The sequence below is a fragment of the Winogradskyella marincola genome (genome assembly GCF_029624125.1).
Lineage (GTDB): Bacteria > Bacteroidota > Bacteroidia > Flavobacteriales > Flavobacteriaceae > Winogradskyella > Winogradskyella marincola.
The window spans coordinates 203,901-261,571 of record NZ_JARSBN010000001.1; the positions used below are offsets into that span (position 1 = coordinate 203,901).

46 protein-coding genes and 5 tRNA genes (1 of these 51 only partly in view) are annotated in these 57,671 nt (G+C 33.3%); 7 read left to right on the plus strand and 44 right to left on the minus strand.

Annotated features, from left to right (window positions below; all coding sequences use genetic code 11):
• The coding region (locus tag P7122_RS01010; protein ID WP_367575432.1) for a beta strand repeat-containing protein at window positions 1-6,185 on the minus strand (6,185 nt) is incomplete at its 3' end.
• Window positions 6,186-6,699: 514 nt separating this feature from the next.
• On the opposite strand from P7122_RS01010, the gene P7122_RS01015 reads away from it, so the two are divergent.
• Window positions 6,700-8,289 carry a peptide chain release factor 3 gene (locus tag P7122_RS01015; RefSeq protein WP_278003921.1) on the plus strand — a complete coding sequence of 530 codons (1,590 nt, stop codon included), beginning with the start codon at window positions 6,700-6,702 and terminating at the stop codon, window positions 8,287-8,289.
• A 140-nt stretch (window positions 8,290-8,429) separates the two neighbouring features.
• A complete protein-coding gene (locus tag P7122_RS01020; protein WP_278003922.1) occupies window positions 8,430-8,660 on the plus strand; it encodes a (4Fe-4S)-binding protein in 231 nt (76 codons plus the stop codon).
• 389 nt (window positions 8,661-9,049) lie between these two features.
• On the opposite strand, the gene P7122_RS01025 is transcribed toward P7122_RS01020, so the two are convergent.
• The 26 genes from P7122_RS01025 to P7122_RS01150 form a co-directional block, all read right to left on the minus strand.
• Window positions 9,050-9,367, minus strand: a complete 318-nt coding sequence (locus tag P7122_RS01025; protein WP_278003923.1) for a DUF3467 domain-containing protein — start codon at window positions 9,365-9,367, stop codon at window positions 9,050-9,052.
• A gap of 138 nt (window positions 9,368-9,505) precedes the next feature.
• Window positions 9,506-13,807, minus strand: coding sequence for a DNA-directed RNA polymerase subunit beta' (gene rpoC / locus P7122_RS01030; protein WP_278003924.1), 4,302 nt, complete (start codon window positions 13,805-13,807; stop codon window positions 9,506-9,508).
• Between the two features lie 75 nt (window positions 13,808-13,882).
• Window positions 13,883-17,695: a DNA-directed RNA polymerase subunit beta gene (gene rpoB, locus P7122_RS01035; protein ID WP_278003925.1), complete on the minus strand. Its 3,813-nt coding sequence runs from the start codon at window positions 17,693-17,695 to the stop codon at window positions 13,883-13,885.
• Between the two features lie 123 nt (window positions 17,696-17,818).
• Window positions 17,819-18,196 (minus strand): 50S ribosomal protein L7/L12, encoded by a 378-nt coding sequence (gene rplL, locus P7122_RS01040; protein ID WP_278003926.1) that lies wholly within the window; start codon window positions 18,194-18,196, stop codon window positions 17,819-17,821.
• A gap of 60 nt (window positions 18,197-18,256) precedes the next feature.
• Window positions 18,257-18,778 carry a 50S ribosomal protein L10 gene (rplJ, locus tag P7122_RS01045; RefSeq protein WP_138433091.1) on the minus strand — a complete coding sequence of 174 codons (522 nt, stop codon included), beginning with the start codon at window positions 18,776-18,778 and terminating at the stop codon, window positions 18,257-18,259.
• A gap of 19 nt (window positions 18,779-18,797) precedes the next feature.
• Window positions 18,798-19,487 (minus strand): 50S ribosomal protein L1, encoded by a 690-nt coding sequence (rplA, locus tag P7122_RS01050; RefSeq protein WP_278003927.1) that lies wholly within the window; start codon window positions 19,485-19,487, stop codon window positions 18,798-18,800.
• Window positions 19,488-19,497: 10 nt separating this feature from the next.
• Window positions 19,498-19,938 carry a 50S ribosomal protein L11 gene (rplK, locus tag P7122_RS01055; protein ID WP_278003928.1) on the minus strand — a complete coding sequence of 147 codons (441 nt, stop codon included), beginning with the start codon at window positions 19,936-19,938 and terminating at the stop codon, window positions 19,498-19,500.
• Between the two features lie 68 nt (window positions 19,939-20,006).
• A complete protein-coding gene (gene nusG / locus P7122_RS01060) occupies window positions 20,007-20,552 on the minus strand; it encodes a transcription termination/antitermination protein NusG (protein ID WP_278003929.1) in 546 nt (181 codons plus the stop codon).
• Window positions 20,553-20,571: 19 nt separating this feature from the next.
• Entirely contained in the window at window positions 20,572-20,766 is a 195-nt protein-coding gene (secE, locus tag P7122_RS01065) for a preprotein translocase subunit SecE (protein ID WP_278003930.1), read from the minus strand.
• Window positions 20,767-20,810: 44 nt separating this feature from the next.
• Window positions 20,811-20,883: transfer RNA gene (locus P7122_RS01070), tRNA-Trp, on the minus strand.
• A gap of 63 nt (window positions 20,884-20,946) precedes the next feature.
• Window positions 20,947-22,134, minus strand: coding sequence for an elongation factor Tu (tuf, locus tag P7122_RS01075; RefSeq protein WP_278003931.1), 1,188 nt, complete (start codon window positions 22,132-22,134; stop codon window positions 20,947-20,949).
• Between the two features lie 69 nt (window positions 22,135-22,203).
• A tRNA-Thr gene (locus tag P7122_RS01080) sits at window positions 22,204-22,275 on the minus strand.
• Between the two features lie 56 nt (window positions 22,276-22,331).
• A tRNA-Gly gene (locus tag P7122_RS01085) sits at window positions 22,332-22,404 on the minus strand.
• A gap of 118 nt (window positions 22,405-22,522) precedes the next feature.
• Window positions 22,523-22,605 (minus strand) — tRNA-Tyr (locus tag P7122_RS01090).
• Between the two features lie 55 nt (window positions 22,606-22,660).
• Window positions 22,661-22,734, minus strand: a tRNA-Thr gene (locus tag P7122_RS01095).
• Window positions 22,735-22,844: 110 nt separating this feature from the next.
• Window positions 22,845-23,153 (minus strand): HPF/RaiA family ribosome-associated protein, encoded by a 309-nt coding sequence (locus tag P7122_RS01100; RefSeq protein WP_278003932.1) that lies wholly within the window; start codon window positions 23,151-23,153, stop codon window positions 22,845-22,847.
• A 76-nt stretch (window positions 23,154-23,229) separates the two neighbouring features.
• Window positions 23,230-24,120: a tyrosine-type recombinase/integrase gene (locus tag P7122_RS01105; protein ID WP_278003933.1), complete on the minus strand. Its 891-nt coding sequence runs from the start codon at window positions 24,118-24,120 to the stop codon at window positions 23,230-23,232.
• 109 nt (window positions 24,121-24,229) lie between these two features.
• Window positions 24,230-25,396, minus strand: coding sequence for an acyl-CoA dehydrogenase family protein (locus tag P7122_RS01110; RefSeq protein ID WP_278003934.1), 1,167 nt, complete (start codon window positions 25,394-25,396; stop codon window positions 24,230-24,232).
• 15 nt (window positions 25,397-25,411) lie between these two features.
• Window positions 25,412-26,293 carry a ComEA family DNA-binding protein gene (locus P7122_RS01115; protein ID WP_278003935.1) on the minus strand — a complete coding sequence of 294 codons (882 nt, stop codon included), beginning with the start codon at window positions 26,291-26,293 and terminating at the stop codon, window positions 25,412-25,414.
• An 11-nt stretch (window positions 26,294-26,304) separates the two neighbouring features.
• The gene (locus tag P7122_RS01120) at window positions 26,305-27,981 is read right to left on the minus strand and encodes an alanine/glycine:cation symporter family protein (protein ID WP_278003936.1); all 1,677 of its coding nucleotides are present in this window, start codon (window positions 27,979-27,981) and stop codon (window positions 26,305-26,307) included.
• A gap of 88 nt (window positions 27,982-28,069) precedes the next feature.
• Window positions 28,070-29,101 carry a potassium channel family protein gene (locus P7122_RS01125; protein ID WP_278003937.1) on the minus strand — a complete coding sequence of 344 codons (1,032 nt, stop codon included), beginning with the start codon at window positions 29,099-29,101 and terminating at the stop codon, window positions 28,070-28,072.
• A gap of 5 nt (window positions 29,102-29,106) precedes the next feature.
• Window positions 29,107-29,334, minus strand: coding sequence for a PspC domain-containing protein (locus P7122_RS01130; protein ID WP_278003938.1), 228 nt, complete (start codon window positions 29,332-29,334; stop codon window positions 29,107-29,109).
• 88 nt (window positions 29,335-29,422) lie between these two features.
• Complete coding sequence (locus P7122_RS01135; RefSeq protein WP_278003939.1) at window positions 29,423-30,694, minus strand: DUF2851 family protein; 1,272 nt, start codon at window positions 30,692-30,694, stop codon at window positions 29,423-29,425.
• Between the two features lie 28 nt (window positions 30,695-30,722).
• Window positions 30,723-31,592, minus strand: a complete 870-nt coding sequence (locus P7122_RS01140; RefSeq protein ID WP_278003940.1) for a T9SS type A sorting domain-containing protein — start codon at window positions 31,590-31,592, stop codon at window positions 30,723-30,725.
• Window positions 31,593-31,691: 99 nt separating this feature from the next.
• Window positions 31,692-32,672, minus strand: a complete 981-nt coding sequence (locus tag P7122_RS01145) for a PLP-dependent cysteine synthase family protein (RefSeq protein ID WP_278003941.1) — start codon at window positions 32,670-32,672, stop codon at window positions 31,692-31,694.
• A gap of 171 nt (window positions 32,673-32,843) precedes the next feature.
• Complete coding sequence (locus tag P7122_RS01150) at window positions 32,844-34,076, minus strand: ABC transporter permease (protein WP_278003942.1); 1,233 nt, start codon at window positions 34,074-34,076, stop codon at window positions 32,844-32,846.
• An 11-nt stretch (window positions 34,077-34,087) separates the two neighbouring features.
• On the opposite strand from P7122_RS01150, the gene P7122_RS01155 reads away from it, so the two are divergent.
• Window positions 34,088-35,371 carry an exo-beta-N-acetylmuramidase NamZ family protein gene (locus P7122_RS01155; protein WP_278003943.1) on the plus strand — a complete coding sequence of 428 codons (1,284 nt, stop codon included), beginning with the start codon at window positions 34,088-34,090 and terminating at the stop codon, window positions 35,369-35,371.
• A gap of 37 nt (window positions 35,372-35,408) precedes the next feature.
• Here the strand turns inward: P7122_RS01155 and P7122_RS01160 are convergent, their stop codons facing one another.
• From P7122_RS01160 to P7122_RS01185, 6 genes are all read right to left on the minus strand, one after another.
• Window positions 35,409-35,840, minus strand: a complete 432-nt coding sequence (locus tag P7122_RS01160; protein ID WP_278003944.1) for a hypothetical protein — start codon at window positions 35,838-35,840, stop codon at window positions 35,409-35,411.
• Between the two features lie 155 nt (window positions 35,841-35,995).
• Window positions 35,996-36,835, minus strand: coding sequence for a glycerophosphodiester phosphodiesterase (locus tag P7122_RS01165; RefSeq protein ID WP_278003945.1), 840 nt, complete (start codon window positions 36,833-36,835; stop codon window positions 35,996-35,998).
• A 37-nt stretch (window positions 36,836-36,872) separates the two neighbouring features.
• Window positions 36,873-37,367 (minus strand): hypothetical protein, encoded by a 495-nt coding sequence (locus P7122_RS01170; protein WP_278003946.1) that lies wholly within the window; start codon window positions 37,365-37,367, stop codon window positions 36,873-36,875.
• A 45-nt stretch (window positions 37,368-37,412) separates the two neighbouring features.
• Window positions 37,413-38,261, minus strand: coding sequence for a sterol desaturase family protein (locus P7122_RS01175; RefSeq protein ID WP_278003947.1), 849 nt, complete (start codon window positions 38,259-38,261; stop codon window positions 37,413-37,415).
• Between the two features lie 4 nt (window positions 38,262-38,265).
• Window positions 38,266-39,171: a hypothetical protein gene (locus P7122_RS01180; RefSeq protein ID WP_278003948.1), complete on the minus strand. Its 906-nt coding sequence runs from the start codon at window positions 39,169-39,171 to the stop codon at window positions 38,266-38,268.
• A gap of 54 nt (window positions 39,172-39,225) precedes the next feature.
• Window positions 39,226-39,714, minus strand: coding sequence for a YkgJ family cysteine cluster protein (locus tag P7122_RS01185; RefSeq protein WP_278003949.1), 489 nt, complete (start codon window positions 39,712-39,714; stop codon window positions 39,226-39,228).
• 56 nt (window positions 39,715-39,770) lie between these two features.
• Between P7122_RS01185 and P7122_RS01190 the strand changes: the two genes are divergently transcribed.
• Window positions 39,771-40,475: a class I SAM-dependent methyltransferase gene (locus tag P7122_RS01190; RefSeq protein WP_278003950.1), complete on the plus strand. Its 705-nt coding sequence runs from the start codon at window positions 39,771-39,773 to the stop codon at window positions 40,473-40,475.
• Between the two features lie 59 nt (window positions 40,476-40,534).
• Here the strand turns inward: P7122_RS01190 and P7122_RS01195 are convergent, their stop codons facing one another.
• Window positions 40,535-42,262 (minus strand): TonB-dependent receptor, encoded by a 1,728-nt coding sequence (locus P7122_RS01195; RefSeq protein ID WP_278003951.1) that lies wholly within the window; start codon window positions 42,260-42,262, stop codon window positions 40,535-40,537.
• A 49-nt stretch (window positions 42,263-42,311) separates the two neighbouring features.
• Entirely contained in the window at window positions 42,312-45,335 is a 3,024-nt protein-coding gene (locus P7122_RS01200; RefSeq protein ID WP_278003952.1) for a tetratricopeptide repeat protein, read from the minus strand.
• A 232-nt stretch (window positions 45,336-45,567) separates the two neighbouring features.
• On the opposite strand from P7122_RS01200, the gene P7122_RS01205 reads away from it, so the two are divergent.
• Window positions 45,568-46,251 carry a cell division ATP-binding protein FtsE gene (locus tag P7122_RS01205; protein WP_278003953.1) on the plus strand — a complete coding sequence of 228 codons (684 nt, stop codon included), beginning with the start codon at window positions 45,568-45,570 and terminating at the stop codon, window positions 46,249-46,251.
• Window positions 46,252-46,260: 9 nt separating this feature from the next.
• Here P7122_RS01205 and P7122_RS01210 read toward each other — a convergent pair whose 3' ends face one another.
• Complete coding sequence (locus tag P7122_RS01210; protein ID WP_278003954.1) at window positions 46,261-47,376, minus strand: hypothetical protein; 1,116 nt, start codon at window positions 47,374-47,376, stop codon at window positions 46,261-46,263.
• A gap of 55 nt (window positions 47,377-47,431) precedes the next feature.
• Here P7122_RS01210 and P7122_RS01215 point away from each other — a divergent pair, with 55 nt between their 5' ends.
• Window positions 47,432-48,355, plus strand: coding sequence for a glycosyltransferase family 2 protein (locus P7122_RS01215; protein WP_278003955.1), 924 nt, complete (start codon window positions 47,432-47,434; stop codon window positions 48,353-48,355).
• Here the strand turns inward: P7122_RS01215 and P7122_RS01220 are convergent.
• Both P7122_RS01220 and P7122_RS01225 read right to left on the minus strand, forming a co-directional pair.
• On the minus strand, window positions 48,340-48,738 hold the full coding sequence (locus tag P7122_RS01220; protein WP_417871474.1) for a sugar 3,4-ketoisomerase: 399 nt from the start codon (window positions 48,736-48,738) through the stop codon (window positions 48,340-48,342). The genes P7122_RS01215 and P7122_RS01220 overlap by 16 nt on opposite strands.
• A 10-nt stretch (window positions 48,739-48,748) precedes the next feature.
• A complete protein-coding gene (locus tag P7122_RS01225; protein WP_278003957.1) occupies window positions 48,749-49,840 on the minus strand; it encodes a glycosyltransferase in 1,092 nt (363 codons plus the stop codon).
• Between the two features lie 37 nt (window positions 49,841-49,877).
• On the opposite strand from P7122_RS01225, the gene P7122_RS01230 reads away from it, so the two are divergent.
• The gene (locus P7122_RS01230) at window positions 49,878-51,011 is read left to right on the plus strand and encodes a glycosyltransferase (RefSeq protein WP_278003958.1); all 1,134 of its coding nucleotides are present in this window, start codon (window positions 49,878-49,880) and stop codon (window positions 51,009-51,011) included.
• On the opposite strand, the gene P7122_RS01235 is transcribed toward P7122_RS01230, so the two are convergent.
• The 6 genes from P7122_RS01235 to P7122_RS01260 form a co-directional block, all read right to left on the minus strand.
• Window positions 51,008-51,841 carry a phytanoyl-CoA dioxygenase family protein gene (locus P7122_RS01235; protein ID WP_278003959.1) on the minus strand — a complete coding sequence of 278 codons (834 nt, stop codon included), beginning with the start codon at window positions 51,839-51,841 and terminating at the stop codon, window positions 51,008-51,010. The two genes, P7122_RS01230 and P7122_RS01235, sit on opposite strands and share 4 nt — an antisense overlap.
• Entirely contained in the window at window positions 51,825-53,132 is a 1,308-nt protein-coding gene (locus P7122_RS01240) for an O-antigen translocase (RefSeq protein WP_278003960.1), read from the minus strand. Before P7122_RS01240 ends, P7122_RS01235 begins: the two co-directional genes overlap by 17 nt.
• Before the next feature lie 11 nt (window positions 53,133-53,143).
• Window positions 53,144-54,451: an O-antigen translocase gene (locus tag P7122_RS01245; RefSeq protein ID WP_278003961.1), complete on the minus strand. Its 1,308-nt coding sequence runs from the start codon at window positions 54,449-54,451 to the stop codon at window positions 53,144-53,146.
• Complete coding sequence (locus P7122_RS01250) at window positions 54,452-55,555, minus strand: DegT/DnrJ/EryC1/StrS family aminotransferase (protein ID WP_278003962.1); 1,104 nt, start codon at window positions 55,553-55,555, stop codon at window positions 54,452-54,454. It lies immediately after the preceding gene.
• A complete protein-coding gene (locus tag P7122_RS01255; protein ID WP_278003963.1) occupies window positions 55,552-56,424 on the minus strand; it encodes a GNAT family N-acetyltransferase in 873 nt (290 codons plus the stop codon). The genes P7122_RS01250 and P7122_RS01255 overlap by 4 nt, the downstream gene beginning before the upstream one ends.
• A 167-nt stretch (window positions 56,425-56,591) precedes the next feature.
• Window positions 56,592-57,671, minus strand: the 3' portion of a protein-coding gene (locus P7122_RS01260; protein WP_278003964.1) for a hypothetical protein. It continues 411 nt past the right edge of the window; the window shows 1,080 of its 1,491 coding nt (coding positions 412-1,491); the start codon falls outside the window, past its right edge — the gene reads right to left on this strand; it ends in the stop codon at window positions 56,592-56,594.

The window sequence follows — 57,671 nt, forward strand, 5'->3', positions numbered from 1 at the left end:
ACTGTATCTCCTAAACTTGCTCCTACTGGTGCGACGTCATTCGTGATCGCTACAGTCTTAACCGCTTCGATACTTGGGTCTTCTATTCCATTTACTGTTTCGCTATCATCATTATCAACAGGTGTATCGCCCGAACCATCATTAGTAGTATCGGCAGAACCATCTGCTTCTGCTGTATTGGTATACGAACCATTATCTAAATCTGCTTGTGTTACTGTGTGAGATACAGTATATGTCCATGTCTCACCAACATCAAGTATTCCATCATCATTACCTGGAGCATCTGCACCTCTAACAGGTGCTACATCAGCTGTAGTATCTGCCATTGTTGGATTATAAACATTTACATTTCCGTTATTAGTTAATGTAATTGTATAATTAATAACCTCACCAACTGCACTATATTCTGTTGTTAATGCATTTCCATCAATATTTGCAAATGCTTTAGTTGTTACAATACTTGGATTAATAACACAACTTGTTGCTATAGCAGGATTAGTAACTGCTGCACTTGTGCCTGTTGAATAATCAACACCTGTTTCAGTAACTAAACCAGTATTAGAATCTACTGATGCTGGATCTGGCTCTCCAAATTGACCACCATCAGAACCTGAAACAAAAGGATTATCATAAGCTTCGTTAGCATCAGGACAACTGTCGCCATCGCTATCTGTATTTTGGAAATCGTAACTTCCATCAGATAGTGTGTCTATTGGAGTTGTAGCTTCAGCTGTATCGTCTGCTCCATTTCCATCACCATCATTAAAACCTGTATCATTTGAATCTAAAATTCCATCACCATTTGTATCTAAAGCTCCATTTCCTGATTCATCTACATCGTAAATACCATCATTATCAGAATCTAAATCAAAAATATCATCAACACCATCTCCATCTGTATCTAAGCCAAGACAGTATTCAAATTCATAAAACTGAAGTTCAACATCACCAACACTACCATCTTGTTTTCCAACTGTTACAACAACCTCTGTTACTGGCCCTTGTATTTCAATTTGAATACTATTAAATGGTGCATTAGCATTTGCAGAAGAACCTGTAACTGCACTTTGTCCATTAATTGTAAGGTTAGCTCCAACATTAATATCTGTGATACTAACTGGGATGTTCTGTGCGCCATTTGTTGCTACAAAATCTGCTCTATCAAAGTCGTCTATTCCACCAACTTTGAAATTAACATTATAAACAGGCTCCGTGAATGTGAAATAATAATTTACAACTTCTCCATTAGGAAAATCAGTTCCATCTGGTATTGTATTAATATATTCACCATCAGGCAAAATAGCGACATTATTTTGACTAGACACACCAGTACTATTCCATGCGACACCACCTCTTAGCTCATAACCAAAAGTTACACTTGCTCCATTATATGGAAATAAATTTGGTATAAATTCTGGATTAAAGTTTGAACCTGTATTATCTGAAAAAGTTTGACCTAGAGCTACAGGACCTGAAGAACAATTTAGTTCATATATATCTAAGATTCCATCGTTATCATCATCTACATCACAAATATCTGAAACGTTATCACCATCGTTATCTTCATTTCCTGAAATAGTAGCATCACATGGATTACACGCAGGTGAAAGTAATGGATTTGTTACAGCTGTATTTGTTCCAACATCATAGTTAACTTCACCTTCTAAAACCAAACCGTCTGAATCTACATTAGCAGGATCTGGTTCTCCAAATTGCCCTCCATCTGAACCTGCTGCTGTCACATTTCCGTATGCTTCATTGGCATCTGGACATCCATCTCCATCACTATCAGTGTTTTGATAATCGAAACTACCATCGTTTAGAGTATCTACAGGTGTTATTCCTGATCCTGCTGTTGCTGGTATACCTGTCGTTGCACCTACTGCACCATCTGCCATACCATCATTATTTGCATCTACTCCACCTACTTCATCTACATCGTAAATACCATCGTTATCTGAATCTAAGTCAACAATATCATTAACACCATCTCCATCTGTATCTATAGCAACACAATATTCAAACTCATAGAACTGTAGTTCTACATCACCTACACTACCATCTTGCTTACCTACTCTTACTCTTATTTCTGTTACAGGTCCCGAAACCTGAACTTGAATACTATTAGAAGGAGCGTTAGCATTTGCTGAAGATCCTGTAATAGCGCTTTGACCATTAATAGTTAAATTGGCACCAACATTAATATCTGAAATACTTACAGGAAGAACATCTACACCATTAGAGGCTTCAAAATCTGCTCTATCAAAATCATCTAATCCTCCTAATTTAAAGTTTACATTATAAACTGGTTCTGAGAATGTAAAATAATATAAAGCTGTTCTTCCATCTGGGAAACTTGTGCCATCTGGAATTGTATTAATGTACTCTCCATCTGGTAAAATAGCTCCATTATTCTGACTAGAGACACCACCATTCCATGCTGCACCTCCTTGTAATTCATAACCAAAAGTAACATCTGCACCTCCATAAGCATATACATTATTTATATATTCTGGATTAAAGTTAGAACCTGTAGCATCTGAGAAAGTTTGTCCTAGAGCAATAGGCCCTCCTGCACAATCTATATCATACGTATCTAATATACCATCGTTATCATCATCTTGATCACAATAGTCACTAACTCCATCTCCATCTGTATCTAAATTACCTGAAGCAACAGCATTGCAAGGGTCTATAGTTGCTACAACAATTGTTGCAATTGCAGAATCACATACTGTATTATCTACCTGTAAACAAATGGTGTACTCTACAAAATATGTTCCGTCTGGTGTGTTAGGTGGAACTACAATTGTTCCATTATTATTGATAGTAACACCAGTCATTCCATCGTCATCACTAATGCTAATATTATTAGAAATATTTGCATTGGTAGCCGCAACACCATCAGCTAAATCTGTGCCATTACCATTGTCTCCAAAAACACTAGCGGTTGTACCTGCTACTATACTACTTATAGGTGCTGAAGAAAAATCGTCATCATTTGCTGTAATTGTTAGACATGCTGACATCGTTGAATTATCAGTAACCGCTGCATTAGTCCCTGTTGAATAATCAACACCTGTTTCAGTAACTAAACCATTGCTTGAATTTACAGTCGATGGATCACCTGTACCAAATTGATCACCATCACCACCATCTGCATTAATATCATCATAAGCTTCATTAGCATCAGAACATCCATCTCCATCACTATCTGTATTTTGGAAATCATAGCTTCCATCACTTAAAGTATCTATAGGTGTTGTACCTTCTGCTGTATCATCTGCACCATTACCGTCACCATCACTAAAAATTGCGTCATTGCTATCTATAACACCATCGCCATTTGTATCTAGAGAACCATTACCAGCTTCAACAATGTCATAAATACCATCATTATCTGAATCTAGATCTAAATAATCTGACACACCATCTGCATCTGTATCTGTTGAGATACAGAATTCTGCAGTATCAAAGTGTCCATAATCATCTACATACACTCTAATTCTATATGTTCCTGGATTAGGTAAAGCAAAATCAAATATTTGGGACTGAAACCATTCTTCTGGATCTGTCGCCAATGTAAAACTGATAATATTACCTTGAGTTAAAACAGTATTAGTTACGTCTAATATTTCTATCCTAGCATCCCAGGGTGTATAACCACCTGGATTTACTGCTGTATCTCTATTTGCAAACCACGCAGAAGCACTAATTACACTTGGCTCTGTGATTGTAAACTCTCTAATAGGAAAATCATTTGCACCTGCAATATCAACATATTGATCACCAGAATGCGCATTATCTGGACCTGGTGCATAACCTGTTCCGTCTACTCTAATGATATTAAACTGACTACCATTTTGGGTTGTCCAACCATTAAAAGAAGACGTTAAAATGTTGTTATCATTAACGTTTGGTTGAACTGGTAAATCAAAATTATCTAATGAAGGGTCTGATTGTATATAACAAGCCCCTTCAATGCTATCTAAAATTCCATCATTGTCATTATCAATATCACACTCATCACTTACGTTATCTCCGTCATTATCAGGATTACCTGAAGCTGCTGCATCACAAGGATCTAAAACAGTTAATGATGCACAAGAAATGTTTTCGCAAGAGTTATTTGTATTGGTCACCACAACACAGTACTGATTACCATCCTGTGATAAATCTGTAACTACATTTAAACTCGCCGTATTAACACCAGAGTATGTTGCGTCATTTGATAGTGGCACACCTGTTGTTGATGGATCGCCTAAATACCATTGGTATATGAAACCAGTAGTTACTGTAGTTGCTGAAGGATCACTATAATCTGGTGTGGTATTAGGTGCTGAACCTGTATAGACATTTGAAGTTGTTATAGTTGGGTTAACTACCTCGAAAGTAACGGTTTCACCTGCAACCTCCGTTTGGTTAGTAGGTGGTGTATAATTTACTTGAGTAGCATTTGTTTCATTTCCTGTATAGCCATCATAGCCATCAGTAATTGCACCACCTGTAGTAACTTGACCTGAAGCATTAAATCCATCACCATCTAAAGCACCATCATTATTAGAATCCGTTCCTCCCGACTCTATAGAATCGAAGCAACCATCATTATCACTATCTAAATCTTGAAAATCTGGCGTCCCATCTCCATCAGTATCGTAAACATCATTAACTCCATCTCCATTTGCATCTACAAAAGCTGGAACACCTGGATCACTCTGGTCCAGATAGTTTGGTATACCATCACCATCGGCATCTAGAGAAGGATCTACACCTGTTCCTCCATCTTCAACAGAATCTAAAATTCCATCATTATCAGAATCTAAATCACAAAAATCCGAAATACCATCATCAGTACCTAAGTTATTATCTGTGTTTATTGTTTCAATAAGTGTATAATAATTGATTATTCCACCTGGAGATCCATCAGTAGCGCCATTAGAATTAGTACTTTGCGCACCTGAATGAGTACCAGCCGTACCTGCAGAAAGGTCTATTGTTATCCCAGCAGGAACAGCAGACAAGTTGTGCAGAAACACACCACCTCCTCCACCGCCTCCAGGACCGTGAACTATATCAGTGTTTAATGTTTGACCATCACCACCACTAATGTTTATATTAAGCGTACCAGAATATGATTTAACATCAAATGCCACAGATCCTCCGGCACCACCTCCACCACCACCATCGGGTTGTCCAACGGGATTTATAGCTAAGGCATCTGCACCTGAAGCGTTGATAGTGAAGCCGTTTCCTACAATTTCATCAGCTCTTAACACTACTATTCCACCTCCATTTGAAGCTTGAGATGGATTATTAGTTGTAACAAAACCGGTACCTCCTGCACCACCAAAAAATACTTTGTTCTGATTTTCTATAAAAGTAGCAAGACCATTTCCTCCAATACCACCTGCAGCTGTTCCGTAGTCACACCATCTATTACCTCCTACACCTCCAGCTCCATAGTTGGCACCACCACCACCACCAGAATCTCCTGAAACACCAGAACCACCACCATTTCCTAGAGGTGATCTTCCCTTCTGATTGTTTGGTCCTGCCACAGCAACACCACCTCCTTTAAACCAGCTATCAGAATTACCTGCTGGTAAATTGTACTGTGCATTAGGTGCTATAGAGCAATCATCTGGTGTTCCATTTGTAGTCATCTCAACACCAATAAAACCAGCACCTGCAGCATTAACATCAGCATTTAATGTTAATGTTCCATTTACAAAAAGAGCAATTATACCACCTTCATTTGCTACATCATCCCAAGGTTGTGCTTGTAGTTCTGATGTAATAGTAACATCACCATCATAAACAGGTACTCTTACTAATTGTAATAATCCAGAACTATCATATACATTTTTTAAAGGAGTTTCAGGATAAATTAAATTTCCTGAGATTGAACCAATATCAAAAAATTCATAATTTCCTGCACTCCCTAAATCTATAATCATTCCACCATTGGCAGTATTAGTTTGATCTATAGTTGCACCTTTAAGCTGAACAATTAAAGCTTTGTCTCCAACTGAGAAGTCCGAAGCATCAGCAACTTCAATCTGATTTAAACAAGCTGGATTTGTATCACACTCCGAGCAACCTGGATTATTAACTGTGATAATAGATTCGTAATCATTTACCACACCTCCAATGTTCGTCTGTGAAAAAACTTGTGAAAATGTCAAAAAAGAAAAAACTATAACTAGATTAATAGCTATAGACTTTAAAGAGAATCGTGTAGAGATTTTCATATTATTATATAGTTGATGTATAATTCAATTTTTATAAATCGATGAACAAAACATCGATTAAATGCAAATATATTCGACAAAAAGTAAAAAAGCAATTTTTTTTGTACGAATTTTCACGAAAAGAGTTTAATCTTATATTTAGACTCATTCAACTCTTAACAGTCACTTATAATTAACTAAAAAAACTTGAAGACATACTACTAATCAATTTCAAATTTTATTTAGTAAGAAAATTAATACCAGAATTTCAATAATGTAAAAATACAAAAGAAATAATTGAATTTTTACCGAAATATAACTACAAAATTACCAAATAGTTAATATTAAACTTTGCTTTTAGTTGAATGACATATATCGTATGACAAATGGATTTAGTGACTCGATGAATGGTGGATTTTATACATATATATGTTTGTAATTACTATTTTTGCTCTTTTAATTTTTCGTGATGAGTTTTAAACAAGAAATAAATAGAAGACGAACATTTGGTATCATTTCGCATCCAGATGCAGGTAAAACTACGTTAACAGAAAAGCTTCTACTTTTTGGTGGAGCTATACAAGAAGCAGGTGCTGTAAAAAGTAACAAAATAAAGAAAGGCGCTACAAGTGACTTTATGGAAATAGAGCGCCAACGTGGTATCTCTGTTGCTACATCTGTGTTAGCGTTTGAATATAATGGCATAAAAATTAATATTCTTGATACTCCTGGACATAAAGATTTTGCTGAAGATACTTTTAGAACATTAACTGCCGTAGATAGTGTAATTGTAGTTATAGATGTTGCCAAAGGTGTTGAGGAACAAACCGAAAAATTGGTTGAAGTTTGTAGAATGCGTAATATTCCTATGATTGTCTTTATCAACAAACTAGATAGAGAAGGTAAAGACGCTTTTGATTTATTGGATGAAGTTGAGCAAAAACTAGGACTAAAAGTTACACCTCTGAGTTTTCCTATAGGTATGGGTTATGACTTTAAAGGTATTTACAATATTTGGGAAAAGAACGTAAATCTATTTAAAGGAGACAGCAAACAACATATTAATGATACTGTTGAAATCTCTGATTTAAATTCTGAAGAATTAGATAAACTTGTTGGTAATAAAGCGGCACAAACTCTAAGAGACGAAATAGAATTAGTAGATGGCATATATCCTGAATTTGATAAAGAGGCCTACTTAAAAGGAAACCTACAACCTGTATTCTTTGGTTCTGCTTTAAATAATTTTGGAGTACGAGAATTATTAGATTGTTTCGTAGAAATAGCACCTAAACCAAGAGCAAAGCATAGCGAAGAACGATTAGTAGAACCTGATGAAACACAATTTTCTGGTTTTGTATTTAAGATTCATGCTAATATGGATCCAAATCACAGAAATCGTTTAGCATTTGTTAAAATAGTTTCTGGTGAGTTTAAACGAAACACTCCTTACTTGCATGTAAGACATAATAAAAAGCTTAAGTTCTCTAGTCCAAATGCATTTTTTGCAGAAAAAAAAGAGATCGTAGATATCTCATATCCTGGTGATATAGTGGGATTACAAGACTCTGGAAACTTTAAAATTGGTGATACATTAACAGAAGGTGAAGTACTAAATTACAAAGGTATTCCTAGTTTTTCACCTGAGCATTTTAGATACATTAACAATGCAGACCCTATGAAAGCAAAACAGCTTTATAAAGGAATAGACCAGTTAATGGACGAAGGTGTAGCACAGTTATTTACATTAGATTTTAATGGTCGTAAAGTTATCGGTACCGTAGGAGCACTACAGTACGAAGTTATACAGTATAGATTAGAGCATGAGTATGGAGCTAAATGTACTTACGAAAATCTTAATGTTCATAAAGCTTGTTGGGTACATACAGACAATGAAAAAAGTGAAGAGTACAAAGACTTCTTAAGAGTAAAACAACGCTATCTAGCTAAAGACAAGCAGAATCAACTTGTGTTTTTAGCAGACTCTATGTTTACATTACAAATGACACAGCAAAAATACCCAAGTATTACCTTTCATATGACCTCAGAATTTGAGTAAAATGTAAGAAAGCGTTACAATTAAGTTAAATTACAGCGTTGTTTGTCGGGAAAATTTGCTTTTAAACGATGTTTTATTTAATATTGATTGTCAATATTTTTGTTTGATATTAAAGTTAACCCCAAATTATTCTGCTTATTATGGATATAAATGCAAACATGTTCAGTAATAAGGATATTACTGTAACCTACGAACCTCGTTGTTGTGTAAATGCAGGTATTTGCGCTAGACAACTGTCAGAAGTATTTAGAAACTCTGTGATACCTTGGATTGATTTAGATGGTGCTCAAACGGATGTTATTATTAATCAGATTAAAAAATGTCCATCTGGTGCATTAAAGTATCACCTTCATCAAAAAGATGTAGCTTAAGATTACTTTTTGAGTAATAAAAAATCCTTGTAGTAAAAAACTGCAAGGATTTTTTATTTATTATGGTAAAAAAACTAAAACGACTAATTAAAGGGTTTTAAGAACACTTTTATGTTCCATCAATGAATTGCATTACTTTTTATTTTAAATCCATTAAATCATATTTTAAAAGCTTATTTTCTATTGTGTTTTGAAATAAAAACAAACAAAACAATAGAATATAACTATAGTGCTTTTTTCTACTTAAATAATAAAAGAAATAGGGTTATTATCAAAAATATTTCGAATAACCACAAATTCATTTTTTTATGCTTGACCTGTTGGACCGAAATTCAACGGAATTGGTGGTTGACAAATGGAAACATTTCTCTCAACCACAAATTCTATATTTAAGCCTGGCCAGTTGGACCGAAATTCAACGGAATTGGTGGTTGCTCGTAATCTTTGATTTCACCATGCGCTTTTTCAAAACGAGATACATTATCGCCTAAAGCTTTTAATAAACGCTTTGCATGTTGAGGCGTTAAAATTATACGTGATTTAACTTTGCTTTTTGGTGTACCTGGCATTATACTAACAAAATCTACAACAAATTCTGAAACAGAATGGTTAATAATTGCTAAATTAGAATAGGTACCTTCTGCAACCTTTTCGTCTAACTCTATATTGATTTGTCCTTTCTTTGGGTTCTTTTTTTCTTCTGACATAATTACTTATTTAAAATTAAAAAAGCCTTCAAACTTAATAGAATGAAGGCTTTTATTTATTTACATTTCTGTTATCCTCTAAGATTACTATTCAAAAAAGAATTAGTTAATCTTAGATTTTACAGTTATAATAAACTTCTAGTTAAAGTTCATTTCTTCTTTAGCTTTCATCATTTGGTCAAACTCCTCTTTAGAACCTACTATGATGTTGTCGTAATCTCTAACACCTGTACCTGCTGGTATTCTATGACCAACAATTACGTTTTCTTTAAGTCCTTCTAAAGTATCAATCTTACCATTTACAGCAGCTTCGTTAAGAACCTTAGTAGTTTCCTGGAACGATGCAGCCGAGATAAATGACTTCGTTTGAAGTGAAGCTCTTGTTATACCTTGTAATATAGGTGTAGCAGTTGCTGGTTGAGCATCTCTTGCCGTTACAAGATTTTTGTCTTCTCTTCTTAAGCTAGAGTTTTCATCTCTTAACTGACGTACTGTTACAATTTGACCTGATTTTAAATTCTGAGAATCACCAGCGTCTTCAATCACTTTCATTCCGAAAATCTTATCATTTTCTTCAATGAAATCTGATTTGTGTACTAATTGATTTTCTAAGAAAATAGTATCACCAGAATCCATAATTCTAACTTTACGCATCATCTGTCTTACAACAACTTCGAAGTGTTTATCGTTAATCTTTACACCTTGTAAACGGTATACTTCTTGTACCTCGTTTACTAAGTATTGTTGTACTGCAGAAGGGCCTTTAATGTTAAGGATATCGTTTGGTGTTACAGAACCATCAGATAATGGCATACCTGCTTTTACATAATCATTTTCTTGTACAAGAATCTGGTTAGATAATTTCACTAAGTATTTCTTAACCTCACCTAACTTAGACTCGATTATAATCTCGCGGTTACCACGCTTAATCTTACCAAATGATACTACACCATCAATCTCACTTACAACAGCTGGGTTAGATGGGTTACGTGCTTCGAATAACTCAGTTACACGAGGAAGACCACCAGTAATATCACCTGCTTTAGCAGATTTACGAGGTATCTTAACTAAAATCTTACCTACTTCAATCTTATCTCCATCATCAATCATTATGTGAGCACCTACTGGTAAGTTGTAAGAACGGATAGTTTCGCCTTTAGAATCTTCAATCAATAATGTTGGAATCAACTTCTTGTTTCTAGATTCTGAAATTACTTTTTCTTGGAAACCTGTTTGTTCATCAATCTCTACTTGGTAAGTTACACCTTGTTCGATGTTTTCATACTTCACTTTACCAGCAAATTCTGAAATAATTACACCGTTATATGGATCCCACTGGCAGATTACATCTCCTTTCTTCACTTTAGCACCTGGCTTAACGAAGATATGAGAACCATAAGGAATGTTATTTGTACTTAAAACAATACCTGTTTTAGCGTCTGTTAACTTTAATTCTGAAGTTCTAGAGATAACAACATCAACTTCGTTTCCTTCGTTATCTTTAGTTTTAACAGTTTTAAGATCATCGATTTCTGCGATACCTTCAAACTTCACTGTTAATTTATTCTCTTCAGAAATGTTACCTGCAATACCACCTACGTGGAATGTACGTAATGTAAGCTGTGTACCAGGCTCACCAATAGATTGAGCAGCAACTACACCTACAGCCTCACCTCTTTGAACCATTTTACCAGTTGCAAGGTTACGTCCGTAACATTTAACACAGATACCTTTTTTAGCCTCACAAGATAATGGTGAACGTACTTCTATAGATTCTATTGCAGAATCACCAATTTGCTTAGCAATGGCATCATTTATGTGACCACCAGCTTCTACAATTAATTCTTCTGTATGTGGATCGTATACATCGTTTAATGATGTTCTACCAACAATTCTTGCTTCTAATTTTTCTACAACTTCTTCGTTCTTCTTAAGTGCAGATACTTCAATACCTCTTAATGTACCACAATCTTCTTCATAAACAATAACATCTTGTGACACATCTACTAGACGACGTGTTAAGTAACCTGCATCGGCTGTTTTAAGAGCCGTATCCGCAAGACCTTTACGAGCACCGTGAGTAGAGATAAAGTATTCTAAAATTGATAGACCTTCTTTAAAGTTAGAAAGAATTGGGTTTTCAATAATCTCTCCACCACCTGCGTTAGATTTTTTAGGTTTTGCCATTAATCCACGCATACCTGTTAACTGACGAATCTGTTCTTTAGATCCACGAGCACCAGAGTCTAACATCATAAATACCGAGTTAAATCCTTGTTGATCCTCACGGATACGCTTCATAGATAATTCAGTTAACTCTGCGTTAGTAGAAGTCCAGATATCAATAACTTGGTTATAACGTTCGTTATTGGTAATAAGACCCATATTATAGTTACCCATAATACCATCTACTTGCTTGTTGGCAGCATCAATCATATCATGCTTTTCTTTAGGTATAATAATATCACCTAAACTGAAAGATAATCCACCTTGGAATGCAAACTTATATCCTAAAGTCTTAATTTCATCTAAGAACTCAGCTGTTTCAGGTACAGAAGTTACTTTTAAAATATTACCGATAATATCTCTTAAAGATTTCTTAGTTAATACCTCATTAATGTAACCTGCTGCTTCTGGTACTTTTTCGTTGAAAAGTACACGACCTACAGTAGTTTCAATAATTTGAGTAGTTAACTCTCCTGCTTCGTTAAAGTCTTTTGTTCTTACTTTAATACCTGCGTTAAGGTCTACTTTCTTCTCATTATAAGCAATAGTTACTTCTTCTGGAGAGTAGAACGTTAAACCTTCACCTTTTACAGTAAAATCTTTATCAGTCTTACGTAACTTAGTCATGTAATAAAGACCAAGTACCATATCCTGAGAAGGTACTGTTACAGGCGAACCATTTGCAGGGTTTAATATATTGTGAGAAGCTAACATTAAAAGTTGAGCTTCTAAGATTGCTTCTGGTCCTAATGGTAAATGCACTGCCATCTGGTCACCATCGAAATCCGCGTTAAATGCCGTACACACTAATGGGTGTAACTGAATCGCTTTACCTTCGATAAGTTTTGGCTGGAATGCTTGGATACCAAGTCTGTGAAGCGTAGGAGCACGGTTGAGTAATACTGGATGTCCTTTAAGAACATTCTCTAAGATATCCCAAACAACAGGCTCTTTTCTATCTATAATTTTCTTTGCAGATTTTACAGTTTTTACAATCCCTCTTTCAATTAATTTTCTAATGATAAAAGGCTTGTAAAGCTCTGCTGCCATATTTTTTGGCAATCCACACTCGAATAATTTTAATTCTGGTCCTACAACAATTACAGAACGTGCAGAGTAATCAACACGCTTACCAAGTAAGTTTTGACGGAAACGTCCTTGCTTACCTTTTAATGAATCTGATAAAGATTTTAATGGTCTGTTAGAATCTGTTTTTACAGCAGATGATTTACGTGTGTTATCAAATAATGAATCTACAGATTCTTGTAACATACGCTTCTCATTACGTAAAATCACTTCTGGTGCTTTTATCTCAACCAATCTCTTAAGACGGTTGTTACGGATAATTACACGACGGTAAAGATCATTTAAATCTGAAGTTGCAAAACGTCCACCATCTAATGGCACTAATGGTCTTAATTCTGGTGGAATTACAGGAACAGCCTTCATGATCATCCACTCTGGTCTGTTCTCTCTATTTTCGTTAGACTCTCTAAAAGCTTCAACAACTTGAAGACGCTTTAAAGCTTCTGTTTTACGTTGTTTAGATGTTTCGTTATTAGCTTTGTGTCTTAACTCATAAGATAATTGATCTAAGTCAATTCTAGCTAATAAATCGATAAGACACTCAGCACCCATCTTAGCGATGAATTTGTTAGGGTCTGTATCTTCTAAATATTGGTTTTCTTGTGGAAGAGACTCTAAAATATTAAGATATTCTTCTTCTGTTAAGAAATCCATTTTTTGTACAGGCTCACCTTCTGCATTCATTGCATTACCTGGTTGAATAACCACGTAACGTTCGTAATAAATGATCATATCTAACTTCTTAGATGGTAATCCAAGAAGGTAACCTATTTTGTTTGGTAAAGAACGGAAGTACCAGATATGAGCTACAGGAACAACTAAGTTAATATGCCCTACTCTGTCTCTACGTACTTTCTTTTCTGTTACTTCTACACCACAACGGTCACAAACAATACCCTTGTAACGTATTCTTTTATATTTACCACAAGCACACTCAAAATCCTTTACAGGACCAAAAATACGCTCACAGAACAAACCATCACGTTCAGGTTTGTGAGTTCGATAATTGATAGTCTCTGGCTTTAATACTTCACCACGAGAAGCTGCCAAAACAGATTCTGGAGATGCTAAACCAATAGAAATTTTATTAAATTTCTGTACTGTATTCTTATCTTGTTTTCTTGCCATGTTATTTTATAGTATTCAGTCTTCAGTCTTCAGTACACAGCTTTTACTGTATACTGACGACTGCCTACTATTTTTTTATTCTTCTAATCTAATATCTAATCCTAAACCTTTTAATTCATGCATTAATACATTGAATGATTCAGGTAGTCCTGGTTCTGGCATTGGCTCTCCCTTAACGATAGCTTCGTAAGTTTTTGCTCTACCTATTACGTCATCTGATTTTACAGTTAAGATTTCACGTAATGTACTTGATGCGCCATAAGCTTCAAGTGCCCATACCTCCATCTCACCAAAACGCTGACCACCAAATTGTGCTTTACCACCTAATGGTTGCTGTGTAATTAATGAGTAAGGACCTATAGAACGTGCGTGCATCTTATCGTCAATCATGTGACCTAACTTAATCATATAGATTACACCTACTGTTGCAGGTTGGTCAAAACGATCTCCTGTACCACCATCATATAAATAGGTATGACCAAATCTTGGTACACCAGCTTCATCTGTAAAGCCATTAATCTGATCTAATGTTGCACCATCAAAAATTGGAGTTGCATAAGTTCTGTTTAACTTCTGACCTGCCCAACCTAATACGGTTTCATAAATCTGACCAATATTCATACGAGAAGGTACACCTAATGGGTTTAGTACGATATCTACAGGTGTTCCGTCTTCTAAGAATGGCATATCTTCTTGACGAACAATACGTGCAACAATACCTTTGTTACCGTGACGACCTGCCATCTTATCACCAACTTTAAGTTTACGTTTTTTAGCGATGTAAACTTTTGCTAGTTTTATAATTCCTGAAGGTAACTCATCACCAACAGAGATTGTAAATTTCTCGCGTCTTAAAGATCCTTGAAGATCATTTTCTTTGATCTTATAGTTGTGGATTAAATCTGCTACTAATTCGTTTGTATGATCATCCGTTGTCCATTTACCTGATGTTAAGTGAGTATAGTCATCTACAGCATTTAACATCTTTAAGGTATACTTTTTACCTTTTGGTATTATTTCTTCACCTAAATCATTATAGATTCCTTGTGCAGTTTTACCGTTAACGATATTGAATAGTTTATCAACTAAAATTGCTTTTAAGTCATCAAAACGGTTATCGTAAGCATCTTCTAGCTTCTCGATATCTTCTTTGTCTTGAGCTCTCTTACGCTTATCTTTTACTGCTCTAGCGAATAACTTCTTATCGATTACAACACCATTTAATGATGGAGATGCTTTTAAAGAGGCATCTTTAACATCACCTGCTTTATCACCAAATATTGCACGAAGTAATTTTTCTTCTGGTGTAGGATCAGATTCTCCTTTTGGTGTAATCTTACCAATTAAAATATCACCAGGCTTAATCTCAGCACCAACACGGATCATACCATTTTCATCTAAGTCTTTGGTAGCCTCTTCAGAAACGTTTGGTATGTCATTAGTTAATTCTTCGTTACCTAATTTTGTATCTCTAACTTCTAGAGAATACTCATCAATATGGATAGAAGTAAATATATCGTCACGAACTACTTTTTCAGAAATTACAATCGCATCCTCAAAGTTATACCCTTTCCAAGGCATAAAGGCTACTTTCATATTTCTACCAAGTGCTAATTCTCCATTTTGAGTAGCATAACCTTCACATAAAACCTGACCTTTAGAAACTTTATCTCCTTTTCTAACGATTGGTTTTAAGTTAATAGAAGTACCTTGGTTCGTTTTTCTGAATTTTACTAATGGGTATTCTTTAATATCGCTATCAAAGCTTACCATAGCTTCTTCTTCTGTACGTTCGTACTTAATTATAATTTTTTGAGCATCTACATACTCTACAGTACCATCTCCTTCAGCATTAATTAACACTCTAGAATCTGATGCTACTTGACGCTCTAATCCAGTACCTACAATTGGTGCTTCAGGACGTAATAATGGTACAGCCTGACGCATCATGTTAGATCCCATTAACGCACGGTTTGCATCATCATGCTCTAAGAATGGAATTAAAGATGCAGAAATAGATGCAATCTGGTTTGGTGCAACATCAGTGTAGTTAACACTTGTTGGCTCAATCACAGGGAAATCACCTTCTTGACGTGCAATTACTTTATCATGCTGAATTTTACCACTCTCATCAACTTCTACAGTTGCTTGAGCAATCATCATCTCTTCTTCTTCCTCTGCACTTAAGTATGTTGGTGCATTTTTAATATCTACAACACCGTTGTCAACTTTTCTATATGGTGTTTCAATGAATCCCATTGAATTTACCTTAGCATATACACCTAAAGAAGAAATCAAACCAATGTTTGGACCTTCAGGTGTTTCAATAGGACATAAACGTCCGTAATGTGTATAGTGAACGTCACGTACCTCGAAACCTGCTCTTTCTCTTGATAAACCACCTGGTCCTAATGCAGATAAACGACGTTTGTGAGTGATCTCTGCTAATGGATTGGTTTGATCCATAAACTGAGATAACTGGTTTGTACCAAAGAAAGAATTAATTACAGACGATAAAGTCTTAGCATTAATTAAATCTATTGGAGTAAATACTTCGTTATCACGAACGTTCATACGCTCGCGGATTGTACGAGCCATACGAGCTAAACCAACACCAAATTGAGAAGATAACTGCTCACCTACAGTACGTACACGACGGTTAGATAAGTGATCGATATCATCAATCTCTGCTTTAGAGTTAATAAGCTCAATTAAATATTTTATGATTGTTATGATATCTTCTTTGGTAAGCACTTGCTTATCCATTCCGATATCTAAACCTAATTTCTTGTTCATTCTGTAACGACCTACTTCGCCTAAAGAGTAACGTTGGTCTGAGAAGAATAATTTGTCAATAATACCACGCGCAGTTTCCTCATCTGGCGGCTCTGCATTACGTAATTGACGGTAGATATGCTCAACAGCTTCTTTTTCAGAATTTGTTGGATCTTTTTGTAATGTATTATGAATAATTGCGTAATCTCCTTGTTGAGCGCTTTCTTTATGTAAAAGAACTGTTTTTACACCAGCTTCAAGAATTTCTTCAATATTATCTTTGTCTATAATTGTATCACGGTCTAAAACAATTTCGTTACGCTCAATAGATACTACTTCACCTGTATCTTCGTCTACGAAATCTTCGTGCCATGTGTTAAGCACACGTGCAGCAAGTTTGCGACCTATTACTTTTTTTAATCCAGATTTAGAAACTTTTACTTCTTCTGCAAGATCAAATATTTCTAAAATATCTTTATCACGCTCAAAACCGATAGCACGGAAAAGCGTAGTTACTGGTAATTTTTTCTTTCTATCAATGTATGCATACATTACGCTATTGATATCTGTAGCAAATTCTATCCAAGAACCTTTGAAAGGAATTACTCTTGCAGAATATAACTTAGTACCATTAGCATGGAATGATTGGCTAAAGAATACACCAGGCGAACGGTGTAACTGAGATACTACTACACGCTCTGCTCCATTGATACAGAAAGTACCACTAGGTGTCATGTAAGGAATTGTACCTAAATATACATCTTGAACGATTGTTTCGAAATCTTCGTGTTCAGGATCTGTACAGTATAGCTTTAATCTAGCTTTTAAAGGAACACTGTATGTTAATCCTCTTTCTATACACTCTTCTATGGTGTAGCGTGGAGGATCGATAAAGTAATCTAAAAATTCTAATACAAATTGATTACGAGTATCTGTAATAGGGAAGTTTTCCATGAAGGTATTGTACAACCCTTCATTTTCTCTTGCTTCTGACTTTGTTTCTAATTGGAAAAAATCCTGGAAGGACTTAATTTGAATATCCAAAAAGTCTGGGTAATCTGTTCTATTTACAATAGAAGAGAAATTAATTCTTTCAGCCTTTTTTGCTAACATTGATGAACGAGATTTTTATTAAATAAAAACTAAAAAATGTATATAACGTTTATATACACAAAAGGGTTTAGGTCTTGGAGGGACTCTCCAGACCTAAACCATATGTTGTAGGTTAAGCTGAGCTTACTTAAGCTCAACCTCAGCTCCAGCTTCTTCTAAAGAAGATTTTAAGCCTTCTGCTTCGTCTTTAGAAACACCTTCTTTAATTGTACTTGGTGCATCATCAACTAAACCTTTAGCATCTTTTAATCCTAAACCAGTTAATTCTTTAACTAACTTTACAACTGCTAATTTAGAAGCACCTGCTGACTTAAGAATTACGTCGAATTCAGTTTGCTCTTCTGCAGCGTCTCCACCAGCAGCAGCTCCACCAGCAGCAACAGCTACAGCTGCAGCAGCAGGCTCAATACCGTACTCGTCTTTTAATATTGTTGCTAATTCGTTAACTTCTTTTACTGTTAAGTTAACTAATTGTTCTGCGAAATCTTTTAAATCTGCCATTTTCTATTGTTTTAATGTGTGTGTTTTTATTTTTATTTCTAAGTGTGTTCTTGTTATAAATTATCCTTCTCTTTCAGATAATGTTTTAACTAAACCAGCGATTGTACCACCACCTGATTTAAGTGCTGAGATAACATTCTTAGCTGGTGATTGTAACAATGTAACAATCTCACCAAGTAATTCTTCTCTAGACTTAATTTCAACTAATGTATCTAATAAATCATCGCCTATGTAAATTGCTTCTTCAATAAAAGCACCTTTTAATAAAGGCTTTTCAGATTTCTTACGAAATTCTTTTATAACCTTTGCAGGAGCATTTCCTGTTTCAGAATACATTACAGAAGTATTTCCTTTTAAAGTTGTAGGTAAGTCACCGAAATCTTTTTCCGATGCTTCCATAGCTTTCTCTAAAAGCGTATTCTTAACAACAGCTAACTTAATGTTAGATTTGAAACAAGCTCTTCTTAAATTTGAAGTTGTTGCTGCATCTAATCCTGAGATATCTGTTAAATAGATATTAGTATTATCTGCTAACTGAGCAGTCAACTCTTCAATTACTACCGATTTTTCTTCTCTTGTCATAATATTCTAAGTTTAACTACTATCCTATTTTTGTCTCTATTGCGATACTTGGACTCATAGTACTTGACATGTAAATACTTTTCATGTAAGTACCTTTAGCTGCAGTTGGTTTTAACTTCATTAATGTCGTTAACAACTCGTTAGCGTTACCAACAAGTTTATCTGTACTAAAAGACGCTTTACCTATTGGTGCGTGTACAATACCTGTTTTATCAACTTTAAAGTCAATTTTACCAGCTTTAACTTCACTAACAGCTTTACCAATATCCATAGTAACTGTTCCTGTTTTAGGGTTTGGCATAAGACCTCTTGGTCCTAATACTCTACCTAATGGTCCTAACTTACCCATAACGCTTGGCATAGTAACGATAACGTCTACGTCTGTCCAACCGTCTTTAATTTTTTGTAAGTACTCATCTAATCCAACAAAGTCAGCACCAGCTTCTTTAGCTTCTGCTTCTTTATCTGGAGTAACTAATGCAAGAACCTTCATGTCTTTACCTGTACCGTGTGGTAAAGAAACAACACCACGAACCATTTGATTGGCTTTACGTGGATCTACACCTAATCTTACTGCTAAATCTACTGAAGCATCAAACTTAGTGTATGTGATTTCTTTTAGTAAAGCTGAAGCTTCTTCTAAAGAGTAAAGTTTATTTTTATCAACTTTAGCTCTTGCTTCTTTTTGCTTTCTTGTTAATCTTGCCATTTGTAAAAATTTAGTTTGGAGCTTCACCTCCTTTAACAGTGATACCCATCGATCTTGCAGTACCAGCTACCATTTTCATAGCTGATCCGATTTCGAATGCATTTAAATCTTGCATTTTGTCTTCTGCAATTGTTCTAACTTGATCCCAAGTTACTTTTGCTACTTTACGTCGGTTAGGTTCTCCAGATCCTTTCTTTACTTTGGCCGCTTCTAATAATTGTACTGCAGCTGGTGGTGTTTTAATTACAAATTCAAAAGATTTGTCTTTGTAAACTGATATTACCACAGGTAATACCTTACCTTGTTTATCTTGGGTTCTAGCATTAAACTGCTTACAGAACTCCATGATATTAACTCCAGCGGCACCTAAAGCGGGTCCAACCGGTGGCGATGGATTCGCAGCACCTCCCCGAACTTGTAACTTAACTACTTTGTCTAGTTCTTTTGCCATTTTCTAAAATTTAATGCGCTTATCTTTGTTGGAAGCTAAGATTAACGCTATCTTAATTGTAACAATTATTATAACTTTTCTACTTGCATATAGCTTAACTCTAATGGTGTTTTTCTTCCAAAAATCTTCACCATTACCTCAAGCTTACGCTTTTCTTCAAATATTTTTTCGATAGTACCATCAAAACCATTGAATGGCCCATCTATAACCTTTACAGTCTCCCCTTTTGTAAATGGAATTGCAATATTAGCATCTGCTTCTATTGATAATTCATCTACCTTACCTAACATTCTATTTACTTCAGACTGTCTTAATGGCACAGGATCACCTCCTTTTGTTTCACCTAAAAAACCAATAACATTTGTTATTGATTTGATGATGTGTGGTATTTCACCACTTAAGTTGGCTTGTATCATTATGTAACCAGGAAAATAAACTTTTTCTTTATTTATCTTCTTTCCGTTACGAATTTGAATTACTTTCTCTGTAGGAACTAAAACCTGATCTACATAATCCTCTAAACCTAATCTAGCGATTTCATTTTCTATGTAGGTCTTAATTTTATTTTCCTGACCACTTACCGCTCTAACAACATACCACTTTTTATCTGACATCTCTTGCTTGTTGTATTTGTTAGTTTAATAAATCGAAATATGCTTTTACTGCTTTACTAAAAACAGTATCTACACCCCAAATAGCTAAAGAAAAAATAATTGAAAATACTGCTACAATAACAGTCAATCTTTGAGCTTCTGGCCAAGGCGTCCAAGACACGTTGTTCTTTAACTCTTCGAATGATTCTTTTATATATGTTACTAATCCTGCCATTTGTTTATTATTTAAAGGTTTTAACAACCTGTTATCTAATTTTGCACGGGTTGAGAGACTCGAACTCCCGACACCTGGTTTTGGAGACCAGTGCTCTACCAACTGAGCTAAACCCGTAAACAATAATCAAGGCATCCTGAAATATCAGGACACCTTAATTACTTTATAAAACTATTTTGTTTAGTCTAAAATTTCAGTTACCTGACCAGCACCAACTGTTCTACCACCTTCACGGATAGCGAAACGTAAACCTACGTTCATTGCAATTGGTTGGATTAACTCAACAGTGATTGTTAAGTTATCACCAGGCATTACCATCTCAACACCATCTGGAAGAGAAATGTTTCCAGTTACGTCAGTTGTACGCACGTAGAACTGTGGACGGTAGTTATTATGGAATGGTGTGTGACGTCCACCTTCTTCTTTTTTAAGGATATAAACCTCAGCTTTGAATTTTTGGTGTGGCGTTACAGAACCAGGCTTAACGATTACCATACCTCTAGAGATTTGAGTTTTCTCAATACCTCTTAATAAGATACCAGCGTTATCACCAGCTTCACCTCTATCTAATATTTGACGGAACATTTCGATACCAGTAATAGTAGAAGTTAATTTTTCTGCACCCATACCGATAATCTCAACAGGATCTCCTGTGTTTGCAACACCAGTCTCAATACGACCAGTTGCTACAGTACCACGACCTGTAATTGAGAATACATCTTCGATTGGCATTAAGAAAGGCTTATCCATATCACGGATTGGCTCTTCGATCCAGTTATCACAAGCTTCCATAAGCTCCATAACTGTATCAACCCATTTTTGCTCACCGTTTAATGCACCTAAAGCAGAACCAGCGATTACAGGACCATTATCTCCATCATACTCATAGAAAGATAATAAATCTCTGATTTCCATTTCTACTAATTCTAACAACTCTTCATCATCAACCATATCCACTTTGTTCATGAATACTACGATACGAGGAATACCTACCTGACGACCAAGTAAGATATGCTCACGAGTTTGTGGCATTGGACCATCTGTTGCAGCAACAACTAAAATAGCACCATCCATTTGAGCAGCACCAGTTACCATGTTCTTTACGTAATCCGCGTGACCTGGACAGTCAACGTGAGCATAGTGACGATTTGCTGTTTGATATTCAACGTGAGAAGTATTAATTGTAATACCTCTTTCTTTTTCTTCTGGTGCATTATCGATTTGATCGAATGCTCTTGCTTCAGATAAACCTGCATCAGCTAATACTTTAGTAATAGCAGCAGTTAAAGTTGTTTTACCGTGATCTACGTGTCCAATAGTACCTATATTTAAGTGTGGTTTTGAACGATCGAAAGTTGCCTTTGCCATGTTTAATTTATTTAATCTTAATTTAATATTAGTGTTCAATTGCTATTCTAAGTTTCTCTTAGAAAAAAGAGCCAATGACGAGATTTGAACTCGTGACCTCTTCCTTACCAAGGAAACGCTCTACCCCTGAGCTACACCGGCGTAAAGTATTTAGTATCCCTAACACGAGACACCTGCCTTCGCAGGCTTTTTTTTTGAGCGGGAGACCGGGTTCGAACCGGCGACATTCAGCTTGGAAGGCTGACGCTCTACCAACTGAGCTACTCCCGCTTTTATAATTAAGTTTCCTTAATTAAAGGTTTTCAATATTTCAAAATTTTTCTAGACTTAAACAAAAGACGTTAATCTAAAAAAAAAAAAACAATCTCTACCTTGTAGAAATTTTTTGTGGGGAGAGCAGGATTCGAACCTGCGAAGTCGAAAGACAACGGAGTTACAGTCCGTCCCATTTGGCCGCTCTGGAATCTCCCCAAAATTTAAATTTTCAATATTTCAAACAAAACACTTAAATCCTTAGTGTTTTTTGAGCCGATGGAGGGACTCGAACCCACGACCTGCTGATTACAAATCAGCTGCTCTAGCCAGCTGAGCTACATCGGCTTTTCAACCTCTTTTCTTACACATTTTACCGCTTAAAAAAAGTCCGCTATTTCTAACGGACTGCAAATGTATAATTTTATTTTTTTAATCAAAACATTTTTGAAAAAAAATTACACTTTTGTTCTAGCTCTTAATTTTTGCTTGCGCTTTTTTATTTGTCTTTCTAATGAGGCAATCGCAATATCTGCCCCTTCTTCAAAGGTTTTACACTGCTTTTTTACTATAAAACTATCTCCTGGAACACTTACCTTAGCTTCAAAAACTTTATTTTCTTTATCACTGGTATTTTCAACTTTTAAATAAACATCTGACTGAATTATCTTATCATAAAATAAATCTAGCTTATCCATTCTCTTCTGAATGAAATCAATCAACTTTTTGTCTGCTGTGAAATTAACGGATTGGGTGTTTACTTTCATACACTACTTTTTAGGTTAAACATTTGTATTGAAAAGCATATTTTTTCAATACTTTCTTTGGTGTTAAGTTCTATTCTTAACGCTTATTTCTTGGATGAGATTTAGCGTACACTTTTTTTAATTCTGATATACTACTATGTGTGTAAACCTGAGTTGCCGCTAAACTGGTATGACCAAGAAGTTCTTTTACTGCATTTAAGTCTGCTCCTCCATTTAATAAATGTGTTGCAAATGAGTGCCTTAATACATGTGGACTACATTTAGCTTTTGAGGAAGCTATACTAAAGTACTTATTTATTATTCTATAAACAAGCATTTCGTAAATCTTAACTCCCTTTTTTGTTAAAAATAAAAAATCTTCTTGTTCTACTTTTGGTAAGGTGTTTCTGTAATATAAATATTTATCAAAAGAGTTCGCTAACGAACTTAATAATGGCATGTAGCGTTCTTTATTTCGCTTACCTAAAACCTTTATTTGTTTTTTACCAATGTCTACATCGGATATTTTCATATTGACCAACTCGATTCTTCTTATACCTGTAGCATAAAACAGCTCTATAATTAGTTTATCTCTTGCTGTTTCAAAATCGACTACTTCTATTGACTCTTCTAATACCTGTCTTAACTCTTCTTCAGAAAAAGGCAACTGCACCTTCTTACCTACCTTTAGAGCTTTATGCTTTCTTAATGGATTAGACTCTAATTGCTGGCTCTTTTGTAAGAATTTGTAATAGGAATTAAGTGAAGAAACTTTTCTATTAATCGTTCTATTTGAAATACCACTGTTAACCAACTCAACAATCCATTGTCTTATTTCTGAATAATCTACTTTTTTAATGGGCTCTGAATCGTGATTTTTATCTAAAAACTCTTGAAACACTTCTAAGTCTCTAAGGTATGCCAACACGGTATGCTTAGAGTAATTCTTTTCTAATGCTAAATATTCTGAAAATGCTTTTAGACTCATTTCTTTTTTCTAGAATTTTAAATATAGTTTTTTTTACTTCGCTTAAAGTGTTTGTAAACAAAAAAATCCTGCTTGTAGCAGGATTTTCTTTATTGTTTAAACCTAAGTTTTAAGTTGCTGGCTTGTATGACTTTTTATCGATAATAATTTTAGATAAAATTTCTTTTAGGATTTCTGATGTACCCCCACCAATAGGTCCTAATCGGCTATCTCTAAAGATTCTTGCTAATGGATATTCTTCCATATAACCATAACCTCCTAAAAACTGAAGACAGTTATAAGCCACTTCATCTGCCATTTTGGTTGACTTTAATTTAGAGATTGTTGCTTCTTCTACAACATATTCGCCTTTATTTAAACGATCTGCCACCATATAATTGTAATGTTTACACAATTGCATATCTGCATGCATATCAACATATCTATGGCGCAAAGCCTGATATTTATCTAAAGAATTTCCAAAAGTTGTTCTTTCAGACATGTATTGTAACGTGTACTCTAAGGCATATTCTGCTCTAGCATGCGCATTTATTCCCATAATGAGCCTTTCTAAAGCAAAATGCTGCATAATGTATGCAAACCCTTTTCCTTCTTCTCCCATTAATTGATTAGCAGGCACTTTTACGTTATCAAAAGCGATCTCTCCTGTATCTGATGCTCTCCAACCTAACTTGTCTAATTTAGTTGCCGAAACACCCTCTGCATTGCTATCTATAACAAACATGCTGATACCTTTGTTACCTAGCTCTGGATTCGTTTTTGCCGCAACTACCATGTAGTCACTATAAACTCCATTGGTTATAAAAGTTTTAGATCCGTTTAAAATATAATAATCTCCTTCTTTTACTGCTGTAGTTCTCATACCTGCCACATCACTTCCACCAAATGGTTCAGTAACACATAGACAACCTATTTTATCTCCAGAAATGCTATCTGCTAGATATTTTGATTTTATAGCATCATCACCTTCTTTATTGAGATGTGTCATTGCTAAATAAGTATGCGCCCAAATTGCAGCAGCAAATCCACCAGAATTGATTCGTTGTAATTCTTCTAAAAGAATTACGGTATAAAATAAATCTAGATCTAATCCACCATATTTTTCTGGATAGGCCAAACCGAAATAACCCATATCGCCAAACTTTTTCCAAATGAAGCGCTCTATAGAGCCTGTTTGCTCCCATTTTTCAATATGAGGTACTACTTCTTTTTGTAGGAAGTCTCTTAGACTTTCTCTAAATAAATTATGTTCTTCTGTGAAATATATATTTGACATAGATTATGGTTTTCTTTATAATCGCAAATATAATTTAATTATCTCTAATTTTTTAACAGGAAAATCTTCAATTTTTGTTAATTCTTCAAAAGAGTTAAAACCATCTCTCAGTGTTCGTTCTTCAATAATATTTTTTGCTACTTCGTAATCTATATACTTAATAAGCACAAGCTGATCTCTAGTAGCAGTATTGATATTATATGTCTTAATGACTCTTGGATTTTTTACCGTAAAATCGTTTTTAATTCTCTCTATAACTTCTGGCATTAATCCATAAACCTCTGTCAGTTCTACATCTGCTACAAAACCTCCATACTTTTCTCTGTACTTTATGATGCGCTCGGACAATTTTTCTCCTACACCATAGACTTTTTGAAGTTGACTAGCTGTCGCTTTGTTTAAATCTATTTTTTGATCAAAAGTTTTCGGTTTAGCACTACTCGAGAAGAAATTGCTATTGTTATTTGATTTTGGTTTTGGGTTAGTGACCCATTCTGGAAATTTAAAATAAGGAGATATCCTATTGAGTAATGAATCTGAAACCCTTGTAACGTCTTGAAATTGTTTTGCCGAATTAACCCATTGATTCCGTGCTCTAAATTGATGAAGTCTATCTATTTCCTCAATAGTCATACCTAGTGTATAACCTTTGTAATCTGTTATGTAATTTGGGTTGAAAGGATAAATTTTTGGTTTACTATTTTCTATCTCCACCAAACGAAGTGAATCTAATTCTTTTTTAAAAGCATTGATTTCATTGTTTTCTTTTGAAGGAATACCACCTGAAAAATCAACAAAGGCATAGATGCACTGCAATGCAATTATAACTATCACTAATAAAAAAATCCCATTCCGTTGTTGATTAGAAAACTGGAAATGGGATTTTATATTTTTCATGTTATATCTAATTACATATGCTTAGATAAATCTTCGTGTCCTTCTTCTAGTGCTTCAGCTTTTTTATTAATGGCGCCCATATAACGAGTCATTTCTTGTCTAACTTTTGGGAACAGTAATAATAAACCAATCATATTTGGAAATACCAATGCTAAGATCATAGCATCAGAGAATTTTATTACCGCATCTAAAGTTGCTGCTGCACCAATAATAACAAATAGTAAAAATAAAACCTTATATGTTAAGTCTGCTGTTCTACCTCTACCGAAAAGGTACTTCCATGATTGTAAACCATAGTAAGACCATGAAATCATTGTTGAAAATGCAAATAATACAATTGCAATAGTAAGCACATATGAAAATCCTGGAATTACAGAATCGAAAGCTTCAGAAGTTAAATCTACTCCACCTATTTTTTGTTGTGTTGCAGTAATCATAACATTACTTCCTTCTACGGCTCCGTACTCAAAAACACTTTGCATGTTAGCGCCATCTATATTAAAGAAAATGATAACTAAAGCAGTCATAGTACATATTACTACTGTGTCTATAAAAGGCTCTAATAATGCAACCACACCTTCTGATGCAGGATATTTTGTCTTTACTGCAGAGTGGGCAATTGCAGCAGAACCAGCACCAGCTTCATTAGAAAACGCAGCTCTTTGGAATCCTACAATAAGCACTCCTATAAAACCACCTAAACCTGCCATAGGTGTAAATGCTCCTTTAAATATTAACCCAAACGCGTCGTCTATATAACTTATGTTTGCGAAAATGATTATCAGAGACGCTAAAACATAAATACCTGCCATAAATGGTACTATTTTTTCAGTAATCTTTGCTATACGCTTTATACCACCTATAATTACAATACCTACTAAAACAGCTAAAACAATTCCTATAATAAAACCAGAGCTTCCGCCTTCTAGTCCCATTAAAGAAGACAACTGTACAGTTGCTTGGTTAGATTGAAATGCATTACCACCACCAAATGATGCTCCAACACACAAAATTGCGAACAAACCTGCTAGTATTTTTCCTAAGCCAGCTTTACCTGTTGCTTTAAGTCCTTTTGATAAGTAGTACATTGGCCCTCCATAGATTGTACCATCTTCACCAACATCTCTGTATTTAACACCAAGTGTACATTCTACAAATTTTGTTGCCATACCTAGCAGACCACATACAATCATCCAAAACGTAGCACCAGGACCCCCCATTGCTATAGCCACAGCTACACCTGCAATATTACCTAAACCTACAGTTCCAGAAACGGCAGTTGCTAAAGCTTGAAAATGCGAAACTTCACCTGCAGCACTTTCGTCTCTTATGGTATCTTGGATATCTTCTTCTGCCAATGGCTCATCATTGTCATATAATTTATCTACACCATGCTTTTCTATATCTACATATTTTCCTCTTACAGTATTAATTGCTGTTGGAAAACGCATAATGCTTGGTACTTTAAAATAAATTGTAAAAAAAGTAGCACCAAATACTAATAGAATTACCACAATTGGCACATCTAGTCCTGCAATAGGAACTGAAGTTAATATTAAACCTTCCCACCATTCTGCAAATGGCATAAAAGCATCATTTATTTGCTCATCTATACCCTTTTCTGCTTCTAAAGCATAATTAAAAAAGGGTAATAAAAATGTAAAATAAGACAGAAGATATTTCTTCATGAGTGTAGTAATTAGTTAGTTTTTGTTATTAAAAGTTGACAATATGCTAAAAAAAAATGAGTTTTTAAAGCTAGTGACGTTAAAAAGGCTATCCTTCTTGCTCTATGTTATATTTAGAATTAAGTCTTTCTATTTGCTCAGGACGACCTAAAACTATAATTTTTGATCCAGAAACTAATCTAGTATCTGCTTCTGGGTTAACAATGTACTCTCCATTTTCATCCTTGAATCCTATAACTGTACATCCTGTTTTTTTTCTTAAATCTAGGTCTCTTATTGTTTTTATATGAGTGATGTCGTAAAGTAACTCTACTTTAATTTCTTCGATATTAATATTGCGTTCTCCAACAATACCTAGGTTATCTATAAACTCTACCAAATCTGGAATTACTACCAAAGATGCCATATGATCTCCACCTATTTTATCTGGTAGAATAACATTGTTAGCGCCTGCTAATTTTAATTTATTGTATGACGTTTCTTGAGATGCTCTGCTTATAATGCAAAGCTCATTATTTATTTGTCTGGCGGAAAGCACCACAAACAAGTTGTCTGCATCACTTGGTAATGCTGTTATTAAAGTACTTGCACGTTCTATACCTGCTTGTATTAATGTTTCGTCTTCATTGGCATCACCAAACACATATGCCAATCCATCTTCTTGCAAACGCTCTATTATATCTTTATCTCGTTCAATAATCACATAAGGCTTTCCGTAATCCTGTAATTTCTTTGCCGCTTGCTTTCCGTTACGCCCAAATCCACAAATAATTATATGGTTAGACATGGCTTCGATCTCCTTTTGCATTTTACGTTGTTTTATGTCTTCAAAATTATTTCTACTCAAAATATATTCTGTAATTATAGATATAGCATAACCTACTATAACAACACTTGCTAAAATAAGGCATATTGTAAATATTTTTGACTCTGTATCTAATGGATAAGGAACTTCAAAACCAACAGTAGTTATGGTTATAACTGTAAAATAAACTGCATCAATCCATGGATAACTTGAAATGAATCTATACCCCAAAACACCCATAACCATTAATAACACAAGCATCATGATTGCTGTGTAAATTTTAGATCTATAGAGTCTTAAAAGTGGATTATCCATAGTTATTACAAATCGAATACAGATGTGCGCTTAGTGTAAATTATATCTTTTATTCGCATCCAAAAGGCTAAAAACAGATATAGGGCAAATCCAAAACCTACAGTTACAAAAGTGAGATACATAAATGATGTTCTTACAATCTTTGCTCTTATACCCAAACGGTCTGCAATACGCTGACAAACATAATAGCCTCGTTTCTGAAAATAGTGTAATAATTTGTAGAATAAATTCATCTGCAAACAGATACAATTTTTAAATTATAATGAATTTACCATATAAAAATGCTAGCAATACGTGGCAAATTTCACAATCGCAATGTAGTTAATTTTTAATGATTAAACTATTTCCTATAGCACACTGTAAGCATTTATTGCTATCACAATAGTACTGTTTTAATTGAAGCAATCCCTGAGAACTTAAAGCATTCTTTTTTATGGATTTAAGCTCCATATATTTATTTACTATACTATTGTTCTCTTGCTTAAGTTCACTTAGTAAATCAAAAATCTCTTCGTTGATATTATTTCCAAGGTATTTAGCATAACTGAACTTTAAAGGAATTACGGTATTGATTAGTAGTAAATCTATAAAAGATTTTGTTATTCTTTTTTTAAAACTCTTTGACTGCTTACTAAATGTGTAATGTGTCATCCAAAAACTACTAACACCTTTACTGAACAGCTCATAAAATTCATCTTTAGTTTTTAGATCTAATACCTTAGAGAACAGCTGTTGCTCCGTCGTGTAAAGATTTGCGAATTGAGATAAACGAATGGTTGGAAAATTTGGAGGTCGTAATCTGAAGAATTGCAATGGTAAAACACCTTGATTACTTAATTGAAATTTTTGAACCAAAAACTGATAACGCTCTTTTAAATCTAAAAAATATAACTCTTGAATATCATCCTCTAACAAACTTGCTTGACCAAAAAGTAAAGCTTCTAAATCTAGTATATTATTCTGAAGTTTTCTGACTATAGTGTAGTCAACAGAGTTTGCAAGACTAAAAAAAGCTTCTCCATTTACCTTGAGCCCAAAGTTTTTTAAAAGCATTTTGAACAGAACTGCTTCCCAATCGTTTTTAGACGCTTTCAATAACTTTAAAATATCGTTAGATTTTCTTTCTAAACGCTCAATATACAGACGCTCTATCCAATTATTTAAAATAAAATCATCGACTTCTGGATAATGTGTTTCGCAATTAATCCAGGATTTAGACTGCAATAATGTTTTGTAATTACTTATAAGATTTGCATCTACAAATTGCTTGAGTTCTAAAGTGGGAATTACTGTATTATTACTTCTAAACACTTCTGTATCGTGTTCCCAAACGACGTGCAAAATTACATTGTCGTAAGCTTTATCTTTTTCATGATTATGCACATACCAATCGGACGATTTTATATGAATTTCAACATTACCAGCCCATAATTGACCATCTATATTTAACTGAGCATTAAAAAAATCTGGTCCTGAATTATGATTATGCTCACCAAGTTTTAAGATAACAATAGATTCACCACTCTCAGTTTTAAGCGATGTTGAAGAAAAAGCTTTGTGTTTCCAGACGTAATGAAGAAAGTCTTCTTGCATTTACCGAAAATAGAAAAAACATTTTAATTTAAGACTTTATTAGTTTTTTGGTCATTGTATTCCCATCTTTAGTTGTAATCTTTAAAAGATACACACCAGATTTTAATGTTGAAGAATAATTTTCTGTCTCAGATACAGAGCTTGATTTATTAATTGATTTTCCTAAAATATCATAAATCTCAATAGACTCTATTGGTTTATTAATTTCTATTGAAATTTTGTCTTTAAATGGATTTGGGTGAATATTTATATTTGTTTTGGTATTCTCATCTACAGAGAGTAACATCATATAATTAACATCTGAGACAAAGCTGATAACAGAGCTGTAATCATTTAACTCATTTTTTAATAGCTGTGCATCACAGTCGCACACCAAAGTATATTGATTAGTATTAGGTTCAGGATATTCTATATATTTTCTAACATTAAAATCTACAAAAATTTGATTTAGTCCAGCATCGTTAGTTACAATTAAACCTTCTGTCGTGGTGCCAGTCTGCACTCCTGTATTAGAATCGATTAAATTTAGATTAAGAACATTAACCGATACTCCATATACAGTTTCTTCCGCAGCATATTTAATAACGGTATTATAAGCACTTAAATCTGTCAATAAGCTTTCAACATCGTTACTTGAACAATAAATCTTATAAAAATAGCCTGCACCATTTTCGCCTAGATAAGTATCTGGTTCCATATAATCATATCCAAAAAGATTATAGTTGGCAAATATTTGATTTAAACCGTCGTCATTAGACACACTTACACCACAAGAATTACAACCACCATCAGAAACTCCAACAGTATTATCTACCAACTCAACTTGAATAGAGCTATTTTGAGAATATCCATTGGCACAGACACATAGAAATATTAAAAAAGAGCACAAACACCTCATATAAAGCAATTTACACTGATAAAGTTAATAAAAAAATCCTGAGTATAACTCAGGATTTTATATGAATTAATTTAGATTCCTGTCTACACAGGAATTTGTTTATTCTATATAACCCTTTTCACGCATCCAATCGTCATTAAACATTTTACCAACATAACGACTACCATGATCGTGATACAATACCACCACAACATCTTCAGGTTTAAAATGCTCTTTTAATTGAAGTACACCTTTTATAGCTGCACCTGCAGAATTACCTAAAAACATGCCTTCTTCTTTTGCCAATCGTTGCGTATAAACACAAGAATCTTTATCTGTTACTTTAGTAAAACCATCAATAATACTAAAATCTACATTGGCAGGTAATATATCTTCGCCAATACCTTCTGTTACGTAAGGATAGATTTCATTTTCATCAAAAACACCTGTTTCATGATATTTTTTAAATACCGAACCATAGGTATCTACACCCCAAACTTTAATATTAGGATTTTGTTCTTTTAGATATTTACCTACACCAGAAATAGTTCCTCCTGTACCAACACCAACCACAAAATGCGTGATTTTGCCATTAGTTTGTTTCCAAATTTCAGGTCCTGTAGATTCGTAATGAGCCTTTGCATTACTTGGATTATCATATTGATTAACATACCAAGAGTTTGGTATCTCCTCTCCTAATCGTTTAGAAACAGAATAGTAACTTCGTGGATCTTCTGGCTCTACAGCCGTAGGACAAACAATAACCTCAGCACCAACAGCTTTAAGAATATCTACTTTTTCTTTAGACTGTTTATCTGCCATTACAAAAATACACTTATAACCTTTTATCGCTGCTGCAAGCGCTAAGCCCATTCCTGTATTTCCAGAAGTTCCTTCAATGATTGTTCCACCAGGTTTTAGACGTCCATCAGCTTCTGCATCTTCAATCATTTTTAATGCCATACGATCTTTAACCGAATTTCCTGGGTTAAAGGTTTCGTATTTTGCTAAAACCAAGCATGGTAAATCTTCTACCAACTTATTCATCTTCACCAATGGTGTATTACCTATTGTTCCTAATATATTTTCTGCGTATTCCATAAAATCAATTTGCGTAGCAAATTTAAGTATAAACTAACAAGTAGAAAGTTAAAAGTTGGTTATGTTTTTAATTGGCTTTTGGCTATTAGCTTTTAGCCCTTAGTTTATAACGAAGTGATAATTGAAGTAAAAAAACAATCCAGCTGCTAAAAGTTATAGACTCACGTTTTTTTATTCAAAACGAATCGCTTTAACAGGCGAAATTCTAGAAATGATTACTGAAGGAATTAAAAGCATAAGAAGACACGCAACGAAAGTACCAACGTTTAGTATTAATATATAATCCCAATGTAAGTATACTGGTGCTTCACTAACATAATATGTATCTGGATTTAACGGAAATAATTTAAAATATTTTTGAGCAAACAATAGTCCTAATCCTATTAAATTTCCCCAAAGCAAACCTAAACCAATAAGGTAAGACGCATTATACAAAAACACCTTTCTTACAGACCAATTAGAACTTCCTAAAGCTTTTAGAATCCCAATCATGTTGGTACGCTCTAATATTAATACGAGCAATGTTGTAATCATATTAATACCTGCTACAATAATCATAATGATAATGATGATATTGATATTAGCCTCAAAGATTTTTATCCATTCAAAAACGGTATAATATTTTTTGTTAACTGGTGTTGCATTGAGCATGGACGGAATGGCTTTAAAAACATTCTCATACGTTTCGTCTATATCAGAAAAGTCATCTATAAACACCTCAAAACTTCCAATTTGATTGGCTTCCCATTTATTTAAACGCTGAATATGACGCAAATCTGCAATGCAGAATTTTTCATCTAATTCTTGAAAGCCTGAATTATAAATACCAACTATTTCGTAATTAATAATACGAGGCATTTTATTAAGGTTTTCACCAAACAAGGTTTGAAATTTATCTCCGACTTTAAAACCTAATCGATTGGCTAAATAGCTTGATATTAAAATTTCCTCATTACGCTTTCCTGAAAAATCTGGTAATCGACCATCTACTAAAAACTCTTTAAAGTAATCCCATTTATAATCGGCTCCTACGCCTTTTATAACGACACCTTCAAAATCAGTTTCAGTTCTAATTACTGCAAATTTTGTAGCAACACCTTGTATGTGTGTTACCTCTTCAACCGCATTAAACTTTGGATAAAAATCTTGATCTCTTAAAATAGGCACCTGAGATTCGTCAGATGCATTGGTATCGTAATTTGTAATTTCTATATGACCATTAAAAGCAACTACCTTATCTCTAATTTTTTGTTGAAGCCCTAAACCTGTTGCTATAGCAATAAGCATTACTATAATACCGATAGCAATTGCAGCAATGCCAATTTTAATTATTGGTGCCGAAACACTACTTTTATACGCTTTATTGCCAATAATGCGTTTAGCTATAAACAACTCTAAATTCAAATCTTCTTTTTATGCGTTTTAAGGTTTTCAAAAATACAGTTTTATTATTTGTCTTGGTAGTGATTTCTTGTGCAGGAAAAGGTAGCAGTGAAACTTTAAAAAATGAACAAACCGATGAGATCCTGAAACAAGTTCAGGATGACAAAAGTATTGTAGTTGGCGCCAACCGAACTGAAGTTTACTTACCATTATTAAAAGGTAAACGTGTTGGTGTTGTTGCTAATCAGACGAGTGTTATTTTTAAAGAGACTAAAGATATTAGACTCGAGAAAAGAGAGAAGGGAGAAGAGATGACAGACTATATTCATTTGGTAGATTCTCTATTAGCATTAAATATCGAAATTAAAAAAGTTTTTTCTCCAGAACATGGTTTTAGAGGTACTGCTGATGCTGGTGAAAATGTAAAAGATGGTATAGATGTAAAAACACAGTTACCGATTTTTTCACTTCATGGGAAACACAAAAAACCAACAGCCGAGCAACTTGAAGATTTAGACATAATGATTTTTGATATTCAAGATGTTGGTGTGCGTTTTTATACCTACATCTCTACCTTACATTATGTAATGGAAGCTTGTGTTGAAAATAATGTAAAACTTCTGATATTAGATCGTCCTAATCCTAATGGTAATTATATTGATGGCCCTACATTAGAAAAAGAACACAGTAGCTTTTTGGGCATGCATACCATTCCTTTAGTGCACGGCATGACGATTGGCGAATATGCTAAAATGATTAATGGTGAAGGTTGGTTAAAAGACAACGCTAAATGCGACATTACTGTTGTTGAAATGCAACACTATAACCATGAAAACACCTATAGTTTACCGATAAGACCTTCTCCAAATTTACCTAATGACCAATCGATAACTTTATATCCTAGTTTAGGTTTGTTTGAAGGTACAAACATCAATGCTGGCCGTGGCACTGAGTTTCAGTTTCAGCGTTATGGTGCTCCTTTCTTAGACGCATCACATTATACCTTTACATATACTCCACAACCTAACTTTGGCTCAAAATATCCTAAACACAAAGATGTACTGTGTTATGGTGAAGATTTATCAGAAATTAAAGCTGAAAGGCATTTTACATTAAAGTATGTGATTGATGCTTACACTAATGCTACAGACAAAAGTAAAGTGTTTAATACCGCAAATTTCACCAAACATGCTGGCACGGAAAAACTACAAGAACATATAGAGTCTGGAATGAGCGAAGAAGCTATTAAGGCAACTTGGAAAGATGATTTAGAGGCTTTTAAAGCAATTAGAGTTAAATATTTAATCTATGATTAAAAATGGACTCCTACCTACGCAGGAATGACAAATAAGATTAATCATTCTCAGTTGACACCACTTTCTTAGATTCAGTAGCAACGATTACGCTAGAGGGTAATTTTATTGGATCTTCTTTTGGGATTTTTTTTAAGATTCTAACCACAAATACGATGCGTTTTGGAGACTGAACAGCTACCAACACATGCTTACCTTTAGGCAATTTGTTTAATGGAAATTTATAAAATGTGGTATCTACATAGACATCAAAGTCTCTTCCGTAGTCTTTATTAATAGAATAAAGATAATTTATCTTTTTATCGCTTTGTAAGATTAATGTGTCTTTGGTTTCATTCAACTTATGTACTAATCCCTTTGCCTGAATATTTTTGTTTGGTTCTAATTTAGCGTATAGTTCTTGAGCCTTTAGCGTAAAACTCAATAAAAAAATGAGAACAACGATGAGGAGAATTCGGATTAAATTTTTCACTACAGTAAAGCTTTACATTAAACTATGTTTATTTAGCTCAACAGTATTTCTAATTAATTAATCCATTAACAAACTTAATCGGATAATTGATTTACAAACTAAAACATCCACAAAATGCACAAAAAGCAGAGGAACTGTTTGTTTTGCATCATCTATTATAATGAAATCTTTCGACTACGAATTTCTATAAGCCTGTCTGGATAATCTGTGATGATTCCATCGACATTCCATCTTAGCATCTTAAACATATCCTGCTCTTCATTGACTGTCCAAGGAATAATCAGATAATTTTGAGCATGATACTCATTAATAATTTCTGAAGTTAATAATCTAAAATATGGACTTATTATTTCTGGTTTATAAGATAGTTTTTCAAGCTTTGTTGCTATAGTTTCATCTTCATCTACCAAAAGTGCAACTGGCATATTTGGAGATTGTTTCTTTATTTCTTCTAAAATTACCAAATCAAATGACTGCAAATTTACATTAGAGAAAAGTCCACTTACTTCAATTTCATCTAAGACTATTTTTACATATTCATCTGGCTGTGGTGTATAAATGCCATAATACTCAGGCTTAGATTTAATTTCGATATTGAATTTAATATCAGAATTTTTAGTCTTTGCAAGTTCAAAAACTTCAGACAGAAGTGGTTTGTAGGTTTTTAGTTTCTTTTGGTCTGGATATGTAGGATGAAGTTTTGTACCACAATCAAATTGCTTAATCTCACTATGTGTCATTTCATAAAGATTATGTTTCATATCCATCTCTTCAGGAATCTCTTCTCCTTCAGGATTAAAACAAATCGTTCTGCTCATAAAAGGCTCGTGAGACACTACAACTTCCTTATCTTTTGTAATGGCTATATCTAACTCTAAAGTCGTAACACCAAGTTCAATCGCTTTATTAAATGCAGGCAAAGAATTTTCAGGGTATAGACCTCTACAACCTCTATGTCCTTGTATATCTAATTGTTTTTCGGAATTGCAGCTCATTAGAAATGTCACTAAAATTACAAATAAATACTTGCTGTCAGTGTAAACTTGTTGAGGATGTTTGAGGTTTCTCATATTCTGAGTCATTTTTTGAAAAACTTTCTAAATTATTCCAATTACCCTTGCTAATATCGTATTTTTCTTTGCATTCTACCGGAACAAATACTGTTTGTCCTTGTTTTAAAGTATCTGCATCAAAAAAAATTCCACCACATGAAATTTCTTTATTATTAATTAAAACCTCTATCTCATAACTTTTAGATTTTCTTAATCTAAATGAAACTATTCCTTCTTCATTAGGTCTCACTTCAGCCATTTGCATTGTCATCCACATATAATACCATGGTTTTTCAATTCTAAAAAGAATAATATCAGTTTTATCAAATGAAATTTCTTTCTCGTTCTTATGTATTTTGAAGTAAATTTCAACTTCAGAGTTGGCAAGTATATTGTAATGTTTGATATAAAAAATTACACCAAGCAAAATCAATCCCAAAGTGATTAAATGTTTCTTCTTTAAATCTACAACCAACTGACTTATATTTTACATTCTTTCTGAATCAATAATTGTATAATATTACTCCTCAACATCTGCAGAGAGTGTCGGTTTTTCATATTTCTGAAAAGGTTGTTTCAATAGTTCTTTTATCTGACCATTCTTTACCTCATCTGGAAAAACATCGACTCCATAAACCAGATTTTCTCTGTCCATATACATATAAGTACCAAGTAAACGATCCCAAATACTAAAAATGTTACCATAGTTAGAATCGGTATAAGGCAATCTGTAATGATGATGAATCTTATGCATATCTGGCGAAATGATAAAATAGCTTAAGGCTTTATCCAAACCTTTAGGCAATTTGATATTAGCATGGGTAAACTGTGTAAAGATTAAAGACATTGCCTGGTATAACATTACCAAAGCAAATGGTGTACCTACAGCAAAAACACCAAACAAGGTAAATGCAAAACGAATAACACTCTCAATAGGATGATGCCTGTTGGCTGTTGTGGTATCCACTTTGTGATCTGTATGATGCACTAAATGCACCATCCAAAGTGGTTTTACTTTGTGCTCTACAAAATGTGCTAAATACGCACCAAAAAAATCTAGTAACAAAACACCAAGAAACGCATAAAGCCATAAAGGTTGCGTATCTGGAAACAACCAATTAATAATACCAAAATTGTGCGCTACAACCCAACCAGACGACCAGTATAGCAACGAAGCTAATGCGAAATTTACAATAATAGTGGTTAAGGTAAAAAACAGATTAGGCAAGGCGTGTTTCCACTTATTGTACTTGTACTTAAATAATGGCAAACCACCCTCTAACAACCAAAAAAGTGTTAATCCACCAATTAAAATAATACTTCTATGCGAAGATGGAATCGTTTCAAAATAGTTAATAATAGTTTCCAAAAGATTATCTATTGAGATTAATAAGCAACTGTGCTTTCTTCAAATTTACTGAAGAAATTTGAGATTTCCACGGCTCAGCATCTTCAGATTTATCTGCACTCATGTAAGCTGTGTAGTATAAAAATGCTATAAATGCTTTATTGCTATCTACAATTTCTTCATCTTTAAGTCGCTTTAACTGTCGTATAACCTTCCTTGGACGCTTTAACACTAATTCTTGTTGAAGCTCTAATAAATCGCATCGTTGTTGTAAAGCGTTATGCTCAGTTTGTTCTTCTCCTTTGATGAGTCGTTCCGCTTCCTCTAGATAAAGATTGGACCATTCTACAATTTCTGCTCTAGAATCTTTGTTTAAATACAAGCTCAAATCTAAAAGTTTTGACGATAAAAAATAAGCAGAATAGAAGTTCTCGCCATTTTTATAATCCTTTAACTCTTGAGCTATATAAGACGTATTTACAGCATAGCGTTCAATAAGTGTGGAAATATTCTGAAAATCTTCAGTATAGTAATTAACATTAAGGATATTACCATTAATGTCCAAAATCTTTATGCTATCGTCATTAAACTTGTCAATGTATTTTTGACTGCGCTTGTCTTTAATTTCTTCGTACCAATCTGCATAATTGTATTCTGAAACGATAACTGGAACAAAGTGTTCCCAAATTAAAGGGCTTACATTTTCATCTTCAAAAAGGTTATTAATAAATATCGTTCTACCACTTTCATCTTTTGCAACAACAGGATATTGATACGTTGTGGTTTCTTCCCAAACCATAAGCACCATTTTATTTTGAACTTTTGCCAACGCTTGTGCTATTTCTAGATTTGTCATCCATTCCTGAGAAGAAACAGAAGCTGTGTTTACCATTAAAACAACAAGCAACAATTTTAGTAGAACGTTTTTCATATTTAGATTTTTTCTAAAGTTGTATCAAAAATTATTCCGAAGCTAGTATTATAGTTATATTTGTTTTTTCATTTCTTCAACAATATTATATGCTGCAGGACAAATAGCTACATTTTTTAAAGTTAAATTAGAAATTTGCTGAAACTTTTTACGGTCTGTATGCGGAAATTCTCTGCAGGCTTTTGGTCTTACATCATAAATCATACAATAATTATCCGCATCTAAAAACGTGCAAGGCACAGATTGCAACACATAATCATTATCCTCATCAACGCGCAAATAAGCATCAATAAACTGTTGCTCTTTCATTTTGAATGATTTAGATATGCGCTGAATATCCTTATCCGTAAATAAAGGTCCTGTAGTTTTACAGCAGTTAGCACATTGCAAGCAATCCGTACGCTCAAATTCTTCCTCATGCAACTCTTGCATAATGTAGTCTAATTGTTTTGGTGGCTTTTTTCTAAGTTTTGTAAAGAAGGTTTTGTTTTCCTTATGCTTATCTTTGGCCAGCTTTGGCAGATTATTGATTTGGTTTTGCATATTGTAAATATAATCAGAATGAGATGCTGAATCAAGTTCAGCATAACAAAAATACTATGACGAAAGACATCTTTGGAAAAGCACTATTAGACTATCAGAATGACAATTATTCTGAAGATATTATCACATGGACCAACATATCTGATAAGGATGAATTACCTCTTCCCTATTTATTCAGAACTTATTCTGAAATGCCAAAACTAGAGCAAAAAGCTTTACAACTAAGCAAAGGCAAAACTCTAGATGTTGGCTGTGGTTCAGGTAACCACGCTCTTTGGTTACAAGAAAAAGGATTTAATGTAAAAGCAATTGACAGCTCTAAAGGTGCTATTGAAGTCTGCGAATTACGAGGGCTAAAAAATGCCGAACACATTGCGTTATTAGAAGAAACAGATACGTTTGACACCATTCTGCTTTTAATGAATGGTACTGGTATTTTTCAGGAAATAATACAGGTTGCTAAATATTTAAACCATCTAAAAACTTTATTGAAGCCAAACGGACAAATTTTAATCGACTCATCTGATATTTCATATATGTATGAAGATGAAGATGGTGGTACTTGGATAGACTTGAACAGTGGTTATATTGGCGAACTTGATTATTTCTTTAGCTATAAAGGTGAAGAAGAAACACCTATGAAGTGGCTCTACTTAGATTTTGAAACACTAAACACAGCATGCCAAACCGTTGGTCTTAAATGCGAGAAAATTATGGATGGTGAGCATTTTGATTATTTAGCGAGGATTACTCACGTATAATTTCCACCTTGAACTTGATTCAGAATGTCAATAAAAAGATTCCTGCTTTCGCAGGAATTTTAGAAATCAAACTGATACGTAGCTCCTGCTAAAATCTGAATGCCTTGAACAGGGAAGTTTAAATAGCGTTCGTAATCCTGATTAAGGATGTTATTTACCTTTCCAAATACAGATAATTGATCGTTGATTTTATAACCTATATGCGCATTAACATCAAAATAACTATCCAAACTTATAACTGGACTTGGGTCTTGTGGCAATAATGTTGCTACTAAGTCTTGTTGGTCTTTTCGTTCTCCAACATAAATAGCACTAGCACCTGCATACCATTGTTCAGATATTTGTAAATCCATAAAGATAGAACCTGTTACGTTTGGTAAATTCCATGCTTCAGCTTCATTATCCATATCATAGTTAAAGTATTCGCCTTTAAAACCAAGCGTAAAGTTTCTATTGACATCAATGTTTAACTCACCAGCAACCGAAAAGGTAGTAACATCATCATACACCACACCAAAAGAGTTACCGTATTGGTAATCTGCTGTTGCATCACCTCTGGCATCATTTGCTTTTAATAATGCTTTATTCTCCTCAGCGTAATAATTTCCTTTAACGTTATAACTTACACTATTAGACAGCTTTCCTTTTAGTCCTAAAAACCCTTTATAGCGTTGGTCTGTTGGAGCAACATAAAGTGTTGGAGATACAAATGGATTTTCTGTAGCAAAATCGTAGCAAGAGTTTTGTTGTAACTGCCCTGTGATTCCACCATAAGCAATTAAAATTTCGTCTACTAAACGGTAAGATGCATCAATATTAGGATAGATAAAAAACTTATTATCGCTAAGTTCGGTATCGTTAAGATAGACTAAACTTAAGCCTAAATTGACCGTTAAATCATCTTGGGTTAATTGATACGAGGGAGATAAACCTACTGTAACATTTCCGTAATTAATGTCACCTAAATTCTCGTAATCAGTATCAAAGCTTCCACCAATATAATCCACATATAATTTTGTTTTTATAGCTTCTCCTTGCACAGGAATATCAAAACCTGCTTTAGCTACAAATCGGTTTTCACCAGAATCTTGATTGTCACCAAAACGTCTAAAACGCACACTACCATCATTGATAATAGCATCTTCAAAATTAATTTTTCCGCCTAAATAAAAACTATTAAACGTGTGGCTAGGATCTATCATATCAGCTTCCGTTTGTCCAAAGAAATTCTGTGGCAAACCATACCAGTTGTACGTCATTAAGTCGAAACCTCCATCTACTTTCCATGAAAAGTCTCTTAACTTTTGAGAGTAATGCGCATTTAAATGTGTGGTAGAAAAATCATCATCTAACAATAAATCTTCAATTCCGCCTTGAGAAGAATGGTGACTGAAATAACCACCAACATTTTCAGAATTACTTAGCTCATGATTAAGATATACTTCTCCTAAGATTGAAGTATAAGTACCCACACCAAGCGATGCGTAATTATCATATAACTTCACAGCTTTTGCTTTATCAACCGTTGCTGCTTTACCTTTTGCAGGCGTGAAAGTTGAAGCCACAGGAATAGAAAAAATATTGTACTTCACCTCTTTTTTCTTTACCAAATTAGAGTCTTGTAACTTTGGAGTATCCTTAATCTTAAAGGCATCTGAAATCGTAGGCTTGTATGGTGTTACCACATTTACTACCTGGTCATCAATAGTGTCTTTTGCTCGTTCTTGAGCTACTATTGATACACTGCTTGATATGGTGATTATAAAAATTAAAAACTTGATTTTCATTTGTAATGTTTTGAAGTTTCGACTCTAAGATTCCTGCCTGCGCAGGAATTTAGTTATCGTCGGTTTCGATTGATGAATTTGTTTTAGCTTCTTCGGTTTTAATCTTGTTAAGTTCTTGCTGTGCCTCTTGTACCACATCATCAAACTCTGGGAAATTAGAAATCACACTTTCTAAAATATAATTGGCCTGAAACGCATCACCCAAAGCATAGAAATTCTTCGCCATAACTACCAAACCTTTGGCACTGTAATATTTGTAACTGCTATAATCCTTAGCTAATTTTTGAATGGTTGTGTTTGAAGCTTCATACTTACCTTCCTTATTTTTAAAGTACGCATTATAGTATAGCGCTTCTGCTGCAACGCTTCCTGTAGCAATTTTTTCTACATCAGCATAGGCTATTTTTGCTTTGTCTTCGTTTCCTGTTTTTATGGCAGAACGTGCAATGATGATTTTAGCATCACTCTTCACTTTAGTATCTAAGTTAGAATTTGCCAATACCTTTTCAGCATAATTTTCAGCACTAGAATAATCCTCTGTTTGGTAATACGCATTCATTAAATTAGACTGCGCATACAATACATTCTGAGGATAGTCTGCTTCAGCCTCTAAAGTTTTTAAAACCGGAATCGCCTGAGACCAGTTAGAATCTTTCAAGTAAATTTCGCAAAGTTTCACTGTTGCCTGCTCTGTATATTCACTTCTTGATGCATCTACAACATATTTGTAATGTGGTTGAGCGGTTTCAAATAAATTCTTTTTGTAATATAATTGTGCAATGTAGAAATGCGATTTTAACGCATGAATACCATTAGGAAACTGATTTAAATATTTATTAAACTGACGAATGGCATTCTCAGTATCGTTTTCTAAGTATGGCTTTTCGGCTGCCAAATACATAGTATTATCCAACTCTACATCAGACACCTCAACATAGTCTAAAGACTTTACCCAAGCTGCGTAATCATCTACTCGACCTAAATCGATATAAATTAAACGCGCTGTAGATACTGCCTGAACAGCTTCACCAGAATTTGGAAAATCGGATGCTACTTTTTTAAACTTAGTTAATGCACGCTCATTATCATTGGCATTGTAGTACACCAAACCTTGACGTAACAACGCTTTTGAAGTGAAAGCACCACGTTTGTATTCCGAATTTAATCGGTCGTACATTTGCATCGCTTTGTCTGTCTCGTTAGACTTTACATAAGAATTTGCCAACTCGTACATAGCATCGTCTCGTAATGCTGACTTTGGATACGTGTCTATAAACGTATTAAGCTCAGAAATTTTTATAGATCCTTTGCCTAAATACCCATTACTCATCGCCTTTTGAAACGCTGCATAATCGGTTTCTATTTCATTAATCTGAATGGCTTTATCGTAAGCATTGATAGCATTTTGGTATTTACTAGATACAAAATAACCATCTGCCAACCTTAAATAAGCATCGTTTCGTCGTAGTCTGTCACCAGAATTATTATCAATAAATTTTTGAAAATATTTTGATGCGTTTGTATAATCTTTCAACTTGAAATAGGTGTAAGCTAAATTGTAATCTAAGTTTTCATTCTCAGATAATCCTGAAGCTTCAGACATGCCAACAAATTGTTTAAACCCAATTAAGGCATCATTATAGTTGGTTAAATTATATTCGGTTTCGGCTTTCCAAAAGGTAGCTTTTGCTACAAAAATTGGATCTCTCGGTTCTTTTAATGAGTTATTAAATAGCTTTAATGCCTCACTATAATTAGTATCATTATACAATTCAATTCCTCTGAAAAAAGCTACTTTTTGGTAAGCTACTTTGTTTTCAAAACTATTTTTACCTTTTAATAGTTCTAAGGCTTCTTTGTAGTTTTTTGATGTGATGTAAGAATCAATCAGTAAGATCTCAACTTCTTCTCTGTAGCTTGTATCTGGATATTTATCTAAATAACCTGCTAAAACCTGTGGTACAGATTGGTAAGGATTACCAATCTCATAACTAATCTTAGCATAGTTTAACCAAGCATCTTCCTGAATTTTTAAATCATAATCCATTTCAGATGCATTTCTAAACGCGTTTAATGCTTCTTGTTTTTTCTCTAGGTTAATGTAGCTTTCACCCAAATGATAATAAGCATTCTGTGCTACAGAGTTGTTACCATCTATAATTTTATTGAATTCTGAAATGGCTTTTTCAAAATCGTTTTGCTTGTAATAAGCGTAACCTATTTGGTAATAATCTGTGTTGCTCCACTTTCCTTTTTTGCCTTCATAAGCCTGAAGATAAGGAATGGATTCTTCGTATTTTTCGAGGTTAAAATAACTTTCACCTATAATTTTATTAAGTTCAGATGCTTCTACACCTCTACTGCTTGGTAATTGTTCTAAAGCAAGTTCTATGGCTTTTTCAAACTTTCCTAATTTAAAGTTTAAATCGGCTTGATAGTACGATAGTTTTTCCTTGTACTTTTCGTTATCACTCACCTGATCAAAATACTCATTCGCAGTATCGTAATCATCACCTTCGTAAGCCATGTAACCAATGTAATACTTAGCTTGCGAGCCATATTCCTTAGAATCTGCAACACGGTTAAGGTACTTTGTTGCTTCTTTTTTGCTATTTGTAGAATATAAAGTATAACCGTAATTAAAATTGAAACGCTCGCGCTCAGTACGTGCTATACTAGACTCATCTACTTTTTGATACCATTTGCGAGCATAGGCGTATTTACCATTTTCAAAATAGTAATCTGCAACATCTAAAAACGCAGTGTTTCGCTTTGTGCTTGTTGGATATTCTTCAACAAAATCTGTTATAAGATCGTCTGCATTTCGTTGGTTTAGTCGTACAGCACAATTGGCAATATAATACGAACAGTCTGACTGTAAAACAGCATCATCTGTGTTGTACTTAATATCGTCGAACAAGGATTGTGCAGCTTTGTACTGTTTGTTATTGTATAAGGTTAATGCCTTTTGGTAATCTTTTAACTCACTTGTATATACTGCAGATTTTTGTGCAAATCCCAGCATTGCAAACGTAAGAAAAACGATAAGTAATGGTCTTTTTAAAACTAGCATCAGCGTCGTTTTTTGATTAATATTTATTGATGATAAACTATCACTATTCAAATATAACTGAATACAAAATTTATAACGATAGAAAACCTGTATAATTATAAAATGGTTTATTAAATATTAGTTTAGCTTTATCTTTTATTTAACGCTTTTGTACTTAAACAATACATCTTAGCGTTTGATTATTGAGTTAATTAATGATACTTTTACATTTACTTAATTTTTTCATACAACTATGTCCGAAACTGTTTTACAACTAAAAAATGCAACAATATATCAAGGTGGCAATATGGTATTATCTGATGTTAACTTTGAAATGCAAAAAGGTGATTTTGTTTACCTTATAGGTAAAACAGGAAGTGGTAAAAGTAGTTTTATGAAAACGCTTTATGGCGACTTAGAACTTACCGAAGGTGAAGGCAACATCGTAGACTTTAACCTAAGATCTATGAAAGAAAAGGATATTCCTTTTTTACGAAGAAAACTGGGTATTGTGTTTCAGGATTTTAAGTTATTACCAGATAGAACTATAAATGGAAATCTTGAATTTGTACTTAAAGCTACTGGCTGGAAAGACAAAGACAAAATAAAAGAGCGCATTGAAAAAGTGTTGGACAAAGTGGCTATGAAAACCAAAGGTTTTAAGTTTCCTCATGAGCTTTCTGGAGGTGAGCAACAACGTATAGCCATTGCCAGAGCCTTACTTAATGATCCTGAGTTAATCTTAGCCGATGAGCCAACTGGTAACCTAGACCCACAAACCAGTATTGAAGTTATGGAAGTGTTACAAGACATCAATAAAAATGGCAATACCATTTTAATGGCCACACATGATTATGCTTTGCTTTTAAAGTATCCGAGCAAAACCCTAAAGTGTGATGAAAATAAGGTTTTTGAGGTGGTGCAGAGAAAAGGATAGATTTTTTTTCTACAAGCACTCAATTAATAAGTCTATAGAATTATTAGGATTAAACTCAGATAGCACCTTCATTCTCTCAATTCTTTGTGATGGTGAAATTGGCATACCATAAAACTTTTCTACCTTATCATTAAGCTCAGATTCATTGTTAAATAATTCGCAGCAAGACTCTAAACCTGTCCCTTCAATCATATATTTATTAACTAACACGACAGTATTAGTATGAAGTGCGTTTAATAATTTCAACTTTATACCAGAAGCCTGATAACTTATTAAGATATGTATAGCCGTTTTTGCAAACAGTTGCTCTAAATCCTGTAAAGATTCTATAATCTTAAAAGTTATATTATTAGCATTTGCTATTCGCTGGCTAATCATAGCATTGTCAAAGCTGCTGGCTATTATAAATTTTCTATTTGGTTTTGAAGAAAAGAAATCAATTAAAAAATCTGCAGCTCTTATATTATCTGATAATCTTAAGTCGCCATGAAATAAACAGTACTCTTGCAACTTAGATTCTTGCAATTCTGTTTTACTTTGAAAAACAGGAAGGTACCTTACATCCCTAAACAAATTAGAAAAATACTTTTGATCATTTAAAGAAATGGAAAATAATATGTCTGCAAATTTTAATTGCGATTGGTATTTTTTTAACCTCCAAGCCTCAAAATTATAGTATACTTTTTTAAAAAAACTATATTCTAAATCACCTATATTTTTAAAATAATTATGTTCTATATTATGAAGCCTAACATATGTTTTTAGTCCCTTAGCTACAATTACCTTTAGTGTTGCTGTTGTGTTTAATCCTTCGTATAAAACAGGAAAACCAATTTTAACAAGACATTGCACTAAACCTTTACTAGACCTACTTTTTACACTAAACGGTTTTAATGACAAATGACTGAGTAAAGTTGTATTCCTCTTGTAGGTATAAATCTGTTTACAATATTTCTCTAAGGGCTTGGTATCTGTTCTATCGCTTTGCTTGGTTACATAAAAATGAAGATAAACATCGATTCCTTTAGCATAAAGAGCCTTTATTTTGTAGAAAACATCTATAGTTCCACCATAGTTAGGAGGATAAGGATTATCAAAACAGACGATTTGAATAGATTTACTCATTGGTCAAATGTAATTATTTATTGATATTTGTTTATCAAAAAAACACTCATTTATAATGCAGCCTTTTTTTTCAGTAGTAATCTCTGTTTTTAACAAAAAAGACCATATCAAAGATACGATTAACAGTGTCTTAAATCAGTCTTTTAAAAATATTGAAATTATCGTTGTTGATGATGGCTCTACTGATGGCAGTAGCCAGATTATAAATGATTTTTTGGATGAACGCATTAAGGTTATTAGAACAAAAAACCAAGGCGCTTCTAAGGCTAGAAACACAGGCATAACTAATGCTAATACTAATTATATTGCACTATTAGATGGTGATGACTTATGGCACAAGGATTTTCTTATGCACATAAAAGAAGCCATAGCTGCTTTTCCTGATGAAAAAGTATATGCAACTGCATTATCACAAAAATACCCTAACAAAACTGTACCTGTTTCATACAGTTTTAAACAAAAGGAATTATATAGTGTTAGAAATTATTTTAAGTCCAGTAAAAAATATGCTATCCTATCTAGTTCTAGCACTGTCTTTAAAAAAGACATTTTAAAGACAACAGGAAACTTTGACCCTAACATTATATCTGGTCAAGATATAGATTTGTGGATTAGGTTTGCGATGTATTACAATGTTGTTTTTATAAACAAACCTTTAGCAATCTACAATCATATTGCAGACAGCTTATCTAATACAGCATACAGCTTAACTAACAAATCTAAATTTGATAAGTACCTTACTGAAGAAAAAGAAAACAAAGACTTAAAAGCATATCTAGATCTCAACAGATATTCTATGGCTTTATTAAGCAAGTTTCTTAACGATAAAACTCGTTATGACTACTATATATCATTTATAGATTTTAAAAATCTTACAGTAAGACAAACTATTTTATTAAAAAGCCCTAAATGGTTATTAAAACTTTTACTAAAATTAAAATCTTTTAGAGGCGAAAAGCTCTACTACCCTTCAAATTGATTTTTAAAATCCTGATAATCTCTTATATATTCTGCTTCTTTATATTCTGTTGAAGCCAAAACTAAACACACTGCACCAGACGAAAAGTTATCAATTTCCCTCCATACATTGGTAGAAATATATAAGCCTTGCGTAGGCTTATTTAAGATGATTTTTTTTGTGGTTTTACCGTCATCTAATGTTACCTCAAAACTACCACTTAGAGCAATAATAACAGATTGCTGCTCTTTATGAGCATGGCCACCTCTGTAACTATCACTAGGCACATCAAAAAGATAATAGACACGCTTTATAGAAAAAGGCACTGTATTTTTTTCTACTACAGCGAGAGAGCCTCTTTCGTCATGCACTTTTGGAATATCTATTATTGCTATTTTTGACATCATCTTAATCTTATTTTAGTATAGCTTTCCACTGTTTGCCAATATTATTTAGCGATAAATGAAGCACACTAGACTTTGCGTTTTCTTTACAGTGTAAATATAAATTTTTATCCTCTATCATTCTATTCATTGCATTAGCAAAAGCTTGAGCATTGTGGTTTTCTACCAATAAGCCGTTATGCTCATTAACAACAACTTCATTTGGACCTGATTTGCAATCTACCGAAACCACAGGTACTCCTAAAGCTAAAGCCTCTGGTATAGCCATAGGAAAACCTTCGTACCTACTTGCTAAAACTGAAAAAAGACTATTTTTTATGTATGGATAAGGATTTTTTTCGAAACCATTAAAAACAACGTACTCATTAATTTTAATTGTTCTTGTGTACGTAATTAAATCTGCTTCGTCTGGTCCATTACCCAATACTAAAAGTTTTATATTTTGTTGCGAAAGGTTAGATAACTTATAAGCATCAAACAGTAGTTTTAAGTTTTTGTGCTCATCATCTAATCTTCCAAAATAGATAATATAATTGCTTAAATCATTATCTGCTTTTTGGTCTGCATTTTTCCTGATATTTTCAAAATCAAAGCTATTATAGATTGTTGTAATATTTTTTAATGCATAGGTTTTTCTATAATTATCTTCTGCTGCTTTAGAAACAGCTACCATTTTTTTGTTTTTATACAAATAGGTATTCAACCATTTGTATGATGTAAATGCTTTTTTGTAATTATAGTTATGCAACACATAGATTACAGGTAAGGTATATATAAACTTTGTTACCAAAAATTCTCTGTAGGCCTGTACTCTAGACCTTGCATCTATTACAATTTCTATGTTATTCTTTTTTAGGTACTTTTTAAAAATAAAAAGTCGATTTATCCTTCCAAAAATCGAAGAATCTTCCTTTTTTATTTTTCCAAGATTAAACAGTGTGCCTTTGTAAGAATAATCTATTCTGTCTAAAACCGAAACAATATGAATATCGTAACCCAAGCCATCTAAAATATGAGACAGTAACGCAGAAGAACGTTCTGCACCACCTCCACCAAGTGAAGATACTACAATACATATTTTTTTGGTCTTGGTTTTAATCATTAAGAACTATCTTTGAAGAACAAATGTAACGATATAAATGAAGATTTTACTTGTTGGTGAATACAATAGAACACATTATAACTTAAAAAAAGCACTCAATAAATTAGGACATGAAGCTTTAGTTATTGGTACAGAAGACGGTTTTAAAAAAGTAGATGTGGATATTGAAATTAACAACCCGTTTAATTCGTATTTACTCAAAAAAACAAGATCTTTAATTTATAGAGTTTTCAAAATAGATTTGCTTTCTGTCTATACTAAAAATAAAATCAAATCTAATAAACACCTCCTTTCTAATTACGATGTTGTACAATACATTAACGAAAGTCCTTTTTTAATAGACCGAAAAGGTGAGTTAGCTATTTTTAAACTCTTCAATTCCTGGAACAAGAAATCTTTTCTGCTTTCTACAGGTACCGATTATATAAGTGTATCTTATGCTTTTGATAAAAAATTTAGATACTCAATACTTACTCCTTTGTTTGAAGGAAAAGTTTCTAAAAAAGACTTTAGTCCTGCCCTTAATTACCTATCAAAATCTCATAAAACTTTACACGACTATATTGTTTCTAAAATTTCTGGCATAATTTCTAAAGACTTAGACTATCATATTCCATTATTAGGCCATCCAAAATATTTAGGCATGATACCTCATGCCATCGATGTTGACTCTTTAGAATACAAAAAACCAGTAGTTAAAGACAAAGTCGTTATCTTTCATGGCATTAACACAAACAACTACTATAAAAAAGGTAATGATATTTTTGATGCTGCCTTAGAAATCATCTCTAAAAAACACACTGACAAAGTAGATATTATTACCGTAAAGGACCTCCCTTACAAAGCGTATATAGAAAGCTTTAATAAGGCTCATATTCTTTTAGATCAAGTTTATGCCTACGATCAAGGCTTTAATGCTTTGGAAGCTATGGCTAAAGGCATTGTGGTATTTACAGGTGCTGAAAAAGAATGGTTAGAATATTATAATGTACAAGAAGACACCATTGCCATTAATGCGCTTCCTGATGAAGTACTTATTGCCGAAAAGCTTGAATGGTTAATAAATAATCCTGAGGTAATCACTGAAATTTCGTTGAATGCAAGGCAATTTGTAGAGCAGCATCACAACTATATTAATTGTGCTATATCTTACCTAGATAAATGGTCTTAATCTTTTTGTCTCGGAAACCTAAGCTCTAAAGAAATCCTTGTTATGTCGCTGTTTTGATTTACTGCAGAACCATGAATTAAAAACGGTGTAAACAGCAGTGCTTCTCCTTCGCCTGGATTTGGCCTTATCATTTTTATTGGTCCTGATTGTGTTTCTAAAATACATGGTACATAATACACATTACCATTTATTTTTGCTCCTTTACTTTCTGTTCTTAATATATCGTTTTCTGGAAATAAATGGCTTCCTGGTAAAACAGGCAACGAAGATTTGTTATTACAACCTTCTATTGGCAACCACACATTTACGATATCTTCCCAATAGCTTAAATAACCATCTCTGTGAGGTGGATTTATATCTAGTGTGTTGGGTCTGCTTATTCTAATTTGAATGTGCGACTTTTGAAGCTCTTCTACCCAAGAGGTTAATTTATAACCTAACACATCGCCAAATCGTTTGGCTAACAAATCTATATCAAAGTCAAAATCCTTTGTTTCTAAGTTTCTTGTAATGGAAATTACATTATTATGCAACTCGTTAGTTGTAACATATTTATGATAGTTTTTTAACTCAAAATCTGAGGCATCAACATCGACATCATTAGTTTTTAATGCGCCTAAAATGATATTTTTAATAGAAGTTCTTAAATTTTCAAACTCATTTCCTTCAAAAGCTCTTACAACATCAAAACCTTTGTTTTCCCAAGACATTTTAGACAAAACATTGTCTTCTGCTTTATAAAGCAATTCTTTTTCTCCCCAAAAAAAATCACCTTCTACATTAAATTCAAAAGGCTCATTATCTATGAATAAACTACAGGTCTTCATCATTAGTTACTTTTTCTTTTTTTTGATTATTAAAATACATTTTAATAACAACCACAACCATTACAAAATATATCACATATCTAACAAAATGCGCTAATACCACACCTTCTGTTCCGTATTGCTGAACAAACACCTTTGACAACAACAAAAATAATCCCATGGATATGAGCTCTGTAATTATAAAGCTTTTTACCAATCGTTTTGCTAAAAATTGATGTGCCAAAACCAATGATCCTAACCGAATAAAGTCTCCTAAAAGTTGCCATTTAAACAGTGGCTCCATACCAGTAAAATCTGGATAAACGATTTGTATAATTATGTTTCTCAAAACATAGACTAATAACATTCCCAAACCAAAGATTGGTAATATTGTTTTGTAAATGTTTGCCACTTCTTTTTTAAAATCAACCTCGTTGGTTATTCCTGCAAATTTTGGAAGAACATACAGTGTAAATAAGCCGGAAGCAAACACCATATAATTTTTAGAAATAAAGGTTATTCCTGTCCAGTAACCTGCTTCATCCACTCCTAAATCATCAGCGATGTAGGTTCTTATGTCTAACTCAATATAATTCAACAAAAATGTTGACACAAAAGACATTAGTGTAAATGACAACAGTTTGTTTTTATAGGATACATTAATCTTTAGAAGATTAAATGGTATAATTGTTTTTAGCACTTTCCCAAAAACGAGCACTAATACCAATAGTTGAATTATTGGTGCAAGAACTATAGCTACAATGACGCCTTTAAGGTTATAAGTATATAATCCTACCAGCAATACAAATGATGCTATGAGGTAACTTATAAGTTCTATTTTGGCGTAACTCTTATAGTCTGAAACCCCATTTACTATACCACCTATCATTCTATTTATTGCTAAAAAAGGAACTACAAATGCCAATAATTTAAATGCGTAACTAAACGTTTCAGAATTAAATAAGAAAAGTGAAAGCTGATGAGCGCCAAAAAATAATATAACTGCAGAGACTAAAGACCCAATAAGAAGGAAAATTGATGCTGTAGAAAACACCTTGACGAGCTCTGGCTTGTTTTGTCTTAACTCGGCCACATACTTTACCACACCATTAAAAGTTCCTAAGGTTGAAAAACTAGTAAGCATTCCCAAAACATTGCGTATTTGACCTATACTAGCTATACCAGATTCGCCTAAAGAAATTGCTAAAAACCGTTGCACAAACACTGAAACAACTAACCTTATAGAAATTACCACTGCATTAAGCGATGTAATTTTAAGCACAATATTATCTCTAAAGAGTTTAGGAAGTTTCATGCTTAATGTATTTAAAAATCATCTATGCCATCATCATTGATAACACCAAACAAAGAACTTCCGAAAATGAGTAATACAATACCGAAGTGCATAAGATAGCTGAGGCAGTGTCCCATTACAGCGCCTTTTATTCCAAAAACATCAATAAAATAAATGCTTGAAAAGTACATAATTACAAACAAGAACACCTCTATAATTATAAAGTGGGTAAACATCTTCTTGGCCAAGAATTTGTAGGCTATAACCATTGACATAACTCTCATAAAGTCTCCAAGTATTTGATAACCCATTAAATCTTCTACAGGTCTAAATTCTTCGGTAAAAAGCAGACTTACCAACAAACTTCTACTGAGGTAAATTATTCCTAATATTATTGCAAAAATTGGCAATACGGTTTTATAAAAACTGAAAACCTCTTTCCTAAATTCGCTTCGAGATTTTAACTCTGCAAATCGAGGCAAGATATACAATGCCATAAGCGAATTGATAAACATAAGATAGTAATCTGAAACTCTGGTTACAGCTGTCCAGTAACCAGCTTCTTTCATTCCTATTTCTGAAATAATATAATTTCTAATTATAATATATACTATTGGTAATGCTACAGAAGACACTAATGCCATAACCATATAAGGACTCAACTTTCTTAGTACTGGTATTTGAATGTCTGTTATATTTATAATTGACATTAAGTTTTTTCTAAAAGCAATTCCTACGATTGTGATAAGAAGATTTAGAGCTGGTGTAATAACCACAGCAATTAATGCACCATCTATATTTTCTTGCTTTATTAGAAGTAGCGTAACTAACAGGCCTAAAATTTGACCTATAATATTTATGATTAATAAAATCCTATATTTTGAAAAGCCATTCATAATGGCAAACGCAAACATGTTTAGAGCATAAAAAGGAAGCACTATTGCTAGTTTTTCTATAACATATACATAGTTATTGTTAAAGAAAATTAGCTCATTTATAAACTCTGCATTATAGTAACAGAAAAAAGCTAATATCAATGATGAGAAAAAACCAAAATAAAATACCGTAGACAATACAGAGGTTAATTCTGCTACGTTATTTTTACATTTTCCTATAAGCTTTACAAAGCCGTTATATAAACCTGCTATTGATATGGATTGAGCAGTACTAAGAAAATTTCTTAAATTTCCTATCAGTGCCATACCCTCTGGACCAATAAACAAAGCTATAAACTTAGATATTAAAATACCTGCAAGAATCTTAATACTAAGATTGGCCGTATTAAGACTCGCGGCTTTAACTAAAACTTCATTATTTATATAGTGAAAAAACTTTTTCAATTAATAAGCATTTACTACTTCTACAACAGTATTTACTTCTTTATCTGTTAATACAGAACTTATTGGCAAACTTATAATTCTTTTATGAATTTGCTCTGTTATAGGCAATTTTAAATATGAAAATCTTTCTAATGCTTGTTGCTTGTGAGGCGGAACAGGATAATGAATTAACCATTCTATATTGTTTTTATTTAAATAATTAATAAAATCGTCTCTATCATCAACCTCAACTACAAAAGCGTAAAAAACATGATTATCAAACCCTTCATAAAATGGTGTTCTTACTCTAGAATTTGTAATCTCATTAATATAGCGCTTTGCTATAGTTCTCCTTACCTTATTATCTGTATCTAAAACCTTAAGTTTAATACTTAAAAAAGCTGCCTGAAGATCATCTAACCTACTATTGTAGCCAATAATTTCATTTTCATATTTTACTATACTACCATAATTTCTTAATAATGTAACAGCTTCATACAATTCATTATTATTAGTTGTTACAGCACCTCCATCTCCTAACGCACCTAAATTTTTACTTGGATAAAAACTAAATGCAGCTGCATCTGCTAAATTTCCGGCTTTTAATTTTTTGTCTTTAGAAGTGGCTCCATGTGCTTGAGCTGCATCTTCAATTAATAACAAATTATAATCATTAGCTAGGGATTTTAAGCTTTTAAAATCTGCCAGCTGACCATACAAATGAACCATAATTATTGCCTTTACTTCTTCTGTATAAGACGCTTTAACTCCTTGCAATGATATATTATAAGTTGCCGGATCTGGCTCTACTAATACAGGCTCTAACTCGGCATGAATTACAGACAAAATGGTAGCAATAAATGTATTAGCTGGCACCAAAACCTTGTCTCCTTTTTTCAGCTTTCCTATTTTTATATATCCTCGTAAAATTAAAGTTAAAGCATCTAAACCATTGGCTGTACCAACACAGTAGTCGGTACCACAATAATTAGCAAATTCTCTTTCAAATTTATCTACATTAGGACCTAAAATATAATATGACGTATCTAAAGACTTACTAAACGATGTCTCTAGTGCTTCTTTAAATCTATTATTTATTTTATGTAGATCCAAAAACTTAATCATATGTACAGATCGTTTAAAAGTTTTACGTTAACGGTATCAAACTTGTAAAAACTCTGAGTAATAGAATGCGATCCAAAGCCTTCTTTCCAATACAGTAAACCTTGATTAATATTCTGACCTTGGTTGAGATTGGATATCCCAAAATTAAAATAAGACTTGCTTGCAAAAACATCTTCTAAAAGGTGATGATGCAAAAAATCTAAGCTGCCCAAAGTATTTTTATCCGTATTTCCAGAAATATACTGACTGTGAGCCACATGCTTTGTTTCAAAAATGGTAGTACCAGCAACAATTATATTGTTATGATAAACATTGAATTGTCTTATTTTATTTGGAAACTTAGTTTTTAAAAGCTGAATTTCTTCTAAGCTATGCACAGGTTTTACATCGTGTTTATTATCTAGATTAGGTATTAGGATTTTGTTCCAAAAATCTTCAAAATCATTAACCTCTTTAACAACTAGGTTATTTTTTTGACCTCTCTTATAACCATTTTTTCTACTTCTGTTATAGGCTTTAAATTTTAAATCTACAACAGAGTGCATATCCACTCTAACCAATTGAGCTTTCAACTTAAAACACAAATATGCTAAAGGATTATTGGTTTGGTTTTCTAAGAAAACTATGGGTAATTCTTTTAACTCAAGAGTCTTTATTTTATTATCTAAAAGATAGTTTAGCACTGCTTTTAATAGATTTATAACATCTTCAGATTTTAAATCTGATTTATAAATAAATCCTCCATAAGTTAACCCTTGGTGAGAATACACACAATCATCAACCTTGTTTGCAGGCATCAATGCTATTAACTTTTCATCTTTATAGATCATTAATGAAAAATCCTGAAACCTATCGTTATGATAGTCCATAAAATCCCTTTGAAAAAGAAATGTTTGCTGGTTGCTATCAACAGCAAATTTATCCCATTCTATATGGTCTGAAGCTTTGTATTTTTTAACTAAATAAATATTTTAAAAAATATAATTTTTAAGAATGTGAAAGTACAAATTTTATAGAAATGTTGTACTGCGATGTTTTACTCTACCTTTTCTAACACCACATTACCTTTACTATCGAGCACCTTGTAAGTGCCAAAAGGTTCGCCTTTTTCAATAATAGTATAGCTACTGTCTTCTTGTAAGTTATCTAAATAAGCTTCATCTTCTGAAAGGTATGAGAATAAAACTCTAAAAAGATTTACATTGGTTTTTAACTTATCGTCATATTCTGGTGCATTACTCGGCCATTTTATGGCTAATGCTGCACTAAAAACAGTATTAATAAGGTCGCTATCCGTTTGTTTTTGTTTGCATTGATGCATGTAATCTAATCCTACAAAACCTCCATGATCTGCTATAATTACAATTAAGCCATTAGGATCATTTTTTGTAATTATATCAACAGATTCTTTTAACCACTCATTTGACTCTTCTAACTCTTTAAGGTAATTTTTCCTTTCGTGCTCTGCTCCTTTAGACTCATTACCACGAGTAGCTATATGACCAGGCTTTAACTTCTCTAAAAAGAAAAAATTATTTGTAGATGTATTATTTTTTATGGCACTTTCTAAGTCTTCATTAAGATCTCTGAGAACATCAAACCCTCTAGAAAAAAATGAAATATCACTAGTTTGCAAGTTTGAATAATCATACGCTATTTTTGGTCTATTGAGTAATAGATATGACTTTTCGAGCAATAAAAATGTTTTGTAATTGTTCTTTTTAAAAACAGAAATCACTGGGTTTTCTCCCACAATAACATCTCTGGCACTATATACTTCTTCTAATCCTGGTTTTAAAGGCTTATTATAGTAATGATGCTTCATAGAAAACATAGAACTATTAGAGCTCAAAGTAGAAAAATAATTACTTCTAAAATTTTCATATAACTTAAAATCGTTGTCTTGCAAAAAGGATTCAAACGCTTTATTATCGTAATTATAATTGCTCTTTTTTAGTTCAGAGAAATTTGCATAACCATCTGGTTGAATAATATAAATATTAGGTTTTTTCTTAAACACAACCGCTTCTATATTATCGGGTTGCTGCATCCATTGACTAGAATACGTGAAGTGTCTGTATATATCTGGAAGCAATTTTAAAGCCACTAAAGAAGC

Excerpts from the sequence above, each read along its gene's own strand:
- P7122_RS01015 (WP_278003921.1), top strand. The coding sequence starts at position 6,700 with ATGAGTTTTAAACAAGAAATAAATAGAAGACGAACATTTGGTATCATT.
- P7122_RS01020 (WP_278003922.1), top strand. The coding sequence starts at position 8,430 with ATGGATATAAATGCAAACATGTTCAGTAATAAGGATATTACTGTAACC.
- P7122_RS01025 (WP_278003923.1), bottom strand. The coding sequence starts at position 9,367 with ATGTCAGAAGAAAAAAAGAACCCAAAGAAAGGACAAATCAATATAGAG.
- rpoC (WP_278003924.1), bottom strand. The coding sequence starts at position 13,807 with ATGGCAAGAAAACAAGATAAGAATACAGTACAGAAATTTAATAAAATT.
- rpoB (WP_278003925.1), bottom strand. The coding sequence starts at position 17,695 with ATGTTAGCAAAAAAGGCTGAAAGAATTAATTTCTCTTCTATTGTAAAT.
- rplL (WP_278003926.1), bottom strand. The coding sequence starts at position 18,196 with ATGGCAGATTTAAAAGATTTCGCAGAACAATTAGTTAACTTAACAGTA.
- rplJ (WP_138433091.1), bottom strand. The coding sequence starts at position 18,778 with ATGACAAGAGAAGAAAAATCGGTAGTAATTGAAGAGTTGACTGCTCAG.
- rplA (WP_278003927.1), bottom strand. The coding sequence starts at position 19,487 with ATGGCAAGATTAACAAGAAAGCAAAAAGAAGCAAGAGCTAAAGTTGAT.
- rplK (WP_278003928.1), bottom strand. The coding sequence starts at position 19,938 with ATGGCAAAAGAACTAGACAAAGTAGTTAAGTTACAAGTTCGGGGAGGT.
- nusG (WP_278003929.1), bottom strand. The coding sequence starts at position 20,552 with ATGTCAGATAAAAAGTGGTATGTTGTTAGAGCGGTAAGTGGTCAGGAA.
- secE (WP_278003930.1), bottom strand. The coding sequence starts at position 20,766 with ATGGCAGGATTAGTAACATATATAAAAGAATCATTCGAAGAGTTAAAG.
- tuf (WP_278003931.1), bottom strand. The coding sequence starts at position 22,134 with ATGGCAAAGGCAACTTTCGATCGTTCAAAACCACACTTAAATATAGGT.
- P7122_RS01100 (WP_278003932.1), bottom strand. The coding sequence starts at position 23,153 with ATGAAAGTAAACACCCAATCCGTTAATTTCACAGCAGACAAAAAGTTG.
- P7122_RS01105 (WP_278003933.1), bottom strand. The coding sequence starts at position 24,120 with ATGAGTCTAAAAGCATTTTCAGAATATTTAGCATTAGAAAAGAATTAC.
- P7122_RS01110 (WP_278003934.1), bottom strand. The coding sequence starts at position 25,396 with ATGTCAAATATATATTTCACAGAAGAACATAATTTATTTAGAGAAAGT.
- P7122_RS01115 (WP_278003935.1), bottom strand. The coding sequence starts at position 26,293 with ATGAAAAATATAAAATCCCATTTCCAGTTTTCTAATCAACAACGGAAT.
- P7122_RS01120 (WP_278003936.1), bottom strand. The coding sequence starts at position 27,981 with ATGAAGAAATATCTTCTGTCTTATTTTACATTTTTATTACCCTTTTTT.
- P7122_RS01125 (WP_278003937.1), bottom strand. The coding sequence starts at position 29,101 with ATGGATAATCCACTTTTAAGACTCTATAGATCTAAAATTTACACAGCA.
- P7122_RS01130 (WP_278003938.1), bottom strand. The coding sequence starts at position 29,334 with ATGAATTTATTCTACAAATTATTACACTATTTTCAGAAACGAGGCTAT.
- P7122_RS01135 (WP_278003939.1), bottom strand. The coding sequence starts at position 30,694 with ATGCAAGAAGACTTTCTTCATTACGTCTGGAAACACAAAGCTTTTTCT.
- P7122_RS01140 (WP_278003940.1), bottom strand. The coding sequence starts at position 31,592 with ATGAGGTGTTTGTGCTCTTTTTTAATATTTCTATGTGTCTGTGCCAAT.
- P7122_RS01145 (WP_278003941.1), bottom strand. The coding sequence starts at position 32,672 with ATGGAATACGCAGAAAATATATTAGGAACAATAGGTAATACACCATTG.
- P7122_RS01155 (WP_278003943.1), top strand. The coding sequence starts at position 34,088 with ATGCGTTTTAAGGTTTTCAAAAATACAGTTTTATTATTTGTCTTGGTA.
- P7122_RS01165 (WP_278003945.1), bottom strand. The coding sequence starts at position 36,835 with ATGAGCTGCAATTCCGAAAAACAATTAGATATACAAGGACATAGAGGT.
- P7122_RS01180 (WP_278003948.1), bottom strand. The coding sequence starts at position 39,171 with ATGAAAAACGTTCTACTAAAATTGTTGCTTGTTGTTTTAATGGTAAAC.
- P7122_RS01185 (WP_278003949.1), bottom strand. The coding sequence starts at position 39,714 with ATGCAAAACCAAATCAATAATCTGCCAAAGCTGGCCAAAGATAAGCAT.
- P7122_RS01190 (WP_278003950.1), top strand. The coding sequence starts at position 39,771 with ATGACGAAAGACATCTTTGGAAAAGCACTATTAGACTATCAGAATGAC.
- P7122_RS01195 (WP_278003951.1), bottom strand. The coding sequence starts at position 42,262 with ATGAAAATCAAGTTTTTAATTTTTATAATCACCATATCAAGCAGTGTA.
- P7122_RS01200 (WP_278003952.1), bottom strand. The coding sequence starts at position 45,335 with ATGCTAGTTTTAAAAAGACCATTACTTATCGTTTTTCTTACGTTTGCA.
- P7122_RS01205 (WP_278003953.1), top strand. The coding sequence starts at position 45,568 with ATGTCCGAAACTGTTTTACAACTAAAAAATGCAACAATATATCAAGGT.
- P7122_RS01210 (WP_278003954.1), bottom strand. The coding sequence starts at position 47,376 with ATGAGTAAATCTATTCAAATCGTCTGTTTTGATAATCCTTATCCTCCT.
- P7122_RS01215 (WP_278003955.1), top strand. The coding sequence starts at position 47,432 with ATGCAGCCTTTTTTTTCAGTAGTAATCTCTGTTTTTAACAAAAAAGAC.
- P7122_RS01220 (WP_417871474.1), bottom strand. The coding sequence starts at position 48,738 with ATGTCAAAAATAGCAATAATAGATATTCCAAAAGTGCATGACGAAAGA.
- P7122_RS01225 (WP_278003957.1), bottom strand. The coding sequence starts at position 49,840 with ATGATTAAAACCAAGACCAAAAAAATATGTATTGTAGTATCTTCACTT.
- P7122_RS01230 (WP_278003958.1), top strand. The coding sequence starts at position 49,878 with ATGAAGATTTTACTTGTTGGTGAATACAATAGAACACATTATAACTTA.
- P7122_RS01235 (WP_278003959.1), bottom strand. The coding sequence starts at position 51,841 with ATGATGAAGACCTGTAGTTTATTCATAGATAATGAGCCTTTTGAATTT.
- P7122_RS01240 (WP_278003960.1), bottom strand. The coding sequence starts at position 53,132 with ATGAAACTTCCTAAACTCTTTAGAGATAATATTGTGCTTAAAATTACA.
- P7122_RS01250 (WP_278003962.1), bottom strand. The coding sequence starts at position 55,555 with ATGATTAAGTTTTTGGATCTACATAAAATAAATAATAGATTTAAAGAA.
- P7122_RS01255 (WP_278003963.1), bottom strand. The coding sequence starts at position 56,424 with ATGGACTATCATAACGATAGGTTTCAGGATTTTTCATTAATGATCTAT.